The 52,684-nt window shown below is 66.1% G+C and carries 51 protein-coding genes and 3 tRNA genes; 41 read left to right on the top strand and 13 right to left on the bottom strand.

Features of this window, described 5'->3' with window-relative positions; translation table 11 throughout:
• Positions 1-202: 202 nt before the first annotated feature.
• Positions 203-1,437, bottom strand: a protein-coding gene (locus ABD154_RS14800; RefSeq protein WP_137826983.1) for an IS3 family transposase whose coding sequence is annotated in 2 segments (ribosomal slippage) — positions 203-1,128 and positions 1,128-1,437 — 1,236 coding nt in all. Because the reading frame shifts where the segments join, the coding sequence is not laid out codon by codon here.
• 126 nt (positions 1,438-1,563) lie between these two features.
• Here ABD154_RS14800 and ABD154_RS14795 point away from each other — a divergent pair.
• From ABD154_RS14795 to ABD154_RS14765, 7 genes are all read left to right on the top strand, one after another.
• A complete protein-coding gene (locus ABD154_RS14795) occupies positions 1,564-1,713 on the top strand; it encodes a hypothetical protein (protein WP_344251524.1) in 150 nt (49 codons plus the stop codon).
• Between the two features lie 14 nt (positions 1,714-1,727).
• The gene (locus ABD154_RS14790) at positions 1,728-2,501 is read left to right on the top strand and encodes an aspartate racemase/maleate isomerase family protein (protein WP_137825438.1); all 774 of its coding nucleotides are present in this window, start codon (positions 1,728-1,730) and stop codon (positions 2,499-2,501) included.
• A gap of 32 nt (positions 2,502-2,533) precedes the next feature.
• Positions 2,534-3,013: a MarR family winged helix-turn-helix transcriptional regulator gene (locus ABD154_RS14785; RefSeq protein WP_250786243.1), complete on the top strand. Its 480-nt coding sequence runs from the start codon at positions 2,534-2,536 to the stop codon at positions 3,011-3,013.
• 94 nt (positions 3,014-3,107) lie between these two features.
• On the top strand, positions 3,108-3,728 hold the full coding sequence (locus tag ABD154_RS14780; RefSeq protein WP_137825439.1) for a DsbA family oxidoreductase: 621 nt from the start codon (positions 3,108-3,110) through the stop codon (positions 3,726-3,728).
• On the top strand, positions 3,725-4,213 hold the full coding sequence (locus ABD154_RS14775) for a nucleoside deaminase (protein WP_137825440.1): 489 nt from the start codon (positions 3,725-3,727) through the stop codon (positions 4,211-4,213). Before ABD154_RS14780 ends, ABD154_RS14775 begins: the two co-directional genes overlap by 4 nt.
• 36 nt (positions 4,214-4,249) lie before the next feature.
• Positions 4,250-4,570 carry a DMT family transporter gene (locus ABD154_RS14770; RefSeq protein ID WP_137825441.1) on the top strand — a complete coding sequence of 107 codons (321 nt, stop codon included), beginning with the start codon at positions 4,250-4,252 and terminating at the stop codon, positions 4,568-4,570.
• Positions 4,571-4,612: 42 nt separating this feature from the next.
• Positions 4,613-5,041, top strand: a complete 429-nt coding sequence (locus tag ABD154_RS14765; protein WP_137825442.1) for a DMT family transporter — start codon at positions 4,613-4,615, stop codon at positions 5,039-5,041.
• 881 nt (positions 5,042-5,922) lie between these two features.
• Here the strand turns inward: ABD154_RS14765 and ABD154_RS14760 are convergent.
• A complete protein-coding gene (locus ABD154_RS14760; RefSeq protein WP_137825443.1) occupies positions 5,923-6,414 on the bottom strand; it encodes a YajQ family cyclic di-GMP-binding protein in 492 nt (163 codons plus the stop codon).
• A gap of 159 nt (positions 6,415-6,573) precedes the next feature.
• Between ABD154_RS14760 and ABD154_RS14755 the strand changes: the two genes are divergently transcribed.
• Positions 6,574-6,655 (top strand) — tRNA-Tyr (locus ABD154_RS14755).
• Positions 6,656-6,731: 76 nt separating this feature from the next.
• On the opposite strand, the gene ABD154_RS14750 is transcribed toward ABD154_RS14755, so the two are convergent.
• Entirely contained in the window at positions 6,732-8,345 is a 1,614-nt protein-coding gene (locus tag ABD154_RS14750; protein WP_344251523.1) for an MFS transporter, read from the bottom strand.
• 86 nt (positions 8,346-8,431) lie between these two features.
• Here ABD154_RS14750 and ABD154_RS14745 point away from each other — a divergent pair, with 86 nt between their 5' ends.
• Positions 8,432-9,022 (top strand): TetR/AcrR family transcriptional regulator, encoded by a 591-nt coding sequence (locus tag ABD154_RS14745; RefSeq protein ID WP_137825445.1) that lies wholly within the window; start codon positions 8,432-8,434, stop codon positions 9,020-9,022.
• A 46-nt stretch (positions 9,023-9,068) separates the two neighbouring features.
• On the opposite strand, the gene ABD154_RS14740 is transcribed toward ABD154_RS14745, so the two are convergent.
• Both ABD154_RS14740 and ABD154_RS14735 read right to left on the bottom strand, forming a co-directional pair.
• Positions 9,069-10,433 (bottom strand): MFS transporter, encoded by a 1,365-nt coding sequence (locus ABD154_RS14740; protein WP_137825446.1) that lies wholly within the window; start codon positions 10,431-10,433, stop codon positions 9,069-9,071.
• A gap of 123 nt (positions 10,434-10,556) precedes the next feature.
• The gene (locus tag ABD154_RS14735) at positions 10,557-10,772 is read right to left on the bottom strand and encodes a heavy-metal-associated domain-containing protein (protein WP_111473052.1); all 216 of its coding nucleotides are present in this window, start codon (positions 10,770-10,772) and stop codon (positions 10,557-10,559) included.
• Between the two features lie 227 nt (positions 10,773-10,999).
• Between ABD154_RS14735 and ABD154_RS14730 the strand changes: the two genes are divergently transcribed.
• The 6 genes from ABD154_RS14730 to ABD154_RS14705 all read left to right on the top strand — a co-directional run bounded on the left by ABD154_RS14730 (position 11,000) and on the right by ABD154_RS14705 (position 16,971).
• A complete protein-coding gene (locus tag ABD154_RS14730; RefSeq protein WP_212743309.1) occupies positions 11,000-11,218 on the top strand; it encodes a ferredoxin in 219 nt (72 codons plus the stop codon).
• Complete coding sequence (locus ABD154_RS14725) at positions 11,215-12,474, top strand: NAD(P)/FAD-dependent oxidoreductase (RefSeq protein ID WP_137825447.1); 1,260 nt, start codon at positions 11,215-11,217, stop codon at positions 12,472-12,474. The genes ABD154_RS14730 and ABD154_RS14725 overlap by 4 nt, the downstream gene beginning before the upstream one ends.
• Positions 12,475-12,492: 18 nt before the next feature.
• Positions 12,493-12,744: a CDGSH iron-sulfur domain-containing protein gene (locus tag ABD154_RS14720; protein ID WP_232623868.1), complete on the top strand. Its 252-nt coding sequence runs from the start codon at positions 12,493-12,495 to the stop codon at positions 12,742-12,744.
• Between the two features lie 178 nt (positions 12,745-12,922).
• Complete coding sequence (locus ABD154_RS14715) at positions 12,923-13,933, top strand: heavy-metal-associated domain-containing protein (protein WP_186372586.1); 1,011 nt, start codon at positions 12,923-12,925, stop codon at positions 13,931-13,933.
• Positions 13,920-16,256 carry a heavy metal translocating P-type ATPase gene (locus ABD154_RS14710; protein ID WP_137825448.1) on the top strand — a complete coding sequence of 779 codons (2,337 nt, stop codon included), beginning with the start codon at positions 13,920-13,922 and terminating at the stop codon, positions 16,254-16,256. The genes ABD154_RS14715 and ABD154_RS14710 overlap by 14 nt, the downstream gene beginning before the upstream one ends.
• Positions 16,257-16,419: 163 nt before the next feature.
• Positions 16,420-16,971 (top strand): DnaJ family domain-containing protein, encoded by a 552-nt coding sequence (locus ABD154_RS14705; RefSeq protein ID WP_137825449.1) that lies wholly within the window; start codon positions 16,420-16,422, stop codon positions 16,969-16,971.
• Between the two features lie 22 nt (positions 16,972-16,993).
• Here ABD154_RS14705 and ABD154_RS14700 read toward each other — a convergent pair whose 3' ends face one another.
• Together ABD154_RS14700 and ABD154_RS14695 are read right to left on the bottom strand one after the other, a co-directional pair.
• A complete protein-coding gene (locus ABD154_RS14700; RefSeq protein WP_137825450.1) occupies positions 16,994-18,190 on the bottom strand; it encodes a M20 metallopeptidase family protein in 1,197 nt (398 codons plus the stop codon).
• On the bottom strand, positions 18,187-19,359 hold the full coding sequence (locus tag ABD154_RS14695) for a hypothetical protein (RefSeq protein ID WP_137825451.1): 1,173 nt from the start codon (positions 19,357-19,359) through the stop codon (positions 18,187-18,189). Before ABD154_RS14695 ends, ABD154_RS14700 begins: the two co-directional genes overlap by 4 nt.
• 227 nt (positions 19,360-19,586) lie before the next feature.
• Here ABD154_RS14695 and ABD154_RS14690 point away from each other — a divergent pair, with 227 nt between their 5' ends.
• The 3 genes from ABD154_RS14690 to ABD154_RS14680 all read left to right on the top strand — a co-directional run bounded on the left by ABD154_RS14690 (position 19,587) and on the right by ABD154_RS14680 (position 20,717).
• Entirely contained in the window at positions 19,587-20,387 is an 801-nt protein-coding gene (locus tag ABD154_RS14690) for a glycerophosphodiester phosphodiesterase (RefSeq protein WP_137825452.1), read from the top strand.
• 148 nt (positions 20,388-20,535) lie between these two features.
• Positions 20,536-20,608 (top strand) — tRNA-Thr (locus ABD154_RS14685).
• Positions 20,609-20,643: 35 nt separating this feature from the next.
• Positions 20,644-20,717, top strand: a tRNA-Met gene (locus ABD154_RS14680).
• A gap of 387 nt (positions 20,718-21,104) precedes the next feature.
• Here ABD154_RS14680 and ABD154_RS14675 read toward each other — a convergent pair.
• The 3 genes from ABD154_RS14675 to ABD154_RS14665 form a co-directional block, all read right to left on the bottom strand.
• Positions 21,105-21,527, bottom strand: coding sequence for a YkvA family protein (locus ABD154_RS14675; RefSeq protein ID WP_211978006.1), 423 nt, complete (start codon positions 21,525-21,527; stop codon positions 21,105-21,107).
• A gap of 82 nt (positions 21,528-21,609) precedes the next feature.
• A complete protein-coding gene (locus tag ABD154_RS14670; RefSeq protein WP_211978005.1) occupies positions 21,610-22,743 on the bottom strand; it encodes a DUF998 domain-containing protein in 1,134 nt (377 codons plus the stop codon).
• Positions 22,736-24,475 (bottom strand): condensation domain-containing protein, encoded by a 1,740-nt coding sequence (locus tag ABD154_RS14665; protein WP_211978004.1) that lies wholly within the window; start codon positions 24,473-24,475, stop codon positions 22,736-22,738. The genes ABD154_RS14670 and ABD154_RS14665 overlap by 8 nt, the downstream gene beginning before the upstream one ends.
• Positions 24,476-24,535: 60 nt before the next feature.
• On the opposite strand from ABD154_RS14665, the gene ABD154_RS14660 reads away from it, so the two are divergent.
• Positions 24,536-25,318 (top strand): alpha/beta fold hydrolase, encoded by a 783-nt coding sequence (locus tag ABD154_RS14660; protein ID WP_211979315.1) that lies wholly within the window; start codon positions 24,536-24,538, stop codon positions 25,316-25,318.
• Positions 25,319-25,347: 29 nt separating this feature from the next.
• Here the strand turns inward: ABD154_RS14660 and ABD154_RS14655 are convergent, their stop codons facing one another.
• Entirely contained in the window at positions 25,348-26,421 is a 1,074-nt protein-coding gene (locus tag ABD154_RS14655) for a LacI family DNA-binding transcriptional regulator (protein ID WP_140955519.1), read from the bottom strand.
• 286 nt (positions 26,422-26,707) lie between these two features.
• Here ABD154_RS14655 and ABD154_RS14650 point away from each other — a divergent pair, with 286 nt between their 5' ends.
• The 14 genes from ABD154_RS14650 (at position 26,708) to ABD154_RS14585 (ending at position 42,893) form a co-directional block, all read left to right on the top strand.
• The gene (locus ABD154_RS14650) at positions 26,708-28,096 is read left to right on the top strand and encodes an aldehyde dehydrogenase family protein (protein ID WP_344251520.1); all 1,389 of its coding nucleotides are present in this window, start codon (positions 26,708-26,710) and stop codon (positions 28,094-28,096) included.
• Positions 28,097-28,162: 66 nt separating this feature from the next.
• Positions 28,163-30,094, top strand: coding sequence for a 3D-(3,5/4)-trihydroxycyclohexane-1,2-dione acylhydrolase (decyclizing) (gene iolD, locus ABD154_RS14645; protein ID WP_211978003.1), 1,932 nt, complete (start codon positions 28,163-28,165; stop codon positions 30,092-30,094).
• Entirely contained in the window at positions 30,082-30,870 is a 789-nt protein-coding gene (locus tag ABD154_RS14640) for an HpcH/HpaI aldolase family protein (RefSeq protein WP_140955521.1), read from the top strand. The genes iolD and ABD154_RS14640 overlap by 13 nt, the downstream gene beginning before the upstream one ends.
• A 52-nt stretch (positions 30,871-30,922) precedes the next feature.
• Positions 30,923-32,173 (top strand): Gfo/Idh/MocA family protein, encoded by a 1,251-nt coding sequence (locus ABD154_RS14635; RefSeq protein ID WP_211979314.1) that lies wholly within the window; start codon positions 30,923-30,925, stop codon positions 32,171-32,173.
• Entirely contained in the window at positions 32,166-33,134 is a 969-nt protein-coding gene (locus ABD154_RS14630) for an NAD(P)-dependent oxidoreductase (protein WP_211978002.1), read from the top strand. The genes ABD154_RS14635 and ABD154_RS14630 overlap by 8 nt, the downstream gene beginning before the upstream one ends.
• A complete protein-coding gene (locus tag ABD154_RS14625; RefSeq protein ID WP_344251519.1) occupies positions 33,131-34,018 on the top strand; it encodes a TIM barrel protein in 888 nt (295 codons plus the stop codon). The genes ABD154_RS14630 and ABD154_RS14625 overlap by 4 nt, the downstream gene beginning before the upstream one ends.
• On the top strand, positions 34,015-35,049 hold the full coding sequence (locus ABD154_RS14620; RefSeq protein ID WP_211978001.1) for a Gfo/Idh/MocA family protein: 1,035 nt from the start codon (positions 34,015-34,017) through the stop codon (positions 35,047-35,049). Before ABD154_RS14625 ends, ABD154_RS14620 begins: the two co-directional genes overlap by 4 nt.
• 63 nt (positions 35,050-35,112) lie before the next feature.
• Positions 35,113-36,126 carry an inositol 2-dehydrogenase gene (gene iolG / locus ABD154_RS14615; RefSeq protein ID WP_211978000.1) on the top strand — a complete coding sequence of 338 codons (1,014 nt, stop codon included), beginning with the start codon at positions 35,113-35,115 and terminating at the stop codon, positions 36,124-36,126.
• Positions 36,127-36,194: 68 nt separating this feature from the next.
• Positions 36,195-37,661, top strand: coding sequence for a sugar porter family MFS transporter (locus ABD154_RS14610; RefSeq protein ID WP_211977999.1), 1,467 nt, complete (start codon positions 36,195-36,197; stop codon positions 37,659-37,661).
• Positions 37,658-38,500: a sugar phosphate isomerase/epimerase family protein gene (locus ABD154_RS14605; protein ID WP_344251518.1), complete on the top strand. Its 843-nt coding sequence runs from the start codon at positions 37,658-37,660 to the stop codon at positions 38,498-38,500. Before ABD154_RS14610 ends, ABD154_RS14605 begins: the two co-directional genes overlap by 4 nt.
• A 159-nt stretch (positions 38,501-38,659) precedes the next feature.
• Positions 38,660-39,649: a squalene cyclase gene (locus ABD154_RS14600; RefSeq protein WP_211977997.1), complete on the top strand. Its 990-nt coding sequence runs from the start codon at positions 38,660-38,662 to the stop codon at positions 39,647-39,649.
• 134 nt (positions 39,650-39,783) lie between these two features.
• Complete coding sequence (locus tag ABD154_RS14595; protein ID WP_211977996.1) at positions 39,784-40,509, top strand: SDR family NAD(P)-dependent oxidoreductase; 726 nt, start codon at positions 39,784-39,786, stop codon at positions 40,507-40,509.
• 19 nt (positions 40,510-40,528) lie between these two features.
• Entirely contained in the window at positions 40,529-42,271 is a 1,743-nt protein-coding gene (locus ABD154_RS14590; RefSeq protein WP_211977995.1) for an FAD-dependent monooxygenase, read from the top strand.
• A 43-nt stretch (positions 42,272-42,314) separates the two neighbouring features.
• Positions 42,315-42,893 carry a DoxX family protein gene (locus tag ABD154_RS14585; RefSeq protein WP_344251517.1) on the top strand — a complete coding sequence of 193 codons (579 nt, stop codon included), beginning with the start codon at positions 42,315-42,317 and terminating at the stop codon, positions 42,891-42,893.
• A 90-nt stretch (positions 42,894-42,983) separates the two neighbouring features.
• Here the strand turns inward: ABD154_RS14585 and ABD154_RS14580 are convergent, their stop codons facing one another.
• Positions 42,984-43,664 (bottom strand): GntR family transcriptional regulator, encoded by a 681-nt coding sequence (locus ABD154_RS14580; protein WP_140955532.1) that lies wholly within the window; start codon positions 43,662-43,664, stop codon positions 42,984-42,986.
• Positions 43,665-43,736: 72 nt separating this feature from the next.
• Complete coding sequence (locus ABD154_RS14575) at positions 43,737-44,285, bottom strand: hypothetical protein (protein ID WP_211977993.1); 549 nt, start codon at positions 44,283-44,285, stop codon at positions 43,737-43,739.
• A 214-nt stretch (positions 44,286-44,499) separates the two neighbouring features.
• Here ABD154_RS14575 and ABD154_RS14570 point away from each other — a divergent pair, with 214 nt between their 5' ends.
• From ABD154_RS14570 to ABD154_RS14535, 8 genes are all read left to right on the top strand, one after another.
• On the top strand, positions 44,500-45,249 hold the full coding sequence (locus tag ABD154_RS14570) for a sirohydrochlorin chelatase (protein WP_211977992.1): 750 nt from the start codon (positions 44,500-44,502) through the stop codon (positions 45,247-45,249).
• Positions 45,250-45,404: 155 nt separating this feature from the next.
• Positions 45,405-47,120 (top strand): nitrite/sulfite reductase, encoded by a 1,716-nt coding sequence (locus ABD154_RS14565; protein WP_344251516.1) that lies wholly within the window; start codon positions 45,405-45,407, stop codon positions 47,118-47,120.
• On the top strand, positions 47,117-47,842 hold the full coding sequence (locus ABD154_RS14560) for a phosphoadenylyl-sulfate reductase (protein WP_344251515.1): 726 nt from the start codon (positions 47,117-47,119) through the stop codon (positions 47,840-47,842). Before ABD154_RS14565 ends, ABD154_RS14560 begins: the two co-directional genes overlap by 4 nt.
• Entirely contained in the window at positions 47,839-48,747 is a 909-nt protein-coding gene (cysD, locus tag ABD154_RS14555; protein WP_344251514.1) for a sulfate adenylyltransferase subunit CysD, read from the top strand. Before ABD154_RS14560 ends, cysD begins: the two co-directional genes overlap by 4 nt.
• A complete protein-coding gene (locus ABD154_RS14550) occupies positions 48,747-50,078 on the top strand; it encodes a sulfate adenylyltransferase subunit 1 (RefSeq protein ID WP_344251513.1) in 1,332 nt (443 codons plus the stop codon). The genes cysD and ABD154_RS14550 overlap by 1 nt, the downstream gene beginning before the upstream one ends.
• Entirely contained in the window at positions 50,075-50,884 is an 810-nt protein-coding gene (cobA, locus tag ABD154_RS14545; RefSeq protein WP_344251512.1) for a uroporphyrinogen-III C-methyltransferase, read from the top strand. Before ABD154_RS14550 ends, cobA begins: the two co-directional genes overlap by 4 nt.
• Positions 50,881-51,207, top strand: a complete 327-nt coding sequence (gene fdxA / locus ABD154_RS14540) for a ferredoxin (protein ID WP_137825468.1) — start codon at positions 50,881-50,883, stop codon at positions 51,205-51,207. Before cobA ends, fdxA begins: the two co-directional genes overlap by 4 nt.
• A 28-nt stretch (positions 51,208-51,235) precedes the next feature.
• Entirely contained in the window at positions 51,236-52,636 is a 1,401-nt protein-coding gene (locus ABD154_RS14535) for an FAD-dependent oxidoreductase (RefSeq protein ID WP_344251511.1), read from the top strand.
• The last annotated feature ends 48 nt before the right edge of the window (positions 52,637-52,684 follow it).

Genomic DNA, 52,684 nt, shown 5'->3' with positions numbered 1-52,684 from the left:
CAGAACCCGTGGCTGCTTAGGAAACCAAGAAAAAGAGCCTCTACGAAACCCGGGGCTTGACACAGGGGTCGGTCCAGGTGGCTCAACTGAGCCACCAATCACGTCGCGATTCATGGTGGCAACGCTTGCCTCAAAGAGCGACACGAATGACCTAGTAGACATGGGGCCTTGACCCTCGATCGTGGACACGGTGTCGGTTCGGTTATGCCGCTTCCGCGAGGGTAGCGGATGCGGCGGCTTCGTAGGTGTTCGGGCTGATGTTGCCGATCGCGGAGTGGCGTCGGCGGGTGTTGTAGCGGTTCACCCAGCGGAACACGGCCCGGTAGGCGGTGGCCTGGTCCGGGAACGCCGCGCGTCCGGCGAGGAGCTCACGTTTGAGGGCGGCGTTGAAGCTCTCCGCGAGTGAGTTGTCGGCACTCGTCCCGATCGCTCCCATGGACTGGATGACCTTCAGGTCCTTGCAGAGCTTGACGTAGGCCTTCGAGGTGTAGACCGAGCCGTGGTCGCTGTGGAAGATCGCGCCGGCCAGTGAGCCACGCTCGCGGGCCGCGGCGCGGAGGGCGTCCTCGACGAGCTCGGTGCGCATGTGGTCGGCGACCTGCCAGCCGGCAAGCTTGCGGGAGCCGAGGTCGATCACCGAGACGAGGTAGAGGTTCGAGCCGTCCGCGATGGGCAGGTAGGTGATGTCTCCCACGTACCTGCGGTTCGGCTCGCCGACCGTGAAGTCGCGTTCGATCAGGTCCGGGAAGCGCCTGCCCGACTGGTCCGGGATCGTCGTCTTCACTCGGCGTCGCAGCCGGATTCCGGCGAGCTGGTGCTCGCGCATCACCCGGGCGACCCGCTTGCGATTGACCCGTTCGATCGGCGCGACGCCGTCGTTGAGGTCAGCGGTGATCCGCGGTGCACCATACGCGCGGTCGCCGCCCTGGTCGGGATCCTGCAGCACCCGGATCCGCGCCGCCAACGCCGCGTCCGCAGCGTGACGCTTGGCTCGTCCTGGCGCGGCTGCGAGCCACGCGTAGAACGAGGATCGGGCGATCTGAATGACCTCACACAACCGCTTCACGCCGTAGGCGTCCTTGTGGTCCTCGACGAACTGGAAGCGGTTCACCAGTTCGTCTCCCCGGCGAAATACTTCGCCGCCTGACGGAGTATGTCCCGCTCCGTCTCGAGCTTGCGGGCCTCGGCCTTCAGCGCTGTGTTCTCCGCTTCGAGCCGGGCCACCCGCGCCGCCTGCGACTCCGGCCGCGGCCCATCAGGCACCGCCATGCCACCGCCGACAGTCGTCCCGGAGCCGAGCTTGTCGATCCACTCCTTCAACGCGCCCCGCGAGACCCCAAGATCGCCCGCGATGCCCTTGAGCGTCGCGCCAGGCGTCGACTCGTACAGGTCCACCGCCCGCCGCCGGAACTCGTCGGTGTAGTTCTTCCTTGCCATCCTTGGATTCTCGCTTCCCCAGCATCGTGCTGGAATCAGCGTGTCCAAGATCAGGGGTCAAGCACCGTCCTCCGCTTCAATCCCAGCGGCGACGCCATCGAACAGCGCAACAGTGACAGCACGAGGATGATCTATAGCGGCGAGCAACGCTCCTACGTCGATCCGGACATGGACACACTGCTCTCGCTCATCGCGGCCAAGCACCCCAAGATGGTCACCGACTACGGACGCACTCCGACCTCGCTGAGCCTGGCCGGAACGACGTTGCCGAACTAGAAAGGAAAGGACATATGTGGAAATACGACGGTTGGGAATCCGACTTCAAACTCGGAATCGTCACCCCTCACGCCGACATCGGCCCGGAGGCTGAAGCCCAGGCGATGCTCGCCGGCACACGCAGCACCATTCACGGAGCACGCGTGGACTTCAGCCCGATGCACCCAGGCGGGACAATCGACGAGAAGATCGCCCATGACCCGGTCTTGCAGTTCATCGCTCCAGATATCATCGACCGCACGGTCGACAGCCTCTCCAGCTCGCCCTTGGACGCCATCGGACTGGCCTTCACCAGCTCCTCGTTCAAGATCGGAGCACACCGTGAGCAAGAACTGCTCACACGCCTGGCAACGGTCAGCCACGGCATCAAGCTCGACACCACCGGTACCGCGGCCACCGCCGCGATCCGAAAGCTGGGTCTGAAAAAAATCGCTATCATGGCGCCGTCCTGGTTCGACGACGACCTCTGCCGAGCCGGCGAGGCCTACTTCCTCGACCAGGGCATCGACATCATCTCCGCAACCCCCAGTGGCCCTACAGGAGGCCCGCTGACCATCACTCCGGCGGCCACTGCCGCAGCAGTGGAGGAACTGGTCGCGGCGACCGGCGCTCAGGCAGTGTTCGTCGCCGGCAACGGACAGCGAGCCATCGGAGCGATCGACCATCTGGAGTCCATGCTCGGCATCACGATGCTCACCGCCAATCAAGTTCTCTTGTGGTCAAGCCTCGACGGCACCGACCTGAGGTCCCGGGTGAGAGGATACGGATGCCTATTTGACGCGGGTTGACTCAGAAGGGCGCCCACGATAGTGTTACGTGCATGTACATGGAATCATCTGAGGCAGCAGACACCCCCCCGGCCCGCAATCTGAGCACGGCATGGGCGCAGGTCACGGCGATCGTCGCCGCGGTGGACGCGACACTGGGCAAATGGCTCGTCGATAATTACGGCATCGGTCTGACCGAGTATCGTGCAGTCCTGCATTTGAGCAGAACCTCGGACCGGGAGTTGCGTATCACCGAGCTCGCCCACAGGGTCGGCCTCAACCAGAGTTCTGTGACCCGGCTCGTCGGCCGCATGGAGGACAAGGAGCTCGCGTTCCGGGACGCCTGCCCCGACGACGGGCGCGGGGTCTACGCCGTCATTACCGAGAAAGGCCTCAACTCCGTGGCAGAGATCCGCGAACCCTACGAAGCGAAGATCTGCGAACTCCTCAGCGGGGCAGCCAGGCAGTACCCGCAGTTGGACCTCGGTGACCTCGACCGTTCCTTCGAGACCATCAGCAAGCTCGTCTCGTAAGGTTGCCAACCCTGGAGAAGGAGGGGCGATCTCTACCGTTATATATGCATGCACATACAAACAGAATACATATTGAACCGAAAGGATGACCACCATGACTACGAAAATCGATGTCTTCGTCGACTACGTCTGCCCCTTCTGCTTCCTCGTCGAGGGAGCGATCGAGGAACTCAAGCGTGACCGCGACGTCGACGTGACGATCCGGCCCTTCGAACTGCGACCGGATCCCGTTCCCACTCTGCGCCCCGAGGACGACTACCTGCCGCGGATCTGGAGAGACGCCGTCTACCCGATGGCCGACCGGCTTGATGTTCCCATCACCCTGCCGACGATCTCTCCCCAGCCGCGCACGGAGAAGGCGTTCATGGTGCTGCAACTGGCCCAGGAGCAGGGCAAGGCCGAGGCGTACTCCGAGGCGATGTTCAAAGCCTTCTTTCAAGACGACCGGAACATCGGTGAAGATGAGGTGATTCTCGACGTGGCGGTTTCGGTCGGACTCGATCGGGCGGAGGCCGAACAGGCCCTTCGCAGTGAGGAACGACGTGCCCGGCAGCAGGCAGATCAGGACTACGCGGTCAACGCCGTGGGCGTCACCTCCGTGCCAGGCATCATGGTCGAAGGTCAGCTCCTACGCGGGGTGCCCAGCGCCGCTCGGCTGAAGAAGACTGTCGACACGCTCGTCGAGGGCGCGACGGCCGCCGAGGGCCGATCATGACTTCCGTCCCATCGGATGTCCTCGTCCAGGTCATGGATGAGGCGGTCGAGAGGTGCCTCGAGCATGTCGAGGCCGGAGGGTTGCCCTTCGTCGGCGTGCTCGTCGACGGCAGCGGCGTCATCTCCGGATTCGGCGTCAACCGGGTGCGGGAAACCGGTGACCCGACCGCTCACGCTGAGATCGTCGCCATGCGCGAAGTGCTCAACGCAAATGACCGCGACGACCTCTCCGGCACCACGCTGGTGGCCACCGGAGAGCCCTGCGGACTGTGCTATCGCTTCGCGATCGATCACGGCGTGGACGCCATCTACGTCGCCGTCGATCGCGACACCGCTGCCGAATGGGGCTTCGACTACCGCACCAGCTACCCCTCGCTGGGCATCACCGAAGAGCTCCGGTCCCACCTCTTCAACCACCTTCCGACAGAACGGGGAAATGAACCGTTCTCCCGCTACTTGCACACACAGACCAATTACGGACGCTGACCAGCGTCCGAATGCACCCTTGAAAGGACAACCATCATGAGCTGGCTCTACCTCGGCATCGCCATCATTTTCGAAGTCGCCGTCGGCATCTCTGCCGGAAAGGCGCAGGGCTTCACCAAACTTTGGTGGAGTATCGCCACCCTCGTCAACGGCGGCATCGCCACCTTCTTCCTCAGCCTGGCCCTGCTGACCTTCGACGTCGGCGTCGGCTACGCGCTCTGGACCTCCCTGGCCGGTGTCGGCATCGTCATCCTCGGCGCACTCTTCCTCTCTCAGAAGCTGACTTGGAAGAAGCTCCTGGGCATCGGCGTCGTCATCGCCGGCGTCGTCGGCCTCAACCTCGCCGGCACTGCCTAATCCCGCGTTCACTTCACCCATCTCGAGAAAGGAATCTCACCCATGACTTCCACCGCAGCTCACGAGACCACCACTGTCGAAACGACTGAGAAAAAGGCCGGCGCCTGGTTCGCCCTCCTCCTGGCCGGAGTATTCGAAATCGGATATGCCCTCAGCGTCAACGGCAGCGCGGGCTTCACAGACCTCACCTGGTCCCTCGTCGCGATCGTCTTCTTCCTCTTCACGCTGTTCTTCCTCAGCGTGGCCCTGAAAAGGATTGATGTCGGCATCGGCTACGCCGTCTGGGCCGGCATCGGTGCGGTCGGGGCCGCCCTGCTCGGGCCGGTGTTCTTTGACGAAACCCTCACCCTGGTTAAGGCCTTCTGGCTGGCCGTCATCATCGGCGGAGTGATCTGGCTCAAGCTCGCCGACAGCCCGAAGCTTGAGAATAAGGACGACACCGCCACTACCTCCCCGGACCTGCATCAGTGACCTTGGCTCGGCCCGCCCCCGCCCGCACCGTGGCTCGAATCGCCACGGCCGCCGGCGGGGGCCTCGCCGCGTTCTACACCTTCTACACCACAGCGCCGAGCACTCTCGACGCACTCGGCATGTCAGCCGGAGCCCAGATCAGCATCGTGATGCTGATGGTGGTGGCCATCCAGCCACTCCTGCTCCTGGGGCGGAACTGGGTCAAGAACCGTCGCTTCGTCGTGACGATCGCACTGGCGTGCATGGGCCTGGGAAGCGCGATCCTTCCGGTGGCAGTCCACTGGCCAGGCTTGATCCTTCTCGGGCTCGGTGTCTGGCTCGGCGCCGGCTCAATGTTCTGTTCGCGATGGTCAGGGCCGAGGCCTTCTACGAGGCGAAGACCCCGGCTGCTGCTTGACAATGAATGTAACGGGCGTCTCACAGCGGCGTGCAGGTCGAGGATCCGAAGTGCGGGTCGAAGCGGACTTTCCGTGTCTCGGAGGAGCTGGTGGAACTCATATAAGCGCTTATTGCTACTTACCGGATTCGTGAAGATGACCGCTGCCAATGGCTGTTAACTGACGGCGGGACTCTGTTCCAGCGGGGGAGAGGCGGCCACTATTGGCGGGAAGCTCGATCGAAGTGCGGTATGGAAGAGTACACGTTTCATGACCTCTGGAACTTATATGCTTAGGGCCTCATCGCCTCAGGCTGCGACATGGTGACCGTGCATCACGCGATTAGACACTTGGCGCCGTCACCCGCGTTATACCGGTGCTCAAATCTATGGCCGAACGCGGACGACAAACCCCGCACCGCCGGCACCGCCCTGATGGACTCAGTTATCCTTCTGCGGACTCTGTGCAGACTGGAACGGGTTCTGCCTTGCAATCTCGCGGAGACTAACGGTAGTTCGTGAACTGCAGGTCGACGTCGAGGTCCTTGCCCTTGAGGAGGGCGATGACCTCCTGGAGGTCGTCGCGCTTCTTCGAGCTCACGCGCAGCTCGTCGCCCTGGATCTGCGCCTTGACCCCCTTGGGTCCTTCGTCGCGGATGATCTTCGAGATCTTCTTCGCCTCGTCCTTGTCGATGCCCTCCTTGAGAGAGGCGTCGATGCGGTACTCCTTGCCCGAGGGGTAGGGCTCACCCGAGTCGAGGGACTTCAGGGAGATGCCGCGCTTGACGAGCTTCGATTGGAAGACGTCGAGGACGGCCTTGACGCGTTCGTCGCTGTTGGCCTTCATGAGGACGGCTTCGCCGCTCCACGCGATCGAGGCGTCGGTGCCACGGAAGTCGTAGCGGGAGTTGACCTCCTTCGCCGCCTGGTTGAGGGCGTTGTCGGCCTCCTGGCGGTCGACCTTGCTGACGATGTCAAACGATGATTCGCTGGCCATGGAAGCTCCTTCTTCAGGTGAGAGTGATGCCGGTCGGAACCCGTGCCTGGTCTGCAGACGAGTCTAGTCGAGAGGGGCCGGTGTGACCTGCGTCAACCGAGTTGGCAATCGCGACACGGGCCTAGTATTCTTCTTGAGTGCTCTTCGAGCGCCAACTGCGGCAGATTGCCCGAGCGGCCAAAGGGAGCTGACTGTAAATCAGCCGGCATTGCCTTCGCAGGTTCGAATCCTGCATCTGCCACGCAGACTCACAGGGCCCGATGTTCAGCGGAAACGCGTGACCATCGGGCCCTGTGGCGTTCTCTGCGGGCGTGGAATCACTTGCCGGTGGGCTGCACGTGTCGCAACCGTGTGGCGGCAATGATCGCAGTCAGCGCAGCGATGATCGCCGAGATGACAGCGGCAGCGTTGAGGCCGCTGCTGAACGCCTGCTGCGCTGCTTCGACCAGCGCATCACCGAGCTGGGCCGGCAACTCGGACGCGACAGCGAGAGCGCCGTCGACTCCGGATTCGGCTGTTGCCGCGGCCTCGTCCGGGAGGCCGTCGGGCAGGAGTTCGGAGATTCTCGACCGGTACGCGAACACCCCGATGCTGCCGATGATGGCCACACCCAGAGAGATTCCGAGGTCATTGGCCGTCGTCGCCAGGCCCGATGCACCGCCGGCCTTCTCCGGCGGCACTGATCCGACGACGAGGTCGGTCGTCAGCGCCATCGCGGGCGCCACTCCCGGATATGTCAGCGCGAAGCTGGCAATCACCAGGGCCAGTCCAGTGCCCTCATCCAGCTGCGTGAAGATGCCGTACCCGACCACCTGCGTCGCCAACCCGATCGCGATGACATTCCCCGGTCGGAATCGTCGGGCGAACACCGGCGCCAATGTCGAGACGACGATGAGCACAACCGCGGCCGGGAGGATCGCGAATCCGGCCTGTAGAGGCGACAGTCCCTGCACCGACTGAAGGTAGGTGGTGAACAGGGAGTAGACCCCTCCGAGCGCTGCCGCAGAGAGCATGAACACGATGAGGGCGGCGCTGACTGTTCTGTTGGCGAACAGCCGCACATCCAACAACGGTCGCTCGGCACGCAGCTGCCGGATGACGAACCACAGGCCCACCAGCGCTCCCGCGATCAGCAGGCCGATCGACGGGCCCGCGGGCTCCTGCGCTGCGAAACGCTTGATTCCGTAGATGATGGCCAACAGCGAGGCGACGAGGAGCACGGCACTGAAGAGGTCGATGCGGGCGTTGGGATCCCTGTGCTCAGGAAGGAGCAGGGGGGCACCGATCGCCACCAACACCATGACAGGGACGGCGACGAGGAAGGTCGCCTGCCAGCCGAAGCTCTCCAACAGGATTCCGCTGAGCAGGGGTCCCAGCGCGACACCGGCTGAAATTCCGCCCGCCCAGACGCCGATGGCAATTCCCCGTGCTTTGGCATCGGCGAACATGACGAAGATGAGGCCGAGAGTTGAGGGCACCATCATCGCTCCGAACAGCCCCAGCACGGCTCGCCAGGCGATCATCATGCCCGGATCGGTCGTCATCGCGGCCGCGATCGAGATCGCGCCGAACCCGATCGCACCAATGACCATGAGCAGCCGTTTGCCGACACGATCACCGACGACGCCCATGGCAACGAGGAATCCGGCCATGACGAAGCCGTAGATGTCGAGGATCCACAGCAGCTGAGTGCTCGTCGGCTCAAGGTCTATGGCCATGCTCGGCGCTGCCAGGAAGAGAATGGTGAGCATCATGAACAGCAGTGTCGACGGCAGGACGAGTGTCGCCAGCCCCCACCACTGCTTGGCTCCGGTGCGTGCCGGTGCCTGCGGGTCGCCGGTCATCGGGCACCCCCATAGCTGTGTCGTGAAGTTTTCATGATCAGTCCTCCTTCGATTCGGACGACGGGCCATTGGCCCCTGATAACTCATGCATCTGAGTACGAGTTATAACCGTGATACTATCTCATTCATTCCCGTACGAGTTAGTTTTCTGATCCGATTTCCGAGGTGAGCCGATGGCTGCGAAGAACAATGAATCCAAGCAGGCCAACCAGCGTGCCGACGCCCAACGCAATCGTGCGGCGATTCTTGCCGCAGCGCCTCGAGCGCTGCGGAAGAACCCGGATGCGTCGATCGCTGAAATCGCCGCGGAGGCGGGAGTGGGGAGAATGACGCTCTACGGGCATTTCAAGAACCGCGCCGAGCTCCTCGATGCCGCGCTGTCCGATGCTTTGGAGCGAGCCGAGGCCGTCCTGTCCGCAGTTGACATCGACGGCGAAGCGGCCGGGGCGTTCGCCCGCCTGATCGAACCGAGCTGGACGCTGCTCGATCAGGTGAGCACTCTGCTGGTGGCGGCTCAGAACGAGATCCCGGCCAGCCGAATTCGCGAGATGCACGAGAAGGCTGAGGCGCGATTGCGGGGGCTCCTTGAACGCGGTCGTTCTCAAGGAGCGTTTCGCAGTGATCTTTCCGTCGAATGGCTGCTCGCCGTCACCCACGCGGTGATGAACGCCGCTGCTGAGGAATCAGCAGCGGGCAGGCTCGATCCGAAGGAGGCGACTGGTTACATCGTCGCCGTTCTGCTCAGCGCATTCGCCGCGGACTGAGAGCTTGGAGTCCTCGCGGATCCGGGAGGGTGGCCGATGAAGCTCGTCAGATCGGTTTGACACAGCCGCACTGAGCCTCGCGCAGGGTGGCCTCGCCTCTGTTGTCGACTGCCGCACGCTCGTCGACCGAGCACACCCCGTCCGCGCCCCGATGGTTGGGCGCGTCGACTTCCGACCCTGTGCTGTCGATCCCGCTGGGTTCGGGGTCGGCCTCTTCGAGGGGGTGCGAGGGCCAGAGCAGAGGTGCCGTGATGGCTCCCGCGATGGTGAGCATTGCCAGCACGCTCCAGGCCCAGCCCAAGCCGAAGGTGGTGCCGAGCCAGCCGGCGATCGGGTAGGTGATCAGCCACGCAAGATGCGAGAGCGAGAACTGCGCAGCGAACGCAGCGGGCAGTCCCGAATCACTGACCGTGCTGCGGATGACTCGTCCGGTCGGGGTGACGATGAGAGCCATCCCGGCGCCGATGAGCACCCAGAGCGGCGCGGTGATCGCCCATTCCGCAACCGCGGAGAACGCCATGACGACTGCGCCGATCATGCTCACGGACAGGACCGCGGCACCGACGAACATGACCGTCCGATCGGCGACGCGGTCGAGGATCGGCGGAATCACAAGAGCCGCGATGAGAGTTCCCATCCCAGAAGCGGCGAGCATCCAGGCGACATCGGCCTGTGTGCCGCCGAGGATATCGCGGACATAATTGACTGTGTTGACCACTACGATCGACCCTGCACCGGCCACAGCGAAATTGAGTGCAAGGATGCCACGCAGCTGAGCGGTGGCGAAGAACGTCGCCGCCCCGGCAGACAGTCTGTCCCAGACCCGAGACTGCCCGGTGTCGGCGGCATTCGGGATGCGTGTGGACAGCACGAGGCCGGCGGAGACGATGAAGCCGATCGCTGTGCCGATGAAGAGCCAGTTGAACGTCATGAACGTCAGCGCTACCGCTGCGAGGACCGGGCTGAGGAGGCTCTCCATGGTGTACGCCACCTGAGAAGCCGACAGCGCACGGGTGTACTGCGACCTATCGGTCACGATGTCAGGGATCACAGCCTGAAACGTCGGAGTGAATGCCGCTGAGGCGGACTGCAGCACTCCCACGAGGACATAGATCTGCCACACCTCGGTGACGAAGGGCAGAGCGAGGACGACACCCGCCCGGACGACATCGAGGACAGTGAGGAAGGCTCTCCGCGGGAGCCGGTCGGCGTAGGCACCGGCGATGGGAGCGATGACGACGTACATGACCATCTTGATCGTCAGGGCCGTCGCGAGAACTGCCCCTGCGCTGGGACCGGAGAGGTCATAGGCCAAGAGGCCGAGCGCGACGGTGGCCAGCCCGGTGCCGAACAGGGCGATGATCTGAGCGCTGAACAGGTGCCGATAGTCGCGAATCGCGAAGAGCTTCATTGTGGGGCCTCCTGGAATCGGGCAATGGTGTGCGAGAGGTGGTGACAGGCGCGGTCCTGACGTGACGAGCCCCGGCCCGAGCCGGTGATCACCGTGGTCGGGCCGGGGCTCACTCAGCAGAGTTCACTGCCGGGTGTCAGCGAATCTGTAGCCGGCGCCTTCGACGGCGGCTTGGACGGCTTCATCGCTGACCGGCTGGTCGGCCGTGAGAGTGATCCCGCCGGTCGACAGGTCGACATCGACATCGGTGATGCCGGGAATCTGCTCGACGGCCTCGGTGATCTTGCCGGCGCATCCGCCGCAGGTCATTCCCTCAACCACGTAGGTGTTCGTGCTCATTGCTGTGGACTCCTTCTCTCGACTGGTTCCCAGTCGTTCTCGGTACTCATAGCCCACGGAAACCCTTGGGCGCGGGAGCGGGCGACGTCGGCGGCAAGGGGAAGGGCGCCACCGAACCCGTACTCCGTTGCAGGACTTCCGCTTGCGAAGAACACTATACCCCAGTAGGGTATAAATCAACTCGTACTCGGATGAACGATTTCGAGTGAGTTCAGGAAAGGACAGTGATGAGGGTGAGAATCAACGTCGATCGAGGGATCTGTGCGTCCAATGGACTGTGCGCACTCAGCGCCCCCGAGGTCTTCATGCTGGACGACGATCTCGTCCTGCACTACGACCAGCGTCCTGATGAGGTGTGGCTCGACGATGTCAGGGCCGCCATCGAGAGCTGTCCGGTTCGCGCGATCACCTTCGTGGAGTTCGGCGCCGGTGGGGGACAGCCATGAGTCGCTGCGGCTGGGAGAATCAGCGCGTCGTCATCGTCGGCAGCGGCCTCGCGGGGTCTCGCGCATCGACAGCACTGCGCAAGGCGGGCTTCAGTGGTCATATCACGATCATCGATGGCGATGGCGATGCTGATCATGATCGTCCTCCGCTGACCAAGGGCCTGCTCAAGGGCACGCAGCGGGAAGCCGACATCCGGTTCGCGCGGGCCGACAAGCCGACTGCTGACGCCTTCATCGCGAAGACTGTCGTCGCCTCCTCGATGCGCGAGAGGCGCCTGTTCCTCGACGACGATTCGACCATTCGCTTCGACGGGCTCATCATCGCCTCGGGTCTGCGTCCGAAGCGTCTCTCCCATGGGATGGGTTCCGCTGATGTGCCGAGCGTCCGCACTCTGCGTGACGCGCAACGGCTGCGTGCGACCCTGATGAAGGGGCGGGGGCGGTCGGTCGTCATCGGCGCCGGGTACATCGGCACCGAAGTCGCAGCCGCCGCCCGGTCGAGAGGTTGGCAGGTCGACCTCCTCGCTCGCACGGCCCAGCCGCTCGAGCATGCACTCGGGCGCCCGGTCGGTCAGTACATCGGCGACATCCACTATCGCCATGGAGTCAATCTCATGCCGGAGTGCACCGTGACGGAGGTCGCCAGGACCTCGGACGGCTTTCGCGTCGACGTCGACGGTCGGCGATCACTCGATGCCGAGCTCGTCGTCGCCGCAGTCGGCTCCCTGCCCAACGTCGACTGGCTCGCGGGGGACGATGTCCTCATCGACGACGGTGTGCGAACCGACAGCCGACTGCGTGTCCTCGACCGCTCTGGAAAGCAGTGGACTGCCGTGGTCGCCGCCGGTGATGTCGTCCGCTGGCCGCACCCGCTCTTCCCCGTCGAAACCGTGCGTGTCGAGCATTGGTCGAACGCCGCGGAGCAGGCCGCAAGCGCCGCGCGGGTCCTGCTCAGTGAGCTCGATGGGCGCGAGCACCCTGCCCAGCATGACCCCGTCCCCACGTTCTGGTCCGACCAGTACGACCAGAAGATCCTCGCCGTCGGAATGCCCCACCTCGCCGACCGCGTGGCCATCGCCGAAGGCAGCCCGGCTAGCGGGCGGTTCGTCGCCGTCTACACACTCAACGACTACCTCGTCGGGGCGGTCGGGGTCGGCAGTGCCTCGAGCCTGGCCCGTCATAGGCGGGTCATCGCCGAGGAGGGCGCGGCAATTCGCGCCGGAACCTTATCCCCTGGGCCGGGCCCAGGGCACTGATATCAGGGAGGAAAGAACATGAGCATGACGCCGGGATCCGAGGGCTCCACCCCTCCGACCGCAATCAAGGTCGTCGACGACGGACCTCTCCAGGTCAAGGGAACATTCCAGGTCACTGACGGCGGCGGTGGAATCTACGAGGTCCAGCACCGGGCGGTCTTCCTCTGTCGGTGCGGACATTCCGCTGCCAAGCCGTTCTGCGACGGCAGTCACAAGCGGCACGGTTTCACCGATGCCGGTCGTGCGGAGGATCACGGAGAGAAGGACTAGATTTATACCCTAGGGGGGTATAGTATCCATGAACCGAGCGAAGGGAGAGACGGGTGCCCACAATGGAGATCACTGCACCGAAGAAGGGCCGCTGGCCACGTGGCGGGAATGACCAGACTGGCGTTGACGCAACAGCGTGCAGAGTTCGGCTGCGCGACAGCGAAACGAGGAGGGTCTGATGCGCGCACCGGTGAAACTGACGCTCTTCGGCGTCGGCCTCGTCGTCCTCTTCGGCGCCGCCTCGGTCACGGCCAACGCCGTTGTACCGCAGGAAGTCGTCGACGACTGGACGAAGGGATCCGGCGACCATGCCGAGATGAACAGCGACGATGAAGCAGGGAGTGCTGACATGAATGGAGACAGGGGAATGGAAGGGATGGACCATGCCGGTGCGGGCATGGCGATGGGCTTGAGTCAGGCTGAGAACGGCTTTGCCATCGCCGGGGTGACAGCCCCGACCGAGACCGGCAGTGAGGGTCAACTGGCTCTGACGGTGACTGACACCACCGGTCAGGTCGTCACAGACTTCGAGAGGGAGCACGAGAAGGAGCTCCACCTCATCGTCGTGCGCGCCGATGGCCAGCAGTTCCGTCACGTCCATCCGACGATGGACCCGAACGGGCAGTGGACGATCCCATGGTCATGGGACGAAGCCGGAGAATACCGAGTCTTCGCTGATTTCGTGCCCGCGGGAGGGGACGGTCTGACCCTGTCGACCACAGTCTCCGTCAACGGGGACTTCACTGCTGCTCCGGCCGAGACAGAGGTCACGACCAGCGACGTCGACAGTTATGAGGTCTCAGTCGCCGGTGACCTCATCCCCGGGCAGAATTCCGCTCTGACACTGAGCGTGACAGACGGGGGCGCACCAGTCACAGCCCTCGAACCGTATCTCGGTGCATTCGGCCACCTGGTGGCGTTGCGCGAGGGCGACCTGGCGTACATGCACGTGCACCCAGAAGGCGAAGAGCCGGACCCGGACGATCTGTCCGGCCCCGACGTCACTTTCATGGCCAACGTCCCGACGGCTGGACGGTACCTGCTGTACTTCGATTTCCAGATCGACGGAACGGTGCGTTCTGCACCCCTCGTCCTCGATGCCGGCGACGAGGGTTCCACGGTGTCCCTTCCACGAGCAGACAATGCTCTCAACTCGCAGAGTGACGGTGATGACGATGAGCACAACTGAGGCCTCCGCGGCCGCTGGCCAGGATGTCGAACTCCAGATCGGAGGGATGACCTGCGCATCCTGCGCGAACCGCATCGAGAAGAAGCTCAACAAGCTCGAGGGCATCACCGCCAGCGTCAACTACGCGACGGAGAAGGCCAGTGTCACCACGCCCGACGGGTACGACCCGCAGCTGCTCATCGCCGAAGTCGAGAAGACCGGATACACCGCGAAGATGCCGGCTCCCAGAGCCGAGGGTTCCAGCGATGCTCCTGGTGAGGATCCCGAGTCAGTCGAGGACGCAGAACTGCGGTCACTGCGGAACCGCTTGCTCACCTCAGCGGTTCTGGCTGTGCCCGTCATTGCTCTGGCCATGATTCCGGCACTCCAGTTCGACTACTGGGGATTCGCGTCTCTCGTGCTCGCCGCTCCCGTGGTGATCTGGGCAGGCTGGCCGTTCCACCGTGCGGCCTGGATGAATCTCAAGCACGGTACGGCAACGATGGACACCCTCATCTCGGTCGGCACCACCGCGGCACTTCTGTGGTCGATCGTCGCCCTGTTCTTCGGCACGGCTGGCGACCGAGGGATGACCCACGCCTTCGAATTCACGATCTCCCGATCCGACGGGCTCAGCTCGATCTATCTCGAAGTCGCCGCGGGAGTGATCACCTTCATCCTCCTCGGCCGCTACTTCGAGAAACGATCGAAGCGACGCGCAGGAGCCGCTTTGAGAGCCCTCCTCGAACTTGGGGCTAAAGACGTCGCGATTCTCCGCGACGGCAAGGAGCAGCGCGTCCCGATCGAGGAGCTGGAAGTCGGCGACGAGTTCGTCGTCCGCCCCGGCGAGAAGATCGGTGCCGACGGAGTCATCGTGTCCGGGCGGTCGGCGATCGACGCTTCGATGCTCACCGGAGAATCGGTGCCCGTCGAGGTCACTGAGGGCGACACGGTCACCGGTGCCACAGTCAACGCGGGAGGCCGACTCGTCGTGCGCGCCACCCGCGTCGGCTCCGATACGCAGCTGGCACAGATGGCCAAGCTCGTCGAAGACGCCCAGTCGGGCAAGGCCGAAGTCCAGCGCCTGGCCGACCGCGTCTCAGGGGTGTTCGTTCCCGTCGCGATCGGCATCTCCGTGGTCACTCTCGGTGCCTGGATCGGAGCCGGATTCCCACTCGCGGCCGGGTTCACCGCCGCAGTGGCCGTGCTCATCATCGCGTGCCCGTGCGCTCTGGGGCTTGCGACGCCCACAGCACTGCTCGTCGGAACCGGACGGGGAGCTCAGATGGGAGTGCTCATCAAAGGTCCCGAAGTTCTCGAGTCCACACGCAAGGTCGACACCATCGTCCTCGATAAGACCGGGACGGTGACGACCGGCAAGATGACGCTGACCGGAGCGTACGTCGCCGACGGGGTCGAGCGATCTGAGCTGCTCCGTCTCGCCGGTGCCCTCGAAAGCGCCTCTGAGCACCCGATTGCCCAGGCGATCGCGGCGGGTGCATCATCGGAGATCGGTGAGCTCCCCGTGCCGGAGTCGTTCGGCAACGTCGAGGGGCGCGGAGTCCAAGGGATCGTCGATGGTCATGCCATCGTCGCCGGACGGGAGAGTCTGCTCGCTGACTGGTCGGTGCGCCTTGACGGTCGCCTTGCTGAAGCGAAGCGGAAGGCCGAAGCAGAAGGCAAGACAGCGATCGCCGTCGCCTGGGATGGAGCGGCGCGCGGGGTGATCGTCGTATCCGACCGGATCAAACCGACGAGCGTCGAAGCCGTCTCCCAGTTCAGGAAACTCGGTCTCACCCCGGTCCTGCTCACCGGCGACAATCGGGCGGTTGCCGAGCAGGTGGCTGCCGAGGTCGGCATCGACGAGATCTTCGCTGAGGTTCTGCCCAAGGACAAGGTCGATGTCGTGACCGATCTGCAGAAGAGGGGAAAGGTAGTCGCGATGGTCGGCGATGGCGTCAACGACGCTCCAGCCTTGGCTCAGGCCGACCTCGGGCTCGCGATGGGCACCGGCACCGATGTGGCGATCGAAGCCGCCGACATCACCCTTGTGCGCGGGGACCTGCGCGCAGCGGCAGACGCGATCAGGTTGGCGAGGAAGACGCTTGGGACGATCAAGACCAATCTGTTCTGGGCCTTCGCCTACAACACCGCGGCGATCCCGCTCGCTGCGTTCGGTCTGCTCAACCCGATGCTCGCCGGCGCGGCCATGGCGCTGTCCAGCGTGTTCGTCGTCAGCAACAGCCTTCGTCTGCGCGGCTTCAAGGGTCAGGCCGATGTTCGCGCGATGGAGGTGTCCGAAGCAGTCACCGACAGGGCTCCGCGCGATCCCGTCAGCGCCTGATCCACGCAGACTCACAGGGCCCGATGTTCAGCGGAAACGCGTGACCATCGGGCCCTGTGGCGTTCCCGCCCGGTTCTGTCATGACACCGACATCGGGGGACCCGCATTGTCACGCCCGGATCCCCCCACTACCGTGGAGAGCACCACAGTGGAGGGGGCAGCGATGGGAGCGAAGGAACCACCTCGGCGGATGAATTCGCTCGCCGACCGGGACGCGGTCGCGGAATCGGCGATCGACAAGGCCGTCAGACGCGGCGACTTCGACAACCTGCCGGGCATGGGCAAGCCGCTCAAAGGTCTCCACAGCTCCGAGGACCCCGACTGGTGGATCAAGCAGAAGCTCGACGCCGAGGACATCAGCGGCGTCGCCCCCGCCGCCTTCCAGCTGCGCAAGGAGAGCGCCGTCCTCGAGGACACGCTCGATGCATTCGCCAAGGAGTCGGATGTCCGCGACTATCTCACCGGGTTCAACGCCCGGGTGCGCGAAGCCGTCCTCGACCTCCGCACCGGCCCCCCGGTCTTCACCCCGCCCCGCGACATCGACGCCGAGGTGGTCTCCTGGCGACAGCGCCGCACCGCACTGCGCGCGGCAGCCGAAGCTGCGGCAGCAGACTCTGCCGCTGCTGAGGACCCAGCCCCCGCCGAGGAGCACATCGACCCTGATCAGCCCGGACGCCGACGACCTCGCTGGTGGCGTCTCCGCCGGAAGCGCTGAGTCGGGCGCCGGAGACCAGACCCTAGGCCAACCGCGTGATCGCGAGGTGGCTGAGGATCGCGGCCTGCTCGGTGAGCACCGTGTCGTCGAAGATGACGAACGGGGAGTGGTTGTCGCCCTGCTGCTCCGCCGGCACATCGGTGCGCCCGGCACCGAGCATCATGTACGTCCCGGGCACCTCGGCGAGGACGAAGGAGAAGTCCTCACTCGCCATGATCGGCTGCGCGACCACCTGCACCCGATCGTCGCCGAGGAGGTCGCGCAGCCGGTCGACAGCCCACGCGGTCTCGGCGGCGTCGTTGACGGTGACGGGATACTGGACCTCGAAGTCCACCTCGGCGGTGCACCCGTGGGCGGCCGCAATGCCCGTGGCCAGCTGCGTCGCCTGATCCCGCACGGTCTCCAGCGAGGCCTGCGAGAGCGTGCGCACAGTCGCCCCCAGCGACGCCTGCTCCGGGATGATGTTGACCGCCTCGCTGCCGCTCAGCTGCGTGACCGTGAGCACGACGGGATCGAAGAGGTCGACGCGCCGGGTGACCATGGTCTGCAGGCCGGTGACGATCTCCGCGAGCGCCGGCACCGGATCGACGGCCTGGGTCGGCTGCGAACCGTGCCCGCCGCGACCGTGCACCGTGACCTGCAGGACGCTCGACCCGGCCTGCAGGGTCCCCGGCTTCGTCGAGACGATCCCGCGCTCACTGGTGTTGACGTGCACGCCGAAGGCGGCGATCGCCCGTGACCCGGCCGCGTCGAGCACGCCCTCGTCGATCATCACCGACGCCCCGTTGAACCCCTCCTCGCCGGGCTGGAACATCGCGACGACATCGCCTCTGAGTTCGTCGCGGTGTGCCGCGAGCAGGCGCAGCGCTCCGACGAGACCGGCGGTGTGAAGATCGTGACCGCATGCGTGCATCGCCCCGTTCGTCGCCGCGAACGGCTCGGCGGTCGCCTCGGTGAGCGGCAGGGCGTCCATGTCCCCGCGCAGCAGGACCGCGGGTGCATCGGCACCGCGGTCCGGGTGGGTGCCCCGGAGGACGGCGACCACCGAGGTGGTTCCCGTTCCCGTCGTCACCTCGACGTCGAGGTCGGCGATCGCCTCGAGCACCGCGGCCTGCGTCCGCGGCAGGTCGAGACCGACCTCGGGGTGGGCGTGGAAGTCGCGCCGCAGCGCGGTGAGGTCGGGAAGGAGGACGGCCGCCTCGGCGAGGAGATCTCTCACAGCAGACCCACGAGGACGCTGGCGATGACGACGGACCCGGCGCTCACCGAGGTGAATCCGCCGACGAGCATCGGCGGGAGCATGACGTTGAGGAGGGCTTCCTTCTCATCGTCGTCGCGGGCGATCGACCGGGCGACCTCATTGGTGAGCAGGTAGTCGGCGGGGAAGCCGTACATCGCCGTCAGGGCCACGGACATGCCCAGCGGCGCCCGCCAGCGCAGCAGCTTCGTCGCGATGAATCCGCCGATGACGATGCCGGCGCCGCCGACGACGAGGATCGTCACGGTCGGCAGGAAGGCGCGGAGGACGTCCTCGACGGACGCGGTCACGAGCGGGGCCATGACGATCGCGATGACACCGGCCATCGCGATGCCGAAAGAGTTCGAGCGCTCCATCGCCCTGTCCGGGGACAGCCCGATCGCGGTGGCGAGGATGCCGAGGATGAGTGCGAGGATCGACGACGGGATCTGCGTGGGAATCGCGAGCAGGGTGGCCAGGGAACCGCCGACGAGGATGAGGAAGAGCATGAACAGCTGATTGTCGACGAGGTAGGACGGCAGGGTGATGAGCTTCTTCTTCGTCGCCGCCTCCTGTTCCTCCTCGTGGTGGGCCAGCGCCATCTCGTGGAGTTCGCCGCTGTCGCGCAGCTTCGTCGCATACCGGCGCAGGAGGAAGTTCGTCAGCGGCATCGACGGCAGCGACTGGAGCATGAGGACGAGCGCCGGGAGGACGATGATCGACGAGGCGGCGCCCGCGGCGGTCAGGCCCTCGGTCGTCAGGCTCGTGGCGACGATGCCGCCGGCCAGCGGGCCGGACCCGGCGACGAATGTCTCGAAGCCGAAGAGCGGCGCGACGATCGCGAGGATGAGGAGGACGGCGACGAGCATGCCGGAGACCGCGATGATGACCGAACGCCACTGCTTGAGCATGATGCGCAGGGGGATGAGCGTGCCCATGTGGAAGAGCAGCGGGGCGACGAGGATCGTGTAGATCTGGACGAGCATCGAGTCGTCGACGACGGATTCGGGCACGATGCCGATCTTCGCGAAGATGAAGACGCCGAGCATCGCGACGAGCAGGCTGGGAATGCGGGCCTTCGACCAGATCGAGACCAACTCGCCGAGGGCGATGAAGGCGAGGAGGATCGTGGCGGCGAAGATGGCCTCCATGGCGAACCTTTCGTCAAGCGACAGGGTGGTGGAGCGGTTGCGGACTGCGGTGGTGCGGTGTCGGATCGGAGAATCGCCATCCCGGATTCCGAGATGTTCACCGATTCTCAGAAGCGTACGTTACTCCTGGGCGGCGGGGATAGAGCACTGAGTATCCAGAATGCAAGACCGGCGATGTTCTCCGATTCGCGTGCGTGGCATGACTGCTTTGGAATTAGGGTGGAGGCATGAGCTTTCTCCAGTTCCTGCGCGAGCGGGGCATCACCGAGCGACCCGGCTCGGGCACGCGCCCGCTCGTCATCGCCCACCGCGGATATTCGGCCGTCGTTCCCGAGAACAGTCTGGCCGCCGTCGATGCTGCGCGAGCGCTCGACGTCGACTTCATCGAGGTCGACGCCTCGACGAGTGCCGACGGGGTCCCGGTCATCCTCCATGACCCCGACCTCGACCGGACGACGAACCGCAAGGGCCCGGTCGTCAAGCTCACGGCTGAGGAGCTCTCGTTCGTCGACGCGGGGTCGTGGATGGGACCGGGGTTCATGGGCATCCGGATCCCGACGCTCGCGGCGGTGATGCGCGACATCCAGCACCGAGGCGGCGAACTCCTCCTTGAGCTCAAGGGGGAGTGGTCGCCGGGGGCGGTGGCGAGGATCTCCGAACTCGTCGTCGAGACCGGCACCGCCGATCGCATGGTCGTCCAGGCGTTCAACACCGACACGCTGGCCACATGCCGTGACCTGCTGCCGATGGTCACCCGGTTCCTCCTGCGCATGGTGCCCCGGCCCGAGGACATCGCCACGGCCCGCAGCCTCGGTGCGGTGGCGATCAATCCGTCGTTCAGGGGATTCTCGCTGCGGAAGTCGATCGTCAAGGAGATCCGGGACAACGACCTCGGGGTGTTCGTGTGGACGGCCGATGAGATGAACGAGTGGCGGGAGCTCCTCGACGCCGAGGTCGACGGGATCATCACGAATCATCCGGGCCGGCTCCAGGGGTTCCTCGCGGGTCGGTTCGACCCCGTGAAATAGGCATCCGAGCGGGGCCGAGCGGCGGCACCGATGGTGCTGCGGCTCCGGCGCGACGCAGGGGAGGGGCCTGGGCGGGGTGGCCTGTGAGTGAGGTCACCGGGGACGGATTTGCCCCGGTCGCGCAACCCCGTGTAAATTCTTACCTGTTGCCCCGATAGCTCAGTCGGCAGAGCATCTCCATGGTAAGGAGAAGGTCAAGGGTTCGATTCCCTTTCGGGGCTCTCGTGCCGCGTGAAAACCGCGGCGCTTGATTCGAGGCGCGGTAGCTCAGCTGGTTAGAGCGCACGACTCATAATCGTGAGGTCGGGAGATCGAGCCTCCCCCGCGCTACTCGATAAGCCCCTCACCTGGGAAGATTGTTCCGGGTGGGGGGCGTTTTCAATTCTCAGCCACCGCCGATAATGCGGTTACGATGCGCTTTGAAACCACTCGTCAAGTACATCCACAACACCCCGCGGGCCGGCGCTCGAGCGGCCCTGAATCGACAGGGCGGCCCCTCGATCAACAGTTCGCGTGAAAATGTCGTCCCCGAAGGCGCGATTTTCACGTCAAGTGTTGAACGAGCGGCCGCGGCGTCGCCGGAGCGGTGATGAACGCGCCAAGTGTTGAACGAGCGGCGGGATACCAGCGTGGAGCGTACCTGGGGCGTACGTTCACGCGCGTGTTCGTCCGTTCCCGTGGCTGTTCGCTCACCCGATCGCTGACCCGCGCGTCCGCCTACCCCTGCCGTTTCGCGTTCGTCAGCGTGAGCAGGCTCTGCAGACCCGCCTCGGTGCCGGGCCAGTGCTTCTCGATGCTTTCCATGCCCGCATGGCGGATCGCGAAGCGCAGGACGATGACGACGGCGATCGCATCATCGGCGTACCCGAGCACCGGGATGAAGTCGGGCACTACGTCGATCGGCAGCAGCAGGTAGGCGAGCAGTCCGCCGAGCATCCACCGCGTGCCCGTCGGCGTCTGCGGATCGGCGGCCAGACGCCTGATGAGGCGGACGACGTCGGGGACGAGACGCACGATCTCCCGCCAGTTCACGGTCCTGCCGAGGCGCCGCTGCTGGACCCACAGGATGACGATGAGGGCGAGCCAGAGCACGAGCAGTCCCGCGATGACCGAGAGGACGATGACGAGCCAATCTGGCACAGTGCGCTCCAGGAGTGAGGACGGGCGGTTCAGGCAGGCGGCCTCGCACACGTGCGCGAGTCTGCCGAGCCCGTCAGCGAGTCTAAGCCGTCACCGGCGGCTCCGCATATGCGCGCGTCATCCGCGCGAGCAGGAAGAGCCACGCGAAGAGGACCCCTGCGGCCATCGTCTCCATGCCCGTGAGGTTGTAGTAGCCCAGCGGCACCCACAGTGCGATGGACACGGCGATCGCGGCGATGACCGTGAACGACGTCGCCGTGAAGTCGCGGGGGAGACCGGGAATCATCCGGAGCAGGGTGAGGAAGAACGCGACGAAGGCCACGACCATCCCCGCCCCCGCGCTGACGTGCACGGGGAAGTTCACGGCGTCGGGAACCAGCCCGACGACGATCATGCAGATACCGATCGCCGCGAACTCCCACGTCAGCACGGTCACGCGCCCTGGCTCCCGGATGCCGCGGTGCCGCAGCCCGAGGTCGATGTCGCGGCCGATGAAGTTCGCCAGCGTCGTCAGCAGCAGACCGGTGATGAGCAGCGAGACGTTGAACTGATACCCATTGACGCCGGTGTCATTGCCCAGCCGCGAGAAGTGGAACTGCCACCACGTCGCCTCCGGGGACTGGATCATCGACGCCAGCGTGCCCATGAACAGCCCCGTGACGACGAGACCGACGACGACCACGCTCGTCACCTCATCGCCGATGACCACGGCGAAGTACGTCATCACAGAGGCGGCCGCCCCGGCCAGTGCGGCACCGCCGAGCCAGTCGACTTCGAGGCCGAGGAAGCCGAGCTGGAAGACCTGGAAGATCGCGTGCATCGCGATGTTGGCGACGAGCGCCACCGCCGAGGTGAGGGCGAGGAGATCGAGGGCGCGTTTGACCAGCGGCAGCCGTCGTCGCCACGCCAGCTCCGTCCGCCGGCCCGCGAGGAGGTACGACAGGCCGAATCCCAGTCCCGCCGTCAGTGCTGTCCACCATCCCGTCAGTGCGCCGAGGGAGTCCTCCCCGCCGAGCGGAATGGTCTCACCGCGGATCGAGACGCCCACCCCGAGCGCGACGATGACGAAGGCGATGACCGACAGCCTCGTCGCCAGCGACTCGAGACGGGTGCGCGAGGAGCGCCCAGGGCGTGTCGTCCGTGTCCTGACCGACCGCGAACCGTCGGCTGAGGTCAGGAGCCGGGGACCGCCTCGGCGAGGATCGGAGTCACCCATCGTCGTCACCGGCCAGTCGGCGGACGAACCGCCCCTGCTCGGGCGTGTAGCCGAGGGCGGTGACGAGCTCCGAATCGACCTCCGTCGTCATCTGCGCGACATCGGCCCCGCGGTTGCGGCCCTGCTCATGCGCCCACGCGAGCATCGCCTCCCCGAGTTCGTACGAACGCGCGCGGAACCCGGCGATCTCCAGCCGCAGCGCCCCGCCGTGGGAGAACCCGGGAACGAACGTCAGCTGCATTGTCCCGGCGACCTCGGCGCGCTCGTCGCGGACGACGGCGAGGTAGTGGGCGCGATCCCGGGTGATCGCGGCATGGAGGCGGTCGAGCACCTCGGCGCCGGGAGCATCGCCTTCGAGGAGAGTGAGGATCGCGGGCACGTCACCGCGGCGGGCCCGTGAGACGCGGAACTCCTCGCCGGCCACGCGCAGGGCGTCGCCTGAGGATGTCGCGGCGATGTCCTGCATCCGGGCGACGAGCGCATCGAGCCACCCGCCGACGTTGGCACGGGCCTGCTCGGAATCGGGGTACCGGCACCGCAGGTGGAGGCCGTTCTCGTCGAGGATGAACCACAGCATCACCCCGTCGGTGCGGATCGTCGCGCCCACGTACTGGGCGTCGAGCCCCGTCGAATCGATGCGCACCGGCAGCCTGCGCAGGTCGAGCCAGGAGATCGCGAACATCCCCGGGGCCTCGGGCATGCCGCCCCACGGTGCGAGCACCTCGGCGAGGGGATGGGAGCCGAGGTCGATGGCCTCCCGCACCGCTGCCGCGCTCGCCCGCGGGGCCGGGTCGGTGATCTCGAGGACCGAGTTCGTGATGAACCAGCCGACGGCGTCGTTCCACCGCTCCTCATACCGGCTGTGGACGGGGAAGACCGCGCGCAGCGGACCGCCGCCGACCTCCCGGGTGATCTCCGCCATCGCCGAGAGCGCCAAGGTCAGGGTCGAGACACCCTCGGCCCGGGCCTCGGCGGAGAACGCCGCCGAGGAGTGGACGTCGAAGACATCGCGGACGACGACCCGCTCGAGGTGCGCGGTCGACTCACCGAGGGGGAGCGGGAAGCGGGGCATGAAGCCCCCACCGGCCTCGAGGATCTCCCGCCACCGCGAGCTCACCCGCTCCGGCGGGGGTCCCGGTTCGGACAGGGCCAGGGTGTGCTCGTAGAACGCCGGGGCGGGATCGAGGTCGGGGTCCTCGCCGAGGGTGATCGCCGAGAGTGCGGAGAGGAGATCACGGGCGATGACGAGCATCGACCACATGTCGACGTGCGCATGGTCGGCCCCGATGATGACGGTCGACCCGGCCGCGGTCTCGAGCACGCAGAGGCGGTGGGAGGGCCGGGCGAACGGGGTGCACGCCTCATCGAGGACGCTGCGCAGGGCGCTGTTGACGGCCTCGCCCTGGGCGATCGCATGCTCACGCCAGCCACCGGACAGGAGCTCGACCTCGGCGAGACCCACCTCGTTGTCGTCATCGGTGAAGAACGCCGTGCGCAGGGTGCCGTGCCGTTGCATGACCGCCCACCAGGCGGCGGCGAGAGCATCGCGGTCGACGTCGCCGGGCAGGCGCAGCGAGAGCGCCATCCACGATCCGGGGCGGGCCCCGGCGGCCACATGCCGCTGCTGGTCGAACGAGATCGGGCGCCTGCGTCCGAGCGGCCCGGTCACGACGTCGTAGCCGTAGAGGCGGCCGAACGGGAGGTTGAGGTGAGACACGTTGGTCAAACGCATGTCGCTACTCTAACGTGAGAGCCACGGCAGGGAGCCGCAGGTGGGGAGGTCTGGTCCGTGATGTCGAGACATGCCGTCGACGGTGCCGACATCGCCGCCGAGCTCAGCGACGAGGGCGGACGAGCTGTCGTCCAACTCCACGGTCTGACGTCGTCGCGCGCTCGCGACCGCGTGCTCCACCTCGACCTCGGCGTCGGCCTCAGCGGCACCCGTCTGCTGCGCTACGACGCGCGCGGCCACGGGGAATCGACCGGCCGCAGCGCGGCCATCGACTATCGCTGGTCCCGTCTGGCCGTCGACCTCCTCACGCTCCTCGACCTCCACTTCCCCGGGGAGACGGTTCACGGAGTCGGCCCGTCGATGGGTGCAGCCACCCTCCTCCACGCCGCGGTGGCCGACCCGCGGCGCTTCTCCGGTCTCACCCTCGTCGTCCCGCCCACGGCCTGGCAGACGCGTCCGGCGCAGGCCGAGGTCTACCTCGAAGCGGCCGACCTCGTCGCCGGCGGCGGCATCGCCGAGTACCTGGCCGTCGGGGCGAGCGCCGTCCGACCCCCGGCGCTCGCCGACGCACCGGAGACCACTCCGCAGGTTCCCGAACGTCTCCTGCCCGCGGTGCTCCGCGGTGCCGCGGCCAGCGACCTGCCCACCCCCGAGGCGCTCGCCGGGGTGGAGACGCCCACGACGATCCTCGCGTGGGCCGATGATCCCGCCCATCCGCTCTCCACGGCCGAGGCTCTCCACGCGGTGCTCCCGCACTCCGAGCTCATCGTCGCCCGGACACCGGCCGACCTCGCTGAGTGGCCGGGGATGCTCGCCGCCGATGTGGCTCGACACCAGACCTGATGGCTGGGATCACTGTCTGCTCAGCGGTGTCAATCGGATGGCGGGGCTTCCTGCGGCCGGTGGGCTAGCGTCGAACCCCGAATCACGAGGTCGGGAGTGATGAGTGATTCAGACGGCGGAGTTCCTTGTGCTCCGAGAAGTTCGAGCACGGCAAGGGCCGACAAGCGACCGATCTCTCGGTTCTGCGGGTCCACCGAAGTCAATGAGATGCGATTGAGGTCGGCAAGTGGGATGTTGTCGAACCCGACGACGGCGAGTTCGTCCGGCACGACCACGCCTGCATCATCGGCAGCAGCGAGAACTCCGATCGCTGAAATGTCGTTGACGCAGACGACGGCGCTGGGCCGCCGGTCCCGGCTGAGAAGGTCATTTGCCGCGCGATAGCCCTCAGCTTCCGAAAAGCCCGCCGGCTCGACCACTGCTTCCAATCCGCGGGATTCCATCTCTGTGATGAAAGCCCGGGCTCGTCCGGCGGAGACCGCTCCGCCACGACCGCCGATGAATCCGATTCTCGTATGGCCCAGTGAGACGAGATGGTCGACGGCGAGCTCCATGCCTTTAGCGTCGTCCATGCGCACAGAGGAGTGTTCGGTGTTCGGCCTGGGTGCTGCACTTGCGTACACCGTTGGTATTCCGCGGAACATCGCCTCCTCTTCCGGCACCGTTCCGACGACGATGAGTGCCTTCGGGCGCAGATCCTGCAGCATGCGAACAACCCGCGGATCGATGCGACCGTAGCTGTTCGGAAGGTCATCCGAGTCGGTGATCGCGGCGCTGGTGATCAGCCCGTATTCGCCGTTGAGATCTAGCTCTTGACGGACTGCCTCGGCGATCTCGGCAAAGATCGGGTTGCGCAGATTGACGACGAGGATTCCGACGAAGGGCGCGGAGTCCCTGGCCAACGAACGAGCCAGGAAGTTCGGCTCGTAGCCGAGAGCCTGAGCGGCTTCGAGGATGAGTTCCCGGCGCTGAGGACCGACCTTCTGTGGATCGGTGAAAGCGAGTGAGACCAGTGATTTGGAGACTCCGGCGCGCGCGGCGACATCGCGGATAGTGGGCCGTGACCGCTGACCCGACGCAGAATCTGCCCCCGTGTTCGCCATGACAACATCATCACACACGCAGGATCTCCGCCTGATGGACGGGCGATCCGCGACAGCGCGAAATCGGATCCGCGCTAGGGGGTTGACAGCATGAGGCGGGTCACACTAAGTTCGCATTGTCTCCGTATTGGACCGGTCCAAAAATGCCTTGCGGAACTTCTTGCGAACGAATTGGACCGGTTCAAAGTGGAGGGAATGCAATCGAGTTGGAAGTTTGGAGTACGCGATGGTGCGTCATGAGTTGCTCATCGGTGGACGGTGGCAGCGCGGCAGTGGGCCGGGGGCGATGCGCGACGTCGTCTCGCCTTACGATCACCGTGTCGTGGGGCAGTGTTCGATCGCCGGCGCCGACGATGTCAATGCGGCTGTCGAAGCTGCGGTCGTCGGGGCTGAGACGTGGCGGGCCACTCCTGCGCACGAACGCTTCTCGATTCTCATGCGCGCTGCGGACCTGGCCGACGAACGAGCCGAGGAGATCGCACAGACGCTGTCGGCAGAGAACGGCAAGACGCTCAAGGAGGCGCAGGGGGAAGCCAGCCGTTCGGGATCGATCATCCGACTGGCCGCGTTCGAGGGCACCCAGCTCTACGGCGAGAGCCTTCCGCTCGATGCCAATCCCGGAACCGGGCTCGACAAGGTCGGCTTCACTCTGCGACAGCCCGTCGGCATCGTCGCTGCGATCACGCCTTTCAACTACCCCGCCTTGCTCGTCAATCACAAGATCGCCCCGGCGCTGGCTGCAGGCAACGCCGTCATCCTCAAACCGGCCAGTACGACACCGCTCACGGCACTGGCCCTGGCCGAGTGTTTCGTCGATGCGGGACTTCCGGAAGGAGTGCTCTCAGTGCTCACCGGACCCGGGGGAGAAATCGGCGACAGGCTTTCTTCGGACCAGCGGATCAGGAAGGTATCCTTCACGGGATCCACTGCAATCGGCCGCCATATTGCGGAAGTGGCCGGGGTGAAGAAGCTCTCGCTCGAGCTGGGTTCGTCGGCCCCTGTCGTAGTTCTGCCGGATGCGGATATCCCGCTCGCTGCCGCGGCCGTCGCCGCCGGCGGCTACACGAATGCAGGCCAAGTCTGCATCTCGGTCCAACGTGTCATCGTCCACGAAGCGGTGCACGGCGATTTCCTCGACGCCCTCCGCGCCGAGGTCGCTCAACATCGTACCGGTGATCCGAGCGCGGCTGAGACAACAGTCGGAACACTGATCTCCGAACGCGAAGCGACGCGCGTCCATGAGTCCATTCTGCGCGCCGTTGAAGACGGCGCGTCCTTGGAACTCGGCGGCGATCGATCGGGAGCCATTGTCGAGCCGGCGATCGTCAGCGGAGTCGATCCCCACTCGCGTTTCGCGCAGGAGGAGATCTTCGGACCCGCTGTGGCCGTGACCGATGCACCTGATACGGCGACTGCGATCGCTCTGGCGAACACGACCGAGTACGGCCTATCCGCCGGCATCTTCACCAATGACATCGACGCCGCCATCCGATACATGCGCGACGTCGACGCCGGAAGCATCCACATCAACTGGACGCCTCTCTGGCGAGCGGATCTCATGCCATACGGGGGACTCAAAGCCAGCGGAATCGGCAAAGAGGGACCGCGGGCCGCAGTCGAAGAGATGACAGAGGCGAAGACTGTCGTCCTCCACGGTCGGCCGTGGCGGTCGTAGCCCGACCCATCGAACAGCGAATCCATGCCGATCACCCAGCACCATTCGAGTCAACAGGGAGCACCAATGAAGAACGAACCGACAGTGCGACTGACCGTTGCTCAGGCCGTCGTCCGCTACCTCATCAATCAGCATTCTGTGCTCGATGAGCATCGACAGCGCTTCATTCCCGCGGCCGCCGGAATCTTCGGACACGGCAATGTCGCCGGATTCAGTCAGGCATTCGCCCAGTACGCCGACGACATGCCGTTCATCCAGGGACGCAACGAGCAGGCGCTCGGCCACGCCGGCACTGCCCTCGCGAAAGCCAGCAGTCGCCTTCAGACATTGGCGGTCACTGCCTCAATCGGCCCGGGCGCTATGAATCTTGTGACAGCCGCCGCGACCGCGACAGTCAATCGACTGCCGCTGCTTCTGCTCCCCGGAGACACCTACGCCACCAGACGACAGGGGCCCGTGCTTCAGGAGCTCGAGAACCCGCAGGATCCCAGCTTGAGCGTCAACGACGCGTTTCGGCCGGTGTCGACATTCTTCGACCGCATCACACGTCCCGAACAGCTCGTCACCGCATTGCCCAAGGCATTCCGTGTGCTCGCCAACCCTGTCGAGACCGGCGCTGTCGTTCTCTCATTGCCTCAGGACGTCCAATCCCACGCCTTCGACTACCCGTTGGAGATGTTCTCTCCCCGGGATTGGGAGATCCGACGCACCATCCCTCAGCCGACTGACATCGCAGAAGTCGCAGGACTCGTCGCCTCCTCGACCAAGCCGCTCATCATCGCTGGGGGAGGGGTTCTCTACTCGCAGGCGCAGACAGCTCTGGCCCGATTCTCCGACGCGACGGGAATCCCTGTTGCGGAGACGTTCGGCGGCAAGGGAGCCGTGCAGAGGGCGGCACCGTGGGCGCTCGGCGGGATCGGACTGGAGGGGAACCCTGCAACGAATCGGCTCGTCGCACAGTCCGATCTCATTATCAGCGTGGGCACTCGGCTGACTGACTTCGCAACGGGATCGCAGACGATTTTCGCGAACCCCGAAGTGCGCTTCGCGTCGATCAACATCGCAGAACTCGACGCGATCAAGCAGGGTGCTGCCGCCGTCGTGGCAGATGCCCGCCTCGGCATCGATGCGCTCGCAGAATCCCTAGGCGGCTATCGGGTCAGCGGATCGTGGGCAGACGAGATCGCTGCACACAAGGATCGGTGGGCTCCGATCCGCCAGGCCGCCCTCGACCCCGACACGCAGTTCGACAAGGATGCAGCTGAGCACGCCCACCCCAACATTCCCGACACGGACGCCGTAATCACCCAGGGCCAGCTAATCGGTCTTCTTCAGGACCACGCCCGTCCCGGAGACACCATCATCGCCGCAGCCGGAGGTCCGCCCGGTGACCTCCTCAAAGTCTGGGACGCCACGGATGATCGCCGTTGTCACCTGGAATTCGGATTCTCCTGCATGGGATACGAGATCCCAGCCGGCATCGGTGTCCGCCTCGCTGATCCGCAGAGTACCGGGCGGGTCACGGTCTTCATCGGCGACGGCACGTTCCTCATGAACCCCACGGAGATCCTCACGGCTGCCCAGGAACGCCTCGACATCACCTACGTGATCTCCGAAAACCACGGATTCCAGGTGATCAGGCGCCTGCAGATGATGAAGTTCGGCGAGCAGTTCGGCAACGACTTCCGATACCGCAACGATGAGGACCGCAGACTGTCCGGAGATTACCTACGCATCGACCTGCGGGAGATCGCCGAGGGTCTCGGCGCTCAGACCTACAGAGTCGAGACCTCAGATGAGGTGCGCGATGTCCTCGAACGGACCCGTTCGGCACGCGGTCCTGTCGCCATCGTCGTTCCGACGATTCCCCTGGTTGATCTGCCCGGGTCGGAAGTGTTCTGGGACGTCGCTCCCGCCGAAGTCGCCGAACAGGCAGGAGTGCATGAACTCCGAGCCGACTACGAACAGGGATTGGAGAAGCAGCGATGGCACGTGTGAGCACGTTCCGGACACCACTCGATCAGGGAGCACTCGCCGGCCGCATCCGCAAGGGGGAGACGACTCTGGGATCCTTTGCAGGCTTGGGATCGGCTATGGCCGTGGAAGTGCTGGCGGCGTCAGGGCTCGACTGGGTGCTCATCGATCTCGAGCACGGGGGCGGAGACGAACGATCTGTCGGCGATGCCGTGAGCACGGCAGGAGCCTACGGCACTCCAGTGCTGGTTCGTGTTGAGACGCCTGACCGAATCAGGATCGGTCGGGTCCTCGATGCCGGAGCCGCAGGTGTCATGCTTCCCCGAGTCGACTCTGCCGAGGAGGTCGAAGCGATCATCCCGCACCTGCACTATCCGCCCACAGGAGATAGGGGAGTGGCCACGTACAACCGGTCGGTCCGTTGGGGAATGGACCGAGAAGCGTTGTCGGCGGCGAACGGCGATGTCCTCACCATCGTCCAAATCGAAACCGTCGGGGCACTCGCCGATGTCGACGCGATCGCCGCGCATCCGGACGTCGACGTGGTCTTCGTCGGTCCGCTCGATCTCTCCTACGCCCTGGGAGTTCCCTTGGACTTCGACGCACCCGAGTTCCAGGAGGCGCTGTCGGCCGTCGTGACCGCCGCGCGACGACATGGCACTGCCGCAGGAATCCTCTGCGCCGATGCCGACGCGGCTGCCATGCGAGCAGATCAGGGATTCAGCTTCCTGCCGGTGGGCTCGGATTCCACTCTCCTGGCCGCCGCAGCTCAGAACCTCGTCTCAGTGTTGAGACCCTGAGCCGCACCTACGTCAACCTCACTCTGCTACCTAAGGAACTGCCTTGAGCACCATGTACACTCCACAGCACGAAATCGGCGTCGGACTCATCAGCGTCGGCTGGATGGGTCAGCTCCACAGCCGCGCCTACTCCAGTCTTTCGGTCGTCTACCCCGAACTCGGCATCAGGCCGCGCCTCGTCATCGCCGCCGACACAAACCGGGACCGCGCCGACTACGCCGTCGATGTGCTCGGCTATGAGTCCGCCACAACGGATTATCACGAGGTCCTGGAACATCCCGACGTCGACGTTGTCTCCGTCTGTGCACCGAACTTCCTACACGAGGAGATCGGCACAGCTGTCGCCAGAGCAGGCAAGTCCCTGTGGATCGAGAAGCCGGTGGGTCGGTCCGCCGAAGAGACGGAAACGGTGGCGCAGGCCGCAGACGATGCGGGCATCGTCACCGCCGTCGGCTTCAATTATCGCAATGCTCCTGCCATCGAATATGCCCGTCGGATCATCGCCGAAGGTCAGCTCGGTCGGATCATCAATGTACGGGGAGCATTCTTCGCCGACTACTCTTCTGAACCCAACGGCGCACTGTCATGGCGTTTCGTGCGCAGACTCGCCGGTTCGGGCGTGCTCGGCGACCTGCTCGGTCACTTGACCGATCTCGCTCACTACGTCGTCGGTCCCATCGACCGAGTCACAGGGGTGTCGAACACCGCCTACGCCGAACGGCCCAAACTCGAAATGGGCAGCGGCACGCATTTCTCCGTCGTCGAAGGTGGGGAGATGGCCCCCGTGGAGAACGAGGATTACGCGGGACTGCTCGTGCAGTTCGGCCCCGATGCCCAGGGCGCAGGAGCCGTCGGCACTCTCGAAGCGTCACGCGTGAGCGTCGGACCTCGTGCTGAGTACTCTTTCGAGGTCTACGGGACCGAGGGTTCTCTGCGGTGGAACTTCGAGAGGATGAACGAGCTCGAACTGGCTCTGGGATATCGCGGACCCCATGTCGGCTTCACGCGGATCATGGCCGGCCCGGAATTCGGAGACTTCTCGAAATTTCAGCCCGGGGCCGGCACCTCGATGGGCTACGACGATCTCAAGGTCATCGAGGCGAAGAAGTTTCTGCTTGCCCATATCGGAGCAGATTCCGCACATGCCGACGTCCATGACGCGTTGGCGGCCAATAGGGTCGTCTACGCAGGTGAGCAAGCTATCGCCGACGAGAACTGGCAGTCTGTCGAGCAGGTCGAAGGTACCTCGGCGGCCGTGAAGCAGGGATGGGCAACTTCGGAGACGGCGGTGACCCATGACTGAGACGATGACCGTCGTCGGCCTGGGGCCGGTCCCGAGCGATGTTGTCGCACCCGTGCTCGGACCGGGAGTGCGATTCGTTCCGACCCCCGACGATGCCGAACTCCGGCGAGCTGCAGGAGCCATCGTCCGGGCCGCAGTCAGGGTGGGGCCAGCCGAACTCGATGACATGCCCGAACTCAGAGTCATCGCCCGCACCGGGGTCGGGGTCGACGACATCGATATCGCTGCCGCCAGTCACAGGGGCATCCCGGTAGCCGTGACGCCGGGTGTGAACTCCACCGCCGTCGCTGAGGGAGCGCTCGCCCACATCCTCCATCTGGTGAAGTCGCTCGGGCAGCTGACCGACCTTGTGCGCTCCGACCAATGGTCGGCCCGCACGGAGGTGCCCGTCGGTGATCTCGATGGGGCGAGCCTGGGTCTTGTCGGCTTCGGGAATATCGGGAAGCGCGTGAAGGCACTCGCCGAGGCTTTCGGAATGACCGTGAGCATCTACGATCCGATCGCCGAGGTTCCTTCCGCCAATCGTGTGGACACGTTCGAGGAGATCGTTCGGGGCTCCGATGTCATCTCCCTGCATGTGCCATTGACCGAGAGCACTCGGCACATGGTCAATGCCCGAATGATCGAACAGATGAAGCCGGGCACGATTCTCGTCAACACCAGCCGCGGCGGACTCGTGGACGAAGACGCGGCGCTGGAGGGTCTCGAATCGGGGAGACTCGCCGGAGTCGGCTTGGACTCGTTCGACCCGGAGCCGCCCCGACCGCATCCCCTCTACCAGCATCCCCGAACGGTGCTCACCCCACATGTCATGGGGTTGACGACAAAATCGAGTCGCGCGACCTTCGTCGCTGCGGCACAGGCAGTGAGGAACGTGCTCGAGGGTGGACGTCCAACTGCAGTGGTCAACGCCGCCGACCTCAGCTTCGGCGGTCCCCTCACACAGAACGGAGTCCGATGATGGCCGATGTCAGGATTGCAGCTGCCCCGATCTCCTGGGGAGTCTGCGAGGTCCCCGGGTGGGGCTATCAACTCGCGCCCGACAGGGTGCTCACGGAGATGCAGGAGCTCGGATTCGACGCCACTGAGTTCGGGCCGGAGGGCTTCCTGCCAGTCGATCCCGAGACCAGAGCAGAGCTCCTGAATCGTCATTCCATGCGTTCGGTCGGAGGCTTCGTCCCGGCAGTCATCCACGACCCGGAGGTTGATCCTCTCCCGCAGATCGAAGCGGAACTGCGTTCGTTCGTCGCTGCCGGAGCGGATACCCTCGTCCTCGCGGCGGCCACCGGAATCGACGGCTACGATCACGTCAGGCCGCCCCTTGATGACGACGGGTGGCAGACCCTGTGCGCAAACATCGACAGAATCGTCTCGCGAGCGGCCGCAGATGGCGTCAGGGTTGCACTTCATCCTCACGTAGGGACGATGGTGGAGACTGCGGACGATGTCGATCACGTCCTCAACGGCAGCGCCGTCGACATCTGCTTCGACACCGGACACATGTTCATTGGGGGCATCGACCCGCTGGCCTTCGTCAAGGACCATCCCGAACGGATCTCCCACGTTCACCTCAAGGACGTCTCGCTCTCCCACGCCCGACAGGTGCGCGCCGGGGACTCGACATACTACGACGCGGTCGTCGGTGGAATGTACAGGCCGCTGGGCCAAGGAGATATCGACATTCGTGCGATCGTGACCACTCTGGTCAAAGCCGGCTTCGACGGGTGGTTCACTCTCGAACAGGACACCGTCGTCGTTGCCGACCCAGAAGCGGGCGACGGGCCGATGACGCAGGCGCGGGAGAGCCTTGACTATCTTCGATCGATCGTGAGGGAAGTCCGATGAGCATGCGCATCGGGGTCGTCGGACTCGGTCGGATCGGACAGCTCCACGCGCGCAACGTCGTCCTGGAAGCCCCCGACGCTGAGCTGGTGCTCATCGGCCGCAGCGTGGACCGGCTCGACGCAACGCGGAAGTCGCTCACCGTCTCGCTCTCGGCTGAAAGCGAGGTCGAAGCGGAACCGAAGATCTCCATGCGGACGCTGTCAGACGCGTGGGCCGATGGTCTTGACGGAGTGATCATCTCGACCTCGACCGGTACGCATCCGGACCTGACTCGGTATGCCGTCGAGCATGGCGTACCCTGCCTCGTCGAGAAGCCTCTGAGTCTCGACCTGGCTGAGATCCCCCAGCTGTCTGAACAGCTCGAGTCGCACGGAGTGCCGATCATGGTCGCGTTCCACCGGCGATACGACGAGGGTCATCAGAGGCTGCGGCAGCGCATCCGCAGCGGCTCCATGGGCCCGATCCGCCTGATTCACGCCGTAAACCATGACCACCGACACGTTGATCCCGACTACATCCCGCATTCAGGGGGCATATGGCGTGACCTCCTCATCCATGACTTCGACACCATTCCCTGGCTTCTCGACGACCGGCCTGTGTCCGTCTACGCCACCGGGGGCGTCCTCGATGCCGAGGTCTACTCAGATTGCGACGATTTCGACACCGCATCGGCGGTGATCACGTTCGCCTCAGGAAGCCAGGCGCTTGTCAGCGGCGGGCGCAATGTGGCGTCAGGACAGGACGTCGCCACATCGGTCTACGGCAGCGACGCGGCGTTCTCCGCTGGTGTCGATGACCATACACCGGTTGAACCTCTCGAATCCGGCACAGCACCCGCGGTGACCACGTACGAAGACTTCATGGATCGCTTCGCGGCGACATTCCGTGGTGAGATCAGGCACTTCCTCGCCATGGTGCGAGGGGAAACGGACTCGCTCACTCCGCCATCGGCGGGAATCGTCGCCGCTCGACTGGCCATGGCGGCAGAGGAGTCCGCGCGCACGGGACGACCGACCCGAATCGAGTGGTGACGAATCCACTGTGCCTCCCTCTCCGTCCATGCAACCCTTTTCCACCACAAGGAGAACCCACCAATGTCCAGCGAACAGCTTCGCTTCGGCCTGATCGGAACCGGACGCATCGGCAAGGTCCACGCCGCCAGCATCGCAGCACTGCCGGAAACCGTCCTGACCTGGGTCGTCGACCCCCACCTCGCAGGTGCCGAGCGGATCGCCGCCGAGCACGGGGCCTCCGCCTCGGCGGAGCCCCGCCGGGCGTTCGATTCAGGCGAAATCGACGCCGTGATCGTCGCCTCCCCCACTTCGACTCATGCCGGCCTCATCGCCGAGGCCATCAAGGCGAAGATCCCCATCCTGTGTGAGAAGCCCATCGATCTCGACATCGAGCGAGTCGACGAGTTGGCTCCGATGGTCGAGGAATCCGACGTCCCCTTCGCCGTGGGCTTCAACCGGCGATTCGATCGCAGCTTCGCCGCCGCAAGGGAGCGCCTTCTGGCCGGTGACGTCGGCGACCTCGAACAGCTCATGATCATCAGTCGTGACCCGGCCCCACCGACGATCGAGAACCTTCGGACGACCGGAGGAATGTTTCGCGATCAGACCATCCACGACTTCGACATGGCGCGGTTCTTCGCGCCCGACATCGTCGAGGTGTTCGCCACCGGGTCTCAGATGTTCGACGAAGGAGCAGCCGAGCTCAGCGACTTCGACACCGCTACGGTGCTCATGCGCACGGCTGGGGGCGCCCAGATCACGATTGCGAACTCGCGGCACAGCGCGATCGGCTACGACCAGCGCATCGAGGTCTTCGGCGGCCGGGGAATGCTCGAAGTCGGCAACGCCGGAACGAGCCTCCTCAGGTACTCGAACTCCTCGGCGGTACAGGCGGGAGCCCCGTTCCAACACTTCTTCCTCGAACGCTATGCCGAGGCCTACGTCGACGAGCTTCGCGAGTTCTGCAAGCTGGTTCGTGGAGAAGCCTCGAGATGTTCGACGTTCGCCGACGGCCGGGAGGCGCTCGTCCTCGCCAATGCCGCAGAACTTTCAGCGAGGGAAGGACGTGCAGTCAAGATCGACCGCGGCGCCTGAGCGCCGACCCGGGTCAGCGCTCAGGCGCAACCCGCAGTGCAAAGAAGCACCCAGCATAGGAGACCACCATGGTTGCCAACTCAGTAATATCGAACGACTCGGCGCTGCCGACAATGCCCAAGACCGGTCCTCACCGGAAGCGGATCGGTCTGATTTCGATCATCGCGTGTTTCGGAGGATTGCTCTTCGGTTATGACACCGGTGTCATCAACGGTGCTCTCCGCCCGATGTCCCAGGAACTGGGTCTGACAGCGGTCAGCGAGGGAGTGGTGACGAGCTCCCTCGTCTTCGCTGCCGCTGTCGGCGCGGTGTCGTGCGGAAAGATCTGTGACATGATCGGGCGCCGGCGGACTATCCTCATGCTGTCGGGTCTGTTCTTCTTCGGAACACTTGTCGTTGTCTTCGCGCCGAACCTGGAGGTGCTCGTCGCCGGGCGAATCATGCTCGGTCTGGCAGTCGGCGGTGCGTCGATCGTGGTTCCCGTCTACCTCTCCGAACTTGCACCCTACGAGATCCGTGGCTCGATCAGCGGACGCAACGAAGTCGCGATTGTCTCCGGCCAGCTGGCAGCCTTCGTCGTCAACGCCATCATCGGCAATGTTTGGGGACACATCGACGGCATCTGGCGCGTGATGTTCGCCGTCTGCGCGCTGCCGGCGATCTGCCTGTTCATCGGAATGCTGCGGATGCCGGAGTCGCCGCGATGGCTTGTCGAACACGACCGACACGAAGAGGCGTTGGCTGTGCTGCGAACCGTGCGTACCGAAGAGCGTGCCGTCGCGGAACTCGGTGCTGTGGAGCAGGTTGCCGAAGCCACCACCGGTGACCAACGAGTCGGTTACCGGAAATTCGTCTTCAACAAGTGGCTGATCAGGATCGTTCTCGTCGGCATCGGTGTCGCCGTGTGCCAGCAGCTGACCGGCATCAACTCGATCATGTACTACGGACAGATCGTCCTCATCGAGTCCGGTTTCGCGGCGAATGCGGCCCTCATCGCGAACATCGCCCCCGGAGTCGTGGCAGTGATCGGAGGATTCGTCGCGCTGTACATGATGGACCGAGTCGACCGCCGCACGACCTTCCTCATCGGACTCACGCTCACGACGACCTTCCATCTGCTCATCGGACTGTGCTCGATGTACATGTCTGAAGACAACCCCCTCCGTGCTTGGGTGATCCTCGCCCTCATCGTCGGCTTCGTCGCTTCGATGCAGACTTTCCTGAACGTTGCGGTCTGGGTATGGCTGGCCGAGGTGTTCCCTCTGCCCATGAGAGGCGTCGGCATCGGCATCTCGCAGCTCTTCGGGTGGGGGATGAACGGGGTTATCGCTCTGGTCTTTCCCTCTATGGTCGCTGCGATCGGCATTTCAGGAGTGTTCTTCGTGTTCGCCGGGGTCGGTGTCATTGCCCTGATCTTCGTCGCCACCCAGGTTCCCGAAACACGGGGCATCTCATTGGAGACGATGGAAGAGGGGATCGAGTCGGGAATGGCCTATGACTTCCGGGGTTGGAAGAAGCTGAGAGACGAGTCATGACCGAACCTGCGTTGATCGCCTCGTGTTGGACCAGCGCCGGAGACACTGCACCGCTGCGCGCATCCGAACTGAGCCCATACGATGCCCAGACGCGTGTCCGTGAGGTGTCGGCATCTGGATGGGCGGGCCTGGGCTTCGTTCTCGACGATCTGCGCCGTGTGCGGGCTTCCATCGGCTACGACCGTTTGGCTGACGACATCAGATCGTCGGAGCTGACGCACGTCGAAGTCGAGTTGTGCTCCGGATGGTGGACCGACGATGGGGCTTGGCGGCGGGACTGGGATGATCTGCTCGACGCTGCGCAGTCTCTCGGTGCGTCGTTCATCAAAATCGCGACCGCGATAGCACCGCAGGTCGATGACCTCGAACCGTTCGTCAAGCCCCTCCGGCGTCTGGCGATCGAAGCCGAAGCGCACGGAACACGCGTGGCATTGGAGCCCTTCCCGTTCGGAATGATCGCAACGGTCCCGCAGGGTGCTCAGCTCATCGATCAAGTCGCGCACCCGGCCGCTGGTCTCATCATCGATTTCTGGCATGTGTTCCGTGCGGGAACGTCGTTTGCCGAGTTGTCTGAGAGTGTGAACGCTGACGTTGTGTTCGGTGTCGAACTCTGCGACGCAGACGCCGAGGTGGTCGGCACACTCTTCGAAGACACCCGGGACAACCGCAGACTCATCGGGGAGGGGGTGCAGGACGTGGCCGGCTTTGTCGAGACGATGCGTGCCATCGGCTTCGCTGGCCCGTGGGGAGTGGAGATCCTCTCAGCGGAGCATCGACAGCGACCCTTGCGCGAAGGGCTGGAACTGGCACGGACCACGACACTGTCAGCTTTCCGATGACCCGGACACCGGCCGACCTCGCTGAGTGGCCGGGGATGCTCGCCGCCGATGTCGCGCGCACAGACCCGTGACGTCAGGGGCGACCGGGACTAGGCTGGTGGCCGTGAGCGGAACTCGCGTCATGAGTGGGCTCCGAGCCGACTGTGGAGGAGATCGACGATGATCGACACACGTATGAGGGACTGGCTGCTCGACTCCGATCCGGCGCTGCGCTGGCAGGTCGAGCGCGACCTCCTCGGGGCCGACGAGGACACCTGGCAGGCCACCCGGGCCACGGTCGCCACCGAGGGGTTCGGGCGCGACCTGCTCGCGCGGCAGGACCCCGACGGCCAGTGGGCCGGGGGTCCGTTCTTCCCCGCCGACTTCAGCTGGGAGGGTGAGCAGCCGTGGACGGCGACGACGTGGGCGCTCAAGGACCTGCGCGAATGGGGCATCGACGCCGAGGTGCTCGCCGGGACCGCGGAGAAGCTCGCGCCCGTGCGGTGGGAGTTCAAGGACCTGCCCTACTGGGGTGGGGAGGTCGACGTGTGCATCAATGCGTGGACCCTGTCGAACGGCCTGTGGCTCGGCGCCGACGTCGACGGGATCGCCCAGTGGTTCCTCGACCACCAGCTCGACGACGGCGGCTGGAACTGCGAATGGGTCGAAGGCTCGACCCGGTCGTCCTTCCACTCGACCCTCAACGCCCTCGGCGCTCTTCTCGACTATCAGCAGCGCACCGGCGACGGCGCTCGGGTCGCGCTGGCGCGTGCCGCGGGGGAGGAGTATCTGCTGACGCGGGGGCTCTATCGGCGCCTGAGCACCGGCGAGCCATTCTCGATGAACGCGTTCAGTTTCGCGCACCCCAGGCGCTGGCACTACAGCATCCTCGCCGCCGCGGACTACTTCCGCGACGCCGCGCTCACCGACGGGAGGCGGCCGGATCCGCGTCTGGCCGACGCGATCGAACGCATCCGGGATCAGCGCCAGGCCGACGGCGCATGGCTGATGGGACACCGGCTGGCCGGCGACGTCTGGTTCCACGTCGACGTCCCCGCGGGCGAACCGTCGAAGTGGGTGACCCTCCAGGCCCTGCGCGTCCTCGACTGGTGGGACGCCGCGAACCCTCCGGGATCCGCTGACACTGCGGACGCCGCGACTCCCTCCTGAGTCGGGCAGCGATCCCCTGCCGAACCCACGCCGCCTCCACCTCTCATGAGAATATTCGAAAAAATCTTGAGGCTTCGAAAGTTCTCGTGTAGAACTGATGTCACGCGACAACGCAGTCGACTCAGGAGGGCATCATGCCGGAGAGCACCACCAATGAGCACATCGTCGTCATCGGCGGCACCCGCGGCCTCGGACTCGAGATCGCCCGCGCCGCCGTGGCCCGCGGGGACCGGGTCACGGTGACCGGCCGGGACCCGCAGCGCAACGCGGAACGCGCGGCCGAACTCGGGGAGAACGCGAGCCACGGTGTCTGCGACCTCACCGACTGGGCGTCGCTCCAGGCCTTCTTCGACTCCGTCGACGGGCCGATCGACCACCTCGTCCTCGTCGCCCTCGACCGCGACAACAACGACATCAGGGACTTCCGCCCCGACGACAGCGCCCACACCTCGCTGATGAAGAACGTCGGCTATGCGACGAGCGTCCACTACGCGCTGCCGAAGCTCGCCGCCGACGGATCCGTCCTCATGTTCAGCGGCCTGTCGATGTGGCGGCCGTTCCCGGGTTCGACGACGATCTCCATGGCCAACGCCGGCGTCGTCGGCCTCGCCACCTCCCTGGCCGTGCAGATCGCACCGGTGCGCGTCAACGTCATCACCCCCGGGGTCGTCGGCGGCACGGACGCCGTCGACAACGCGGACCCCGTGCGCGCCGAAGCCTATGAGGCCGCGCGCCAGCGCACCCCCGGCAAGCGCCTGCCCACCCCGGACAACATCGTCGACGCGTCCTTCGCGCTCATGGACAACCGCGGCATCAACGCCGCCAACCTCGTCGTCGACTCCGCGATGCACACGATCTGAGCGGCAGGAGACGACCACCATGCGAATCGAGACCACCGACGTCCTCGTCGTCGGCGCCGGCCCTGCCGGACTCAGCGCCGCTGCGTGCCTGGCCAGGGACGGCATCGACGCCATCACCGTGAGCAAGTTCCCGAGCACCGCGCACACCCCGCGGGCCCACATCACCAATCAGCGGGCGATGGAGATCTTCCGCGACCTCGGCATCGAGGACGAGGTGCTCGCCGCCTCCCTCCCCGGCGACGGCATGGGCACGAACGTCTTCGCCACGAGCGTCGCCGGCCGCGAGCTCGCCCGGATGGACGCATGGGGGAGCGGACCGGCACGTCGCGCCGACTATGCCAACGCCAGCCCGAGCTCGATGTGCAACATCGGCCAGCACGACCTCGAGCCGATCCTGCGCCGGCGTGCCGAGGACCTCGGCGGCGACCTGCGGTTCTCCACCGAACTCGTCGCGATCAGCCAGACCGCCGACCACGTCGAGGCCGAGATGCTCGATCGTGCGACCGGTGAGCACTACCTCGTGCGGGCACAGTACGTCGTCGCCGCCGACGGCGGTCGCAGCCTCATCGCCGAGGAGCTCGGCTTCCCCTTCGACGGGGAGACCGGTCTCGGCTCGGCGATCAACATCTGGATCGAAGCCGACCTCGAGAAGTATCGCGCACACCGCCCCGGAGCGCTCTTCTTCACGATCCAGCCCGGCCGCGACTTCTGGCTCGGGGCCGGCACCTTCGTCACCGTGCGGCCGTGGACCGAATGGGTGCTCATCGTCGTCTACGACCCCGAAACGGAGACGATCGACACGAGCGAGGACGGACTGCAGGAGCGCATCGGCAAGGTCATCGGCGATCCCAGCGTCGACGTGCGGATCAAAGGGGTGAGCGAATGGCAGATGAACCACCTCGTCGCATCGACCTACCGCCAAGGGCGCGTCTTCCTCGCCGGGGACGCCGCCCACCGGCACCCGCCGGCCAACGGCCTCGGAAGCAACACCTCGGTGCAGGACGGGTACAACATCGCCTGGAAGCTCGCGCACGTCGTCACCGGCCTCGCCGGACCGGACCTGCTCGACACGTATGACGCCGAACGCCGGCCCGTCGGGCGCCAGGTCGTCGACCGGGCCCTGGCCAGTGTGCAGGCCTTCGGGCAGGTGCCCTCGGCCTTCGGCTGCCGGATCGGGCAGACCGATGCCGAAGGGCAGGCCGCGCTCGACGAGTTCTTCAGCGACACCCCGGCCGGGGCGGCGAGCCGCAGTCACCTCGACGATGTGCTCGCGCAGAACGAGTACCACTTCAACGCCCACGGTGTGGAGCTCGGTCAGCGCTACGTGTCGACGGCGGCCGTCACCGATGGTGAGCCGATGCCCGCCTACACCCGCGATGCCGAGCTCTACTACCAGCCGACGACGTGGCCGGGTGCCTACCTGCCGCACGTGTGGGTCGTGGCGGACGGGCGGAAGGTCTCGACCCTCGACCTCACCGGCGGCGGGGAGTTCACCCTGCTCACCGGGATCGGCGGCAAGGCATGGGAGGACGCCGCCGAGGCGGTGTCCGCCGAGCTCGGCATCCCGCTGCGCACCCGGTCGATCGGTCGCGGTGAGGACATCGACGACGCCTACGGCGCCTGGGCGAAGGCGCGCGAGGTCGGCGACGGCGGCGCCGTGCTCGTCCGGCCCGACCGCTACATCGGGTGGCGGGCTCCGGACATGGTCGCCGATCCCGAGGCCGCCCTGCGGGAGGCCGCCGCCGCGATCCTCTCCCGCTGACCGCACCACCTGTCCACCAGCAGCTCAACCGTTAGGAGACACCATGAACACAGGACTGCTGCTCTTGCGCGGCGTCGTCGGCGGACTCATCCTCGGGCACGCCTCGCAGAAGGCCTTCGGGCTCTTCGGCGGGGGCGGACCCGAGGGCACCGCCCCGATGTTCGAGAAGTGGGGCTTCGTCCCCGGCAAGTCGATGGTCAAGCTCGCCGCGACCACGGAGTCCGTCGGCTCCGGGATGCTCCTCCTCGGGGCCGGCACGCCGCTCGGTGCGGCGATGGTCAGCGGCACCCTCGCCGTGGCCGCCTCGGTGAATGCGAAGAACGGCCTGTGGGCGATGAAGGGCGGATACGAGCTGCCGCTGCTCTACGCCGCCGGTGCCGGGGTCCTCGGATTCACCGGCCCCGGCGAGTACTCCGTCGACGGTGCGCTCGGGCTGACGAAGAAGTACGGCGTCGCCAGCGGACTCGCCTCCCTCGCCCTCGCCGCGGTGCCGGCGACCGCGTTCATCGTGTGGTCGCAGCGCAATCGCGCCGAGGCGGAGGCCGCGGAGGCCGCAGAGGCACGGGCCGCTGACGGCGAATCCGTCGTCGTCACCGAGACGGAGACCGTCCCCGCGAACTGACGAGCGGGCGCGTCGCGGATCCGGCGACGCGCCCGTTCCTGTGCCCGAAAAGTTTGCGCCTGACACCGTGCACCGAACCAGCAGTGCCTCTCACCCCTGGGTGCGGGGGAGGGGCGATGACAGTCCCTCGGAGAGGATCTCCGCCGTCGTCGCATAGTGCGCGCGCAGCGCCTCGGTCGCGGCGTCGACGTCGCCGGCCAGCGCCGCCTCGAGGATCGCGCGGTGCTCGTCGATGCCGTCGCGCTTCGGCTCCCGCTGCACCGCCCAGCGGCGGTAGAGGGCGGTGGCGTCGCGCAGCGACTCGGTCATCGCGAGCAGTCGGGGGCGCCGGCATCCGGCCAGCAGGGCCGCGTGGAAGGCCGTGTGCGCCTGCTCCCACTCATCGGACATCGTCCGCGGCGCGTCGGGAGCCGTCATCGGTGTGCGCTCGAGGCGGTGATGGGCGGCGACGAGATCGGATTCCCAGTCGACTCCGCCGTGCTCGATCGCCCCGCGCAGAGCGAGGACTTCGAGGTCGATGCGGGTGTCGGTGAGATCGCAGAGATCCTCGGCGGTCAGCGGCATGACGCGGAAGCCGACCATGGGCTCGGCGACGACGAGTCGCTGCTCCGTCAGCCGCGTCAGACACTCCCTGATCGCGCTCACGCTCGCACCGTAGCGCTGCCCGAGATCGGCGAACTTGAGCTTCTGTCCGGGCGCGAAGACGCCGCCGAGGATGTCGGCGCGGATCTGTCCGTGCACCTTGTCGGTGCTCGCCCGTTGACGTGACATGGAGCCACTCTAGCCTATATTCGCAAATGCCGGTGTTGTTCGAACAAACTCCGTGCGCGACCCACTCCCAGCTTAGAAGCTCACGTCGTCCTTGTTGAGTCCCGGGAACAGCACCTCGTACTTCACCATCGCATCCTTGTGGTCGATGAGCTCGACCGTGCCGAAGTACGTCATGTCCTTGACGACGACATCGCAGGGCTCGAAGCCGCTCCACGCCGTGACCTCCATGTCCGTGTCGCATGTGGCCTTCTCGACCTCGAGGTCGAACTTGTTCCTGAAGAGATCGACGAGATCGGCTTCGAGCGAGGCGGCGGGGATCGTGCCGTTGCCGTCGGCGTCGATGTCCATCCCCTCGTCGCTCGCCCATGACTGGGCGCGGGCGGAGTCGGCGAAGGGATCCTCCGACGGTGCCGCCTCCGTCGACGCCTCCTCGGATGACCCCGCCTCGGACGAACTCGGCGCGGTCGACCCCGCCCCAGTCGACTCCGCCGAGGACGGTGCGCCATCGGCGGGCGCGTCCTGATCCCCGCCGGCTCCGCAGCCGGTCAGGCCGAGGCTGAGCGCGAGCATGGACGCGGCGACGACGGCGCGCATCCCGGGGGCGGTGAGCATGGGGGACATCGGGACTCCTCGGGTGGGATGACGGGGTGGGACTGATGCCATTCTCTCCGCGGAACCCCGCGCCCGCGGGCCCGACGATGTGCGCATTCTGCGACATCGGTGTCCGACCCGACGCAACAACCGCACGGCACTGTGCGCCGACGGCACTGTGCGCCGACGACGCCGTGTGACGTCGGCGTTGACCGCGCGAGTCCCCGCTTGGCACGATGAGGCGATGCCCACCCCTGCGCTCGGTCTCATCTCCCACGGCACCTCGTCCCCCGAAGGGCAGGCCGTCATCACCGCGCTCGCCGAGGCGGTCGCCGCCGACGTGCGGCAGCGCGGGATCACTGACACCGTCATCCTCGGGCACGTCGACGTGCAGGCCCCGGATGTCGCCGAGGTGCTCCGCCGTCTGCCCGCCGACCGACCGAGCGTGCTCGTCCCCCTTCTCCTCTCCCCGGGGTATCACGTCCACGTCGACCTCGCCGAGGCGGTCACCGCCGCCGGCGGCCCCGCCCCGGACAGTGCCGGCTCCGCCCCCGAGGCGGTGCGCGACATCCGCGTCGCCGGCACCCTCGGGCCCGACGCGCGGCTCGCGGAACTCCTCGCACAGCGCTTGGGGGCCCTGACCGCCGACGACGAAGTCGTCCTCGTCGCGGCCGGCTCGAGCGACGAGCGCGCCAACGACGCGAGTCGCGCGGTCGGACACCTCCTCGCCGACCGCCTCGGCCGGCCCGTGCAGACGGCGTTCCTCGCCGGTGAACGCGACAATCTCCGCGACATTGTTGAGCAGAAGCGCCACCTCGGTGAGCGCCTCGTCGTCGCCAACCTCCTCCTCGCCCCCGGCTACTTCGACGACCTCGCCGCGCGCCTCGTCGACGGCGTCGGCGGACGCCTCGCCGCCCCCCTGCTGCACGGCACGTCACCAGCGTCGCCGCTGCTCGTCGACATCGTGCGCGAGCGCATGATGGCAGTCCTCTGAGGCTGCGTCAAGCCCGCCCTGCGGAAACGTCTTCCGCTGTCGCGGATCGTCATATGTCGAAACATGACAGGCTTTGGCCATCCTAATTTGTTGAGCAATTCTGTTAGCCTGTAGCGTGACTGACCAAGCAATCGCACCAGCATGGGGAGTTGGCTATGTCCACAGATGTGGAGCAGCGCGGCGCGAAGCCCGCAGGCAAGGCCGCAGCGCGACCGAAGAAGTCCAACGGACAGTGGAAGATCGACGGTCACGAACCGCTCAACAAGAACGAAGTCGACAAGGCCGAGGACAACGGCCTCAACGTCCGCGCGCGGATCGAGGAGATCTACGCCAAGGGCGGGTTCGCCTCGATCGACCCCGATGACCTGCACGGTCGCTTCCGCTGGTGGGGTCTCTACACCCAGCGCAAACCCGGCATCGACGGCGGTCGCACCGCCACCCTCGAACCCCACGAGCTCGAGGACGAGTACTTCATGCTCCGGGTCCGCATCGACGGCGGCAAGCTCACGACCGAGCAGCTGCGGACGATCGCCGACATCTCGAACGACTTCGCCCGCGGGTCGGCCGACCTCACCGACCGGCAGAACATCCAGCTCCACTGGGTGGCCATCGAGGACGTCCCGGAGATCTGGCGTCGCCTCGAAGCAGTCGGTCTGCAGACGACCGAGGCCTGCGGGGACGTCCCGCGCGTCATCCTCGGCTCGCCGGTGGCCGGGATCGCCGCCGACGAGCTCATCGACCCGACCCCGGCGATCGAGGAGATCTCCCGCCGCTACATCGGGGATCCGAGCCTCGCGAACCTGCCGCGCAAGTACAAGACCGCGATCACCGGTCACCCCAGCCAGGACGTCGTCCACGAGATCAACGACTGCTCGTTCGTCGCCGTCGAGCATCCCGACCACGGCATCGGCTACGACCTCTGGGTCGGCGGTGCCCTGTCGACCGTGCCCCGCTTCGCCGAGCGCCTCGGCGCCTGGGTCGCCCCCGACCAGGTCGTCGAGACCTGGCTGGGCGTCACGGAGATCTTCCGCGACTACGGGTACCGCCGGCTGCGGAACAAGGCACGCCTGAAGTTCCTCATGGCCGAATGGGGTCCGGAGAAGTTCCGCGAAGTCCTCGAGACCGAGTACCTCGGCTACGCACTCGCCGACGGTCCCGCCCCGGACAAGCCGCTGACAGCCGGTGACCACGTCGGCGTGCACCGACAGGCCGACGGGAAGTACTACATCGGGGTGAGCCTCATCGCCGGTCGGGCGTCGGGCACCCTGCTCGGGCAGATCGTCGACCTCGCGGAGAAGTACGGCTCGACCCGGCTGCGGACGACCCCGCACCAGAAGATCCTCCTCCTCGACATCGCCGAGGACGACATCGACGACGTCGTCGCCGGTCTCGACGCTCTCGGGCTCTCGAGCCGGAAGGACCTCTTCCGCCGCTCGACGATGGCCTGCACCGGCATCGAGTTCTGCAAGCTCGCGATCGTCGAGACGAAGCAGACCGCCGCCGATGCCGTCGCGCAGCTCGAGGCCCGTCTCGCGGGCATCGAGCTGCCCCACCCGATCAGCCTCCATCTCAACGGCTGCCCGAACTCGTGCGCCCGGATCCAGACCGCCGACATCGGCCTCAAGGGCCAGCTCGTCACCACCGAGGACGGCACCCAGCAGCCCGGCTTCCAGGTCCACGTCGGCGGGGGACTGGCCTCGCAGGACCGCGACGAGGCCGGCCTCGGCCGCACCGTGCGCGGACTCAAGGTCACCGCAGAGAACCTCAGCGACTACGTCGAGAAGCTCGTGCGCCGCTTCCTCGACGGCCGCGGCGAATCCGAGACCTTCTCCGAATGGGCGCACCGCGTCGACGATGAGGAGCTGGTATGAGCACGCGCACCCTCGATGATCTCCGTGCCCTCGCCGAGGCGGGGAACCAGGAGCTCGCTGGTGACCCGGACAATGGGGTGGCCGAAGCCGCTCCCGCCGATGTCATCCGCTGGGTCTCGCGGAACGTCGACACCCGGGCCGCGGCCGTCGCGTGCTCGATGGCCGATGCCGCGCTGCCGCACTTCGTCGCCCAGTACATGCCCGGCGTCGACGTCCTCTTCCTCGACACCGGCTACCACTTCGCCCAGACCTATGAGACCCGCGACGAGGTGGCCCGGACGATGGATGTGCGCATCGTCGACGTCCTCCCCGAGCAGACCGTGGCCGAGCAGGACGCCGAATTCGGGGCCGAGCTCTTCGCCCGCGACCCGGGCCTGTGCTGCGCCCGCCGCAAGGTCGCGCCCCTGAAGAAGTCCCTGTCCGGCTACGAACTCTGGTTCACCGGGGTGCGCCGTGACGAGGCGCCGACGCGGGCGAACACCCCGCTCATCACGTTCGACGAGAAGAACGGCCTCATCAAGGTCAACCCCGTCGCCGCGTGGTCCTTCGACGACCTCCTCGACTACGCCGGCGCCTTCGGCGTGCCGGTCAATCCACTCATGTCCCAGGGCTACCCGTCGATCGGGTGCGAGCCCTGCACGCGTCCCGTCGCCCCGGGGGAGGATCCCCGGGCCGGACGCTGGGCAGGTTTCTCCAAGACAGAATGCGGGCTGCACGTATGAGCATCGACCACCAGGCACCGACGACCCTCGACGTCCTCGAATCCGAGGCCATCCACATCATCCGCGAGGTCGCCGCGGAGTTCGAGAAGCCGGTCCTCCTCTTCTCCGGCGGCAAGGACTCCGTGACCGTCCTCCACCTCGCCCAGAAGGCGTTCTGGCCGGCGAAGATCCCCTTCGGCCTCCTCCACGTCGACACCGGGCACAACTTCCCGGAGATCCTCGACTACCGCGACCGCACGGCCGAGCGCTTCGGCCTCGAGCTCACCGTCGCGAAGGTCCAGGACTACATCGACGACGGGCGCCTGCGCGAACGCCCCGACGGCACCCGCAACACCCTGCAGACCCAGCCGCTCATCGACGCGATCGCCGCCGGCGGCTACGACGCGGTGTTCGGCGGGGCCCGCCGGGACGAGGACAAGGCCCGGGCGAAGGAGCGCATCATCTCCCTGCGCGACGCGTTCGGCCAGTGGGACCCGAGCAACCAGCGGCCCGAGCTGTGGAACCTCTACAACGGCCGTCACGTGCCCGGCGAACACGTCCGCGTGTTCCCGATCTCGAACTTCACCGAACTCGACGTGTGGAACTACATCGCCCGCGAGGGCATCGACCTTCCGCCCCTCTACTACGCCGCCGACCGCGAGGTCTTCCACCGTGACGGCATGTGGTGGGCGACGGGAGAGTTCTCCGTCCCACGCGCGGACGAACCCGTCGTGACCAAGTCCGTGCGCTACCGCACGGTCGGGGACATGAGCTGCACGGGCGCCGTCGAATCCGACGCCGCCGACATCGCCGCCGTCGTCGCCGAGGTGGCCGTGACCACCGTGACCGAACGCGGCGCCACACGCGCCGACGACAGGATCTCCGCCGCCGCCATGGAGGACCGGAAGAAGGACGGATACTTCTGATGACGACCATCGCCCCCACCACCGCGAAGACCCTGCTGCGCTTCGCGACCGCCGGGTCCGTCGACGACGGGAAGTCGACGCTCGTCGGCCGCCTCCTCCACGACGCGAAGGCGATCCTCGCCGACCAGCTCGCGCAGGTCACGGCCACGAGCGCCGAACGCGGCTTCGTCGGCGGCGAATTCGACTTCGCCCTCCTCACCGACGGGCTGCGCGCCGAACGCGAACAGGGGATCACGATCGACGTCGCCTACCGGTACTTCGCGACCGACCGGCGCTCGTTCATCCTCGCCGACTGCCCGGGACACGTCCAGTACACCCGGAACATGGTCACGGGCGCGACGACCGCTGATGCCGTCGTCGTCCTCATCGACGCCCGCAACGGCGCGACCGAGCAGACCCGTCGCCACCTCACCGTCGTCCACCGGCTCGGCATCCGCCACGTCATCGTCGCGATCAACAAGATCGACCTCCTCGACTACGATGCGGACGCCTTCGCCGAGGTGGCCCGTGAGGTCGAGGAGATCACCGACCAGATCGGCCTCGACACCGCGCACCTCATCCCGGTCTCCGCGCTCGCCGGGGACAACGTCGCGATCGCCTCGGCGAACACCCCCTGGTACTCCGGTCCCTCCCTGCTCGAGCTGCTCGAGACCCTGCCGAGCATCGAGGAGGACACCGCCGACCTCGAGCCCTTCCGGCTCGACGTCCAGTCGGTGCTGCGCCCCCAGGGCGGACTGGCCCCGGGACTCGACGCCGAAGCCTACCGCGACTACCGGGCCGTGACCGGGCAGATCACCTCGGGGCGGATCAGCGTCGGCGATGAGATCGACGTCCACCCCGCCGGGATGCGCACCCGCGTCGTCGGCATCGACACCGCCGACGGCTCCCGCGAGACCGCCGGGGCGCCCCTGTCGGTGGCGCTGCGGCTCGCCGACGACATCGACACGGCCCGCGGCAGCGTGCTCGCCGCCGCCGGATCCCTGCCGCCGGCGCGCACGACCCTGCGCGCCGAGGTCTTCCCCTTCAACGCGGCGGGCCTGCGCACCGGTGACCGCGTGCTCGTCAAAGCGGGCACGTCGACGGTCAAGGGGATCGTGACGATCGCCTCCCGGCGCAACCTCACGACGAACGAATCCGAACCCGCCGAGGTGCTCGCCGGCAACGACATCGGCACAGCCACGGTGCGCCTGAGCACTGCGTTGCCGCTGCCGGACTTCCGCGAGCAGGGCCGGGCCGGGGGCTTCCTCGTCATCGACCCGCAGACCGGGGCGACCGTTGCCGCGGGCATCCACACCCCCGCGGAGCAAACCCCGACGGAGGCAGGAGCATGAGGACGACCGACTTCGCTCCCGGCAGCGTCCTCCTCATCGGCGCCGGTCCGGGCACCCTCGACCTCCTCACCGTCCGCGGCCTGCATGCCCTCGAGGCCGCTGATGTCATCGTCGCCGACCGCCTCGGCGCGCGCACCGTCATCGACGAGCTCACCGCGGAGAGGGGAGCACCCCTGGATGCCGAGATCATCGACGTCGGCAAGAACCCGGGACACCACCCGGTGCCGCAGGAGCGGATCAACGAGATCCTCGTCGAGCAGGCCCGGGCCGGTCGTCGCGTCGTCCGTCTCAAGGGCGGCGACCCGTTCGTCTTCGGCCGCGGCGGCGAAGAGCTCGCCCACCTGCACGCGGCGGGCATCGACGCCCGTGTCGTGCCCGGGGTGACGAGCGCGAACTCCGTGCCCGCCGTCGCCGGCATCCCGCTCACCCACCGCCATCTCGCGACCGCGTACACGGTCATCACCGGCCATGATCAGCTCACCGGCCTCGGCGGGGGACGCGACCACACCGTCGTCGTCCTCATGGGCATCGGCACCCTCGCGCACTCGGCGATGGTGCTCGCCGGCGGGGAGCGCGGCGGCGACTGCCCGGTCGCCATCGTCGAAGACGGCTACGGCGCCGGGCAGCGCGTCACCGTCGGCACCCTGGAGACCATCGCCTTCCAAGCCGCCCGGCGCGGAGTCCGCAACCCCGCGGTCGTCGTCGTCGGCGATGTCGTGCGCCTGAGCCCGTACGCCGCCGGGGCCTTCACCGAGGTCAACCCGGCCGACTTCCTCTCCGCCCTGACCATGACAAGGACCCCATGACGTACATCATCGCGCAGCCCTGTGTCGACGTGAAGGACAAGGCCTGCATCGAGGAATGCCCCGTCGACTGCATCTACGAGGGCGAACGCAGCCTCTACATCCAACCCGACGAATGCGTCGACTGCGGCGCCTGCGAACCCGTGTGCCCCGTCGAGGCGATCTACTACGAAGACGACGTCCCCGAGGAATGGGAGTCCTACTACACGGCGAACGTCGAATTCTTCGCCGACATCGGCTCACCCGGAGGTGCGGCCGGCTTCGGACCGAGCAGCTTCGACCATCCCCTCATCGCGGCGCTCCCGCCGCAGGACACCGACGACTGAAACGACAACGAAAGACCTGAGGTGAACCATGACTCGTCCATTCCGTGTGGCCATTGTGGGTGCCGGTCCTGCCGGAATCTATGCGGCTGATCTGCTGACGAAGGCTGAGCGTGATTTCGAGGTCAGCATCGATCTCTTCGAGCGTCTGCCGACGCCGTTCGGGTTGGTCCGGTACGGGGTGGCGCCGGATCATCCGCGGATCAAGGGCATCATCAACGCCCTGATCAAGGTACTCGACAGGGGTGACATCCGGTTGTTCTCGAACGTCGACTACGGCACCGACATCACTCTCGATGAGCTCACGGATCGGTATGATGCGGTGATCTTCTCCACCGGGTGCATCACGGATGCGGCGTTGACGATCCCCGGTGTCGATCTTGAGGGGTCATACGGGGCGGCGGATTTCGTCAACTGGTATGACTCGCATCCGGATGTGGCCCAGGACTGGCCGCTCGACGCTGAACGGGTCGCGGTGATCGGCAATGGCAATGTCGCACTCGATGTCGCTCGCGTGCTGGCGAAGCAGGCCGATGACATGCATGTTACGGAGATCCCCGACCACGTCTACGAGGGTCTGAAGGCCTCACAGGTCACCGACGTCCATGTCTTCGGGCGCAGGGGCCCGGCGCAGGCGAAGTTCACCCCGCTCGAGCTGCGTGAGCTCGGGCATGTGCCGGATGTCGACATCATCGTCTATCCGGAGGACTTCGAGTTCGATGACGGCTCGCTGGAGGCGATCGAATCGTCCAACCAGGTCAAGCAGGTCGCGAAGACTCTGACGGACTTCACGCTGCGTGAACCGGCGGGAGCTGCTCGCCGTCTGCATCTGCACTTCCTCCATGCCCCGGTCGAGATCCTCGGCGAGGGTCGGGTGACTGGTCTGCGGACGGAGCGACAGGAGCTCGATGGGACGGGCAATGTTCGCGGCACCGGGGTGGTGACGGACTGGGAGTTCGATGCCGTCTACCGTGCTGTCGGATATGCGGGTACGGCGTTGCCGCAGCTGCCGTTCGACCCGCGCAAGGGCGTCATCCCCAACCATGAGGGGCGCGTCGTCGACACCTTGGATCAGGCGGAGGCGGCGGGCGCTGATGTGGTGCCCGGCGTGTACGCGACGGGGTGGATCAAGCGCGGCCCGGTGGGTCTGATCGGGCACACGAAGGGTGACGCCCTGGAGACGATCGGCCAAATCCTCGGGGACCGGAATGCCGGAGTGTTGGCGGAGCCGGTGTTCCCCGAGGAGTCGGCGATCGTCGATCTCCTCGAATCCAAGGGTGTGGATTTCGTCGATTGGCAGGGGTACCACCGGGTCGAGGCTGCCGAGAAGGCGGCTGGGGAGGCTGAGGGTCGTGAGCGGGTGAAGATCGCCACCCGTGAGGGCATGCTCGCCGCAGCCCGCGATGAGGCCCGCGCCCAGTCCGTGAGCTGAACACACCCCGGATACCCGAGAACGCGCCAGGGCCGGTCGGAGTCACGA

Source organism: Brevibacterium sanguinis (genome assembly GCF_039528855.1).
In the GTDB taxonomy this organism is placed as follows: Bacteria; Actinomycetota; Actinomycetes; order Actinomycetales; family Brevibacteriaceae; genus Brevibacterium; species Brevibacterium sanguinis.
The sequence above is the reverse complement of the archived record's forward strand: the minus strand, read 5'-3'. Positions and strand labels throughout refer to the sequence as shown.

Coding starts and splice junctions, on each gene's coding strand:
- ABD154_RS14640 (WP_140955521.1), top strand. CDS start 30,082: ATGGCACGTGTGAGCACGTTCCGGACACCACTCGATCAGGGAGCACTC.
- ABD154_RS14765 (WP_137825442.1), top strand. CDS start 4,613: ATGACTTCCACCGCAGCTCACGAGACCACCACTGTCGAAACGACTGAG.
- ABD154_RS14595 (WP_211977996.1), top strand. CDS start 39,784: ATGCCGGAGAGCACCACCAATGAGCACATCGTCGTCATCGGCGGCACC.
- ABD154_RS14770 (WP_137825441.1), top strand. CDS start 4,250: ATGAGCTGGCTCTACCTCGGCATCGCCATCATTTTCGAAGTCGCCGTC.
- ABD154_RS14705 (WP_137825449.1), top strand. CDS start 16,420: ATGGGAGCGAAGGAACCACCTCGGCGGATGAATTCGCTCGCCGACCGG.
- ABD154_RS14550 (WP_344251513.1), top strand. CDS start 48,747: ATGACGACCATCGCCCCCACCACCGCGAAGACCCTGCTGCGCTTCGCG.
- ABD154_RS14590 (WP_211977995.1), top strand. CDS start 40,529: ATGCGAATCGAGACCACCGACGTCCTCGTCGTCGGCGCCGGCCCTGCC.
- ABD154_RS14690 (WP_137825452.1), top strand. CDS start 19,587: ATGAGCTTTCTCCAGTTCCTGCGCGAGCGGGGCATCACCGAGCGACCC.
- ABD154_RS14570 (WP_211977992.1), top strand. CDS start 44,500: ATGCCCACCCCTGCGCTCGGTCTCATCTCCCACGGCACCTCGTCCCCC.
- ABD154_RS14790 (WP_137825438.1), top strand. CDS start 1,728: ATGTGGAAATACGACGGTTGGGAATCCGACTTCAAACTCGGAATCGTC.
- ABD154_RS14635 (WP_211979314.1), top strand. CDS start 30,923: ATGTACACTCCACAGCACGAAATCGGCGTCGGACTCATCAGCGTCGGC.
- iolD (WP_211978003.1), top strand. CDS start 28,163: ATGAAGAACGAACCGACAGTGCGACTGACCGTTGCTCAGGCCGTCGTC.
- ABD154_RS14580 (WP_140955532.1), bottom strand. CDS start 43,664: ATGTCACGTCAACGGGCGAGCACCGACAAGGTGCACGGACAGATCCGC.
- ABD154_RS14730 (WP_212743309.1), top strand. CDS start 11,000: ATGAGGGTGAGAATCAACGTCGATCGAGGGATCTGTGCGTCCAATGGA.
- ABD154_RS14585 (WP_344251517.1), top strand. CDS start 42,315: ATGAACACAGGACTGCTGCTCTTGCGCGGCGTCGTCGGCGGACTCATC.
- ABD154_RS14775 (WP_137825440.1), top strand. CDS start 3,725: ATGACTTCCGTCCCATCGGATGTCCTCGTCCAGGTCATGGATGAGGCG.
- ABD154_RS14740 (WP_137825446.1), bottom strand. CDS start 10,433: ATGAAGCTCTTCGCGATTCGCGACTATCGGCACCTGTTCAGCGCTCAG.
- cysD (WP_344251514.1), top strand. CDS start 47,839: ATGAGCATCGACCACCAGGCACCGACGACCCTCGACGTCCTCGAATCC.
- ABD154_RS14655 (WP_140955519.1), bottom strand. CDS start 26,421: ATGGCGAACACGGGGGCAGATTCTGCGTCGGGTCAGCGGTCACGGCCC.
- ABD154_RS14745 (WP_137825445.1), top strand. CDS start 8,432: ATGGCTGCGAAGAACAATGAATCCAAGCAGGCCAACCAGCGTGCCGAC.
- ABD154_RS14575 (WP_211977993.1), bottom strand. CDS start 44,285: ATGTCCCCCATGCTCACCGCCCCCGGGATGCGCGCCGTCGTCGCCGCG.
- ABD154_RS14785 (WP_250786243.1), top strand. CDS start 2,534: ATGTACATGGAATCATCTGAGGCAGCAGACACCCCCCCGGCCCGCAAT.
- iolG (WP_211978000.1), top strand. CDS start 35,113: ATGTCCAGCGAACAGCTTCGCTTCGGCCTGATCGGAACCGGACGCATC.
- ABD154_RS14605 (WP_344251518.1), top strand. CDS start 37,658: ATGACCGAACCTGCGTTGATCGCCTCGTGTTGGACCAGCGCCGGAGAC.
- ABD154_RS14695 (WP_137825451.1), bottom strand. CDS start 19,359: ATGGAGGCCATCTTCGCCGCCACGATCCTCCTCGCCTTCATCGCCCTC.
- ABD154_RS14715 (WP_186372586.1), top strand. CDS start 12,923: ATGCGCGCACCGGTGAAACTGACGCTCTTCGGCGTCGGCCTCGTCGTC.
- ABD154_RS14735 (WP_111473052.1), bottom strand. CDS start 10,772: ATGAGCACGAACACCTACGTGGTTGAGGGAATGACCTGCGGCGGATGC.
- ABD154_RS14620 (WP_211978001.1), top strand. CDS start 34,015: ATGAGCATGCGCATCGGGGTCGTCGGACTCGGTCGGATCGGACAGCTC.
- ABD154_RS14670 (WP_211978005.1), bottom strand. CDS start 22,743: ATGGGTGACTCCGATCCTCGCCGAGGCGGTCCCCGGCTCCTGACCTCA.
- cobA (WP_344251512.1), top strand. CDS start 50,075: ATGAGGACGACCGACTTCGCTCCCGGCAGCGTCCTCCTCATCGGCGCC.
- ABD154_RS14650 (WP_344251520.1), top strand. CDS start 26,708: ATGCGCGACGTCGTCTCGCCTTACGATCACCGTGTCGTGGGGCAGTGT.
- ABD154_RS14565 (WP_344251516.1), top strand. CDS start 45,405: ATGTCCACAGATGTGGAGCAGCGCGGCGCGAAGCCCGCAGGCAAGGCC.
- ABD154_RS14720 (WP_232623868.1), top strand. CDS start 12,493: ATGAGCATGACGCCGGGATCCGAGGGCTCCACCCCTCCGACCGCAATC.
- ABD154_RS14750 (WP_344251523.1), bottom strand. CDS start 8,345: ATGAGTTATCAGGGGCCAATGGCCCGTCGTCCGAATCGAAGGAGGACT.
- ABD154_RS14610 (WP_211977999.1), top strand. CDS start 36,195: ATGGTTGCCAACTCAGTAATATCGAACGACTCGGCGCTGCCGACAATG.
- ABD154_RS14660 (WP_211979315.1), top strand. CDS start 24,536: ATGTCGAGACATGCCGTCGACGGTGCCGACATCGCCGCCGAGCTCAGC.
- ABD154_RS14725 (WP_137825447.1), top strand. CDS start 11,215: ATGAGTCGCTGCGGCTGGGAGAATCAGCGCGTCGTCATCGTCGGCAGC.
- ABD154_RS14535 (WP_344251511.1), top strand. CDS start 51,236: ATGACTCGTCCATTCCGTGTGGCCATTGTGGGTGCCGGTCCTGCCGGA.
- ABD154_RS14560 (WP_344251515.1), top strand. CDS start 47,117: ATGAGCACGCGCACCCTCGATGATCTCCGTGCCCTCGCCGAGGCGGGG.
- ABD154_RS14630 (WP_211978002.1), top strand. CDS start 32,166: ATGACTGAGACGATGACCGTCGTCGGCCTGGGGCCGGTCCCGAGCGAT.
- ABD154_RS14600 (WP_211977997.1), top strand. CDS start 38,660: ATGATCGACACACGTATGAGGGACTGGCTGCTCGACTCCGATCCGGCG.
- ABD154_RS14780 (WP_137825439.1), top strand. CDS start 3,108: ATGACTACGAAAATCGATGTCTTCGTCGACTACGTCTGCCCCTTCTGC.
- ABD154_RS14795 (WP_344251524.1), top strand. CDS start 1,564: ATGATCTATAGCGGCGAGCAACGCTCCTACGTCGATCCGGACATGGAC.
- ABD154_RS14710 (WP_137825448.1), top strand. CDS start 13,920: ATGAGCACAACTGAGGCCTCCGCGGCCGCTGGCCAGGATGTCGAACTC.
- ABD154_RS14760 (WP_137825443.1), bottom strand. CDS start 6,414: ATGGCCAGCGAATCATCGTTTGACATCGTCAGCAAGGTCGACCGCCAG.
- ABD154_RS14625 (WP_344251519.1), top strand. CDS start 33,131: ATGATGGCCGATGTCAGGATTGCAGCTGCCCCGATCTCCTGGGGAGTC.
- ABD154_RS14665 (WP_211978004.1), bottom strand. CDS start 24,475: ATGCGTTTGACCAACGTGTCTCACCTCAACCTCCCGTTCGGCCGCCTC.
- fdxA (WP_137825468.1), top strand. CDS start 50,881: ATGACGTACATCATCGCGCAGCCCTGTGTCGACGTGAAGGACAAGGCC.